The organism is Sulfitobacter pontiacus, from assembly GCF_040790665.1.
GTDB lineage: Bacteria > Pseudomonadota > Alphaproteobacteria > Rhodobacterales > Rhodobacteraceae > Sulfitobacter > Sulfitobacter pontiacus.
On sequence record NZ_CP160849.1, the window covers coordinates 399,150 to 455,139 of the forward strand.

Consider the following 55,990-nt stretch of genomic DNA (forward strand, 5'->3'; position numbering starts at 1 on the left):
CGGCACGGCGCGACTCAGCCGTAGCGACGGCGCGCGCCTCTTCCTCGGATCGGAACCGCTGGCGCAGCCGGCGCACCGGCTCCGCGTCCCCGACCTTTACCTCTACATCTTCGGCTGTCTCGAGATCCCGATAGGTGGCGATGATTGTACCGGTTGCCTCGCTGAGCCCCCGGCGCATCGACCAGCGGGTGACATCTGCCTCCTGCAGCACCACTGTCGCCGTTGGCTGCCCCGAGGCTTTCACCCCCTCCGCCCTGCGCCCGACATAGAGAACGCCACCGGCCGGCTTGGCAACGAGGTCATGCAGCACCGCAATCCGCGTCAGAACCGACAGGTCGCTTTCGTCCAGCTGATCGATGTGACCTGGCACGATGGATCCAGCGGCCTCGGTCACGGCCGGCTCGAGCCCGTTGTCGCCGGCAATGGTGGTGGCGATCGCCTTCAGCGTCATCCCGGCCGGCCACGACCGGGACTTCTGCTGGCTAATCGGGGCAAAGCCGCTCTGTGTCTCGCCTTGCGCCTTGGCACGGCACACAGCCGTGATCATGCGAGGGGCCGAGCTCTCCTCGACCTCATCGGCAATATAGAGCCCCATCTGCAAGAACTCCCCGAGATACCCCAGGGCGATAGCGACCTCGGCCCCCGGCTCTGGCATGGCAAAGCGCGACAGCGGCGAGGTATTGGCGAAAGTAATCTCAGCAGTATCGGAGATGAAGCCGGCCGTGTCGGACACGCGCACCGAACTCAACTGCGAGAACACGAACCCCGACAGCGGCACCCCGTTGATCGTAACCTGGACCAATGGCCGGAAATCCATCAACCCCATAGCTGCGCCGTTTCAGAAGGTTCTGAGGTTTCTAGATCCGGCAACCGGATGCGAACGCCAGGATCCAGCACAGCGCCCAGCGCGCCCAGACCTGGGTTAGCGGCAAGAACCGCCTCCACCTTGCCGCCCAGGGTATCCCCGTATTGCGCGGCCACGACCTGGTCCAGGACATCGCCCTCAGAAGAAACGAAGTAGAGATCGGACACCGCCGTCATATCTTGCCATCCTCATTGTAAACTCTTGCCGATGCGGGATGCCCTGCGAGGCAAAGACTTCCTGCCCCTCGGTGACGCCCTCCACGACCCACAGGCCCAGCACCTTACCGATGCCAGACACCAACGGCAGTGGCAGCCCGAGGCTGGCCTGTGTGCGCATCTTATCGATCTGCTTCAGCCCGCCCCTGAAATGGGGATAGATCACGCCCTCGAGCTCCACAGTCTCCGGGCCCAGGCCGGTGAACTGCAGCGCATCATTGGTCCCGATCCGCGCCTGCCGGGCCCACCGATACTCGGCCGATCGACTGAGACGCTGGTAGGCTGCGTTATCCAGGGAGAACTGGAAGAACCCGAGCTGCATCATGACTTCTGCCATCATTATCTCCCAAACGGCCCCGTGGCCGGCGCGCGATCGAATAGACCGTTGCCGGCGTTGCGTTTTTCCTCACGCTTCAGGAGCCGCAAGACTTCATGAGCGTCAGCCCCAGGCGCGTTGATCGTGTAGTGGTTGGTGACAGTTTGCGATGCCTGCGCAGGAGCTGCTGCCAGTGCCGGCGCGGCCGTCTGGGAGAATACGGCCTCGATGCGCGCCATCATGCCGTCGACATCAGGCCGGCGCGACTGCTCGCGAACGCTTGAGGTAAGCGGAGCGGATCCCATGCGGCGCGCCGGCTGCGCAGGAATACCCACCCGCGGGATGCTGCGACGCAGTTTATCCAAGACACGGGCTCCTCGATCGCTGGCCGGCCGCGCGGCCGAGCTGCTGCGACGTGCCGGCTGCGCTGGAATGCTTACCCTCGGGCTGCCGCGGCCCAGAGTAACAGGCATTACACCGCGATTGCTGACCGGCCGCGCGACCCCGCCGCTTCCGCGCACCATATCCAGAACACGCGCGCCTTGTTTTTTCACCGACCGCGCAGCCGGGCTGAACACAGAGCCGACACGATCGGCATAGCCTGCAAGCTGGCGCATGGCGCGATTGTTCGCCACGTACCCCGACCGGTTCTCGAACTTGAGCTCCGGACCGAGCTCGCCCGTCAGGTGCCAGCCAGGACGGAAGGGTCCGCCCAAGGCGTTCTTCTGCGGCTTGATTCCGTATAGCTTCTCTGCGGCCGAGCTGGTCATCGGTGCCGCGTTGTCATTTGACGCCGTGTTGCCGAGCCCAGAGACTTTGCCAGGTTCAACGCGCGTGGCCACCCCAGAGCTGACGGCCGAACCGATGGCGTTGCCGGCGCGCTGCGCGTTTTCATAGCCCCACTTCAACGCCTCGATCACGGGTTTGATCAAGGTCATCAGCGAAGTGAACTTATCACCGATCCAGGTCAGGACGGGATCAATGGCGGTTTTGACCGCCTCCCATGCGGCACCGATGCCACCGGTCGCAGCCAGCCCATCGATGACCGGTTTCACCAGCCCTGACCAGGTCGTGTCGAAGACGGACCCGATCGCACCGAGGGTCGTGTCGATCGCACCGGAAAGGGTCGACCAGGCGCGCTCGATCGGCGCGGTCACCCCCATCGCATCGGTCACGGGCTTGATCACATTGTCATAGATCCACCGGAACCTGTCGCCGATGCCGCCCAGGATCCCGTCCATGACCGACCGCGCCGACTTCCACATGCGCCGAAGCCCATCAGACGCGCGCTGCATGTCACCGGAAAAGGCGCCAGCGACCACGTCGCCCAGGCCAGAGTAGTAAGACCCGATATCCGACAGCACTGGCCCCAACACGCTGCCAGCCTGCCGCCACGCGGCCTCGATTGGCCCCGTGATCCCCATCGCATCCGTGACCGGCTTAATGAGGTTTGTATAGGTCGCCGAGAAAACGGCACCAATGCCGCTCAAGGTCCGATCGAAGAACGACGTGGTGCCATCCCACATCGCCCGCACACCCTTCTCGGCGCGCTCCATATCCCCGGAAAAGACCCCACCGACGAAGTTGCCGAACCCCTGAAAGTATCCCTTCGCGTCGCCCCATAGACCCTTGAACCAAGGCGCGACGCTCTCCCAATTTCGATAGATGAGATAGGCCCCACCCGCGATGACGGCGATCGCCGCCCCGATCGGGTTCATGACTAGGGCAGACCCGATCGCCCGGATCGCACCAACGACGATCGGCGACGCTGTGGCCAGGGACAGCATGGCGCGGCCGAGGCTGAACACTGCGCCCCCGAACTTGGCAACACGCACGATCGTGCGCGACGCCAAGACCGCCCCGACCACCATCCCGAAGTTTTCCCAGCCGCCAATCATATCGGCCGTGCCTTCGGTGACCGACCAGACCACGGACCCGATCGCACCGATACCCGCGGCAACTTCGCCGATCACTGGCAACGCCCTCTCAGCGCCATCGGCAAACCCGTTGGCCCAACGCTCCACCTCAGCCCGGTTACCCACCAGAGCGTCGCCGATGCGGCGCATAGAGCGCGTCACCACCGGCATCAGTGCAGAGCCGACCGTGTTTTTCAGGCCGGACATGACCAGCTGCGTATCGAGCAGCGTGTCCTTGAACACTTCGGCATCCCGGGCAGCCTGATCCGACAGCACGTAGCCGGTGCGCCGCGCATCCTCGCGCAGCTGCGTCAGCCCTTTAGAACCGTCCTTCAGCATATTGAGCAGACCGATACCCGATCGCCCAAACAGATCATTTGCGAGCGCGGCCTTTTCTGCCTGCGTCTCTACCCCCTGCAGCTTGTCCGCGATCGAGGCCAGCGCCTCCTCTGGCAGCTGATTGGCGAGCTGGCCGGCTGAAAGACCCAAGGCATCCAAGGCGTCCTTCTGGGCACCGGTCCCCTCGAGCGCCAGACCGATGTTCTTGGTCATTTTTTCCAAAGCGCCGTCGAAGGTGCCCGTGGCGACCCCTGACCGCTCGGCCGCATAGCGCAGCTCCTGCAGCGCACCCAAGCCGATTCCCAGCTTGTCGGCCGTCTTGGCAACGTTATCTCCGAGATCCGCTGTCGAATTGGCAAGGCCAAAGATTGCGCCACCGGCCAAGGTCGCCCCGATCGCGATCTGCCGCGCGTTGCGGCCGATGCCGGATGCCATGTTACTGAAGGTGGACCCCACACGACGCGACGCTGCGGCCGCGCGGTTCCATCGCTCCTGGGCGCGGCGCAGATCCACAAGCGTCCGCTCGAGCTTTTCATACTCACGATCGAGGTGCTCAACGGACTGCCCCTGCTTGCGCAGAACATTGCGCTGGCGATCGAGCTCCTTTTGCCGGCGCTCCACACCCTTGATCGCATCGCCGACTTGGGAAAGCCCAGATTTTAGGAAGCCCATGTTGCGCTTGACCGACTGCTCGAGAACAGAACCAATCGTGATCGTTGCGTTTAGGCGTTGGTTTTTACTCATTCTTCGGAAGGCCTTCTATCCACCAGATGAAACGACTGACCGGCATGGCCATGATTTCACGCTCGGCCCATCCGGTGTGCCGGGCGAGCCGAAGTGACCCCGCCCGGACTTGTTCACGGGTCAGCCAATAAAAACCGAGAGCGCCGTCTGCAGCCGGCTGTACTGGCGCATTGTCATCGAGCGCACAGCTTCCGGTGAGATTTCACACAGGTTGGAAATCAGCGAGATTTCGGAAAGCGCGCTGCTGGAACCGGCAGAATCCGCAGCCAGCTGATCATCAACGAACGGCTCGCGCATCTTCAGGCTTTTGACTTCCGTCCCGTCGATCTTCGGCGGCCGGCTTTCAAAGTTGATCGTGAGCGACCCATCGTCATTTTCGACCAGCCAAGCCGGCTTATTTTGATTGTCCATGAAAGGTCCTTACAGGCCGATGTTTGCGCGGTGCTCGGCGAGCTGATCCACGCCGCGCACCTTGCGCACCATATTGACGACATCGATCTCGTTGATATCGACGCCACCTTGGACCTCGCGGTAGTACCGCAGGCTCACCGTGAAGGTCAGCGACGGCTTCGCCCCCGAACCCCAGGTACCGCGCGCCACCGAGATGATCTTGCCGTGCATGTGATGCGCCACGGCCGTCTTGGTGCCATCCAGGCTTTCAAGCGACCCGCGCGCCGTCAGCTGAACCACCGAGCCGTCTTTGATGCCCCAGAGGGACAGCACATCACGGTCGTAGGACGTGAGCACGAAGGACGTGGTCATCTTCTCTTGGCCCATGTCGAGATCGATGGGCGCGTCCATGCCGCCCCCGCGGAACTCTTCGGTCGAGACCGTCAGATCGGGGGGACTGTATTCCTCGATCTTGCCCGCATGGCCACGGCCATCAACGAACAGATTTAGATATTTCAGGATATCTTCAGCAGCCATCAGTTAAACACCTCCTCGATGTAGTCGTTCACCAGGTGCGAACGGAACGTGATATGCTCGGCCGGATAGACCGGGGTAAAATCAAAGTTGAAGAACACTTTGCCGAGCTGGATATTTGCGGCCGAGTTCAGGTCCGGGTCGGCCCAGCACCGCCCGCCCAGGATTGCACCCAAGGCGACCAGATCCCGAAGGTAGGCATTCACGCTCTCCTCGACGTCCGAGACGTAGGTTTTGGTGATGCCCCGATCGACGGCCCAGAGGTGGGCGCGCAGCAGCGAGTCGTTGATGATGTCGGCTGTGCGACGAACGCTGAGGAAGATCCACTTGGTATCATCGGTCAGGGTCCGGTTGCCCCAAAGACGATAACCATTCTGGCGGATCGTCGTGGCAACCTTGGCCTCGTTCAGCAGATTGGCGCGCGCACTCGCATCGCCCAGCTTAAAGTCAACCGGCCGGCTGGTACCGATCACGCCGCCCAACAGATTGTTGGATGGCGATGCCCAGAACCCGGTGTCGTTATCCACCTTGGCAATCAAGCCGGCAACACGGGACGAAGCCGGTACCAACACGATATCGGACCCGACCATAACCTTGTGCCAAGGATCGATCAGATAGATGCGATCCGACCCGAAGTCGCCGGCCGCGGTGATCGCGTCGGCATCGTTGGTGTTGGGCCCATCGGCGATGATGACAGCGCGCAGACGGTCACCGATCCCCTGCAGCTCCGCAACGACCGGGTTTGCGTTGCCTTCGGAGCGTTGGTGGGTGAAGCCAGGCGCGATCAAGATGCGCGGGGAAAACCCGACAACGCTCTCTGCCCCGACCAGAGCATGAACCCCTTCAAAGTTGCCATCAACCGCGTTCACGCCACCGATGACATTGGCGAGGCTTTCAGCTTCAGTGCCTCCCTCTTCAACCCGCACAACGATGACGACCGCGCCGATCTGGTCGAAGATGCCGTCCATCGCCGCCGGCAAAGTTCCAAGCGCCGTACCCTCGGTATCCAGGCCGGCGGCTTCTTTGCGCGAGCCGGCGACCAGGACCGGTGTGTTTAGGGGGAAGGCATCAGGATCGGCGTCGGGGGCGGTGCCCACAATGCCGATGACGGATGACTTGACCGTCTGAATGGGACGTGGACCTGCATCGATCTCGATGACCTCGACGCCGTGAAGAAATGCCATAGTGACCTCGCTTGCGGATGTGAACTGTTGCCCCAAGCATTCCACCGCACCGCGGCTCAATCCTCTGGCGGTTCCCCCGCGCGCGTCCAGCCGGCGAGATAGGCGCGGTTCATTTCCAAAACACGGCAATAAAGCCCGCCTGGCGACAGCTCCTGCGGCGCACTCAGCTCAAGGGCATGGGCGCAGATTTCAGAGCAGAACCACTGGTCACGCCGATGCCGGCGCAGGTTCAGCGCCTGTGATGCCAACAAGCCAGCATAGTCGTAGGGGTTGCCGACCTCGGCGATCACCCGGTCGATCGCGGCTGGCCCCGCCCAGGGAATAGCGACGAATTCCCAATGTCCCGGTTTGAAGGTGATCGACTTCTCGCGCACACCGCCATCGCGGCTACTCGATGACCAAGCGCGCGCTTGCGAACCATCGCCAGACATTGCCGGTACCGCGCGCAGAATTTCGACATGGCTGAACGAAGAACGGGTGACCCAACGGATCACCCGATCGAGCAGCTGCCCGCGCCCTTTGTAGAATGCCAAAGCGATCACAAGAGCGCCCTCACCTTCAGCTCAAAACTTTGCTACAACGTCGCGCGCGCGATCCGGCAATGGGGGCCAATTGGCATCATCGTGGATATCGAGCGTCGCATCGTCTGCCAGCTCGGTTACACGACTGCGCATCTGCGCCACCCAACCGATTGCATCATCGAGCCCCGACAATATCGACGCCTCGTCTTCGGTCCGCGCGTTTGTTTCTTTGGCAGAGATGACCGCCCCAGCCGTCGCCATGTTCATCTGGGTCTCGGCAGAGGCCGCACTGTAGATACGGCGGCGGCACTCAGCTTTCACAGCTTCTTTTCGGACGCCACGCTCGGCGTCTGCGATAGCCTGCTCGGGATACCCCAAAGCCACTGCATCTTCGCGCGTTGTAGAAAGCGTCGTGCGGCCTTCGTGAGAAATATCAAATTTCATCTTTCACCTCAGTTCAACAAATAATTGGTTCCGAGGGTGCCGCCCTCATTCAGGCCAGCGCCATTATCCAGCGTCAAAGATTGCTTACTAATCATTGCGACACCGGACGACATAGACGCGACCGCATAAACCGCTCCGTCCATGATGACGTTGTTCAACGTCACCATCGAAATACCAGCCCCAACGCTTGAAGTTATGGACTGATTATCCCGCCCCGTTACATTGCAAGATGTAAGGGAGACCGTTCTGACTCCAAGGCTTGTGTATCGGACAACTGAACGCAGGCTGCTCCAGGGCAAAGCGGGGTCGTTCTTTTCAGGTAGCTCAATATCCACATTGTGCATTGTAATGCTTTCTGACCCGATAGTGTCAAAGCCGCGCATGTGGTTAAAGGTAGCGTCACTGGTCGCAACAAATTTTATAACCGGCCTCGCACCCGCCCCCTTTTGCTTGATGTAAATCTGACGCCCCAAAAGAGAAATGCCGCGATCGACCGGATGCTCTTTCTCTGCCAGCAGGTTCAAAGTGACAAGAGACCCACGAGGGGCGGCATCAATAGCGTCACCGATGTTGGTAAAAACGCCTCCCGAAACTTCGGATGGGTTGGCCGCGTCAGGGTCAATTTCCACACTGAAGTTCATCTCATCTCTGACGACGGTTTTCAGGTTTGCAGCAAGTGCGGCGTAAGCCGCTTGGCTCTGGGCAATTTGATCATCCGCCTCGCCAAAAAAGCTGTTCATACGAGCCGTCAACTCATTCATCGCGACGGCGGCTTGATTAATATCTTCAATCCCCATTTGGGCTCTCCTTAGTTAGCAGCTTGCAGCGCGCGGATTGCGATCCGTTGGTCGAACTGCTCCGTCGCAAAAATCACTTGGGTTTCAAGATTTGTGACGACGTGATCGAACAGATCGTCATCTGGAGCATCAACGATGATGAGACCCTCCGCGACACGGCTGAAGTTCAAAACGTGGTCGATCAGATAGACAATCGCGCCTGTACGGCGGACCTCGGCCGCGGGAAACGTGCAAAGCGCGATCAGATCCCCATCGGCGTCGAAAAACCCCGCCTCGCGCACATCGAATGCGACCGTCTCAGCACCAAACTCGGCCTTTACGCGCCATGCATTCGGCGAGACAATATGCCGGCGCTCGATCGGCACCCGGACACGTTCCCGTCGCAAATAGGTCTGGTCAAAGTCGCCGTTGTAGCTGGCCCCGTTGCCGTCCCCCAACGCCACATGGGTGATCGCAACTTGCGACCCCGAACCGGCAGCCTGGGTGATTTTCGCCTCGGCGATATCAGTGAGAATGGTGGTGGGCATTAGGCGGCATCCCTTGGCTGAACATCATGATAAACTGTGCTAATCTGGCGCGACCGCGCCCCGACACGCATGTGCGTGGTCCCGACCGACACGCGCGTCCGGGGATTGGGGTCATGGCTCAGATCGGAGCGCGTACGGCCGCGCGCGCCGGCACGGGCATAGACGGCCGTATCGAACCGCTCCCCAATGCGAAGCTCAAAATGGGAGCGCTGAGGCTTCAGGTTGACCAGGATCGATGTGATGAGCGTGAGCAAGCTGACGTCGATCGACATGCCCGCCGCGAACACATCGTCCCCGTAGGCATCAATCCGAAACGTATGCGGATCCCCACCGTACTCAAACCATTCCGCAATCTCGGCGTCAAATCCGATGCCCGCGAGCGCGCGGCGAACAGCCCCGATCGTACCCTTTGCCCGGTGAACCTGCACCGCATAGACCAGCACCTGTCGCTTTTGGTTCTCAGGCCAAGCGCTGTCCCAAACCTCAACGGAAAACGCCCACGCCAAATAGGAGAGCAGATGCTCAGGACACAGCGATGCATCCCAGAGGCCGGCGATCGGATCGCCAAACCCGACCAAGCGGCCGGAGAGCTGCTCCAGCTCGCGCTCAATCTCTTGCGCATTTGGCGGCAAAATGGTGGGCAGATCAGACATCACGCCCCCCGACCGTTACGGATACCGACGTACAATAGGCAGCCTCAGATGCATCAACCTCCAAATCAGCGCCGGGGCTGACCAGGGTAACCTTCTGCACACCCGCCAAGTGCAGCGCCGCATGCAATCCAGATACCGTGATGTCGTGACCTAAGCGATGCTGGTCCCAAACGAACGCAGATACGGACGCTTCCGCGGCCGCGCGCACAACATCGGCATCGGGCCCCTCATACAGCGTCAGCACGGCCTCGAGCTGATACGGCACGATCGATGCGCCCTGGACGATGACTTGATCTGTCAGCGGCCGGATGTCTTCGTCATTGAGCTTATCAGACACCGTCTGGATCAGCGCAGCATGCCCGCTTCCGTCGCCTTCATCCGACAGCACGGTGACCAAGACTTGCCCAGGCGATGGCGATTCAACGCTGATGTCTTTCACCAAGGACGAGGCCGACAGCCCCCAGAACACATACGACCCGCGCGGGCCGGCCGTGGTGAACCCCTCAAGCGCCAGCTGCACCCGCGAGCGGAACCGGACGTCATCCTCGAGCACGGCCGGCACAGGCGGCAGTGCCGCAGGATCGGCCGGCTGGATTACCGCGCGCTCAACACCGTAGAACGCCGCCAGATGGTCCAGCTGCGCGCCACCTGCGAACGCCAGCATGTTGCCGCGGCCGGCATCATCAATTTCAGCGCGCAACAGCAGCTCGCGATATGCCCAAGCTTCAAGCACCTTGGTGATCGGCTCGCTCTCCAACCCCATGATCGGTGCGAGGCTTGGATCGCGCGCGACCAGCCATGCCTTGATTTCCGCCAGGATCGTCTCAAAGTCCTTGCGATCGATGATCTCCGGAGCGGGCAGTCGCTCAAGATTGATTGCCGTGAACGCGCTCATCCGACCTCGATCCCCGCGATGGTGACTTCGCGGCCGTCGGGTAGGTAGCGGCCGCTGAGATCAATGATAATTTTGCCAGGCTCAAAGGTCCGGAGCGTCACAGTGTCCACATCGATACGCGGCTCCCATGTGATCAACGCCTCGGCCGTCGCCGCGATGATCGCTAGCTTGGTCGCCGAAGAATACGGCGCATCGATAAGATCGAACAAACGGGAGCCATAGTCGCGCCGCATCACCCGCGACCCGATCGGGGTCGTCAGGATATCCCGGATGGATTGCCGGAGGTGGTCGATGCCGCCCAATTTACGGCCTGTGAGTGCGCTGATCCCATACATGCGCCCACATTGGACAGGACAGGCGCTGCGATCCTCTGGCGGTTCCCCACTGACCTACTTCGGACCGCCGGTGTCGCTAGGCCCAGGCTGAATGCCCCCATGCACATGAGACACCAAGCTGATCTCAGATGCCACGACATCGCCGGCACCGGTGATCGTGCCGGCAAAGTTGCCGGCCGGCACACCACCCGCGAACGGACCAGGGTAAATGATGCCATGCGCCGTGTTGCCACCCGGAGACAGGACCACCACCTGAGTGCCGACACTTGGCGGGATCCAGAATTTCAGCTGCTCCGATCCGAGCTGCGCAATCTTGAGCCAATCGCTCTCCGCCCCGTCAGCCCATTTGACCTTGGCCCGATCGCCATCGCGCACCGTGACCGTGGCCACCATGATCATCCGCTCCACGGCCTGCATCAGCTGCGATAAGGTGAACTCAGACATCGCCGGCCTCCGCCACATACTCCTGCTCATGCGCCGGCCCGATATCCGGCGACCAGGACGTCAGCAGCTGGGTCGGTCTCACGCCGTCATCGATAAAGTAACTCGGACCGATATCTGCCGCATGGGCCCACTCGACGCGCCAAACGTCGTACTGGTCCGCTTGCGGCGCAAACTCATCCGGCTCAACAGCCAAGACAGCGGCCGCGCCCCATGCGACCCCCAATCGGTTACTGTGCACCGCGGCCGCGAGCGCGCCGGCTGCCTTCAGCACCTCGCGCCGCACCTTCGGTGTCCGGTACCCGAGCACGATGCGCGCCTCGATCCGAACCAGGCACGGAAACTGGCCTGTATGCGGATCCTTGTCGGGATCCGGCTCGAGCTCCGACATCTGAACGATGATGGCCGGCACTTCCAAAGTTTTACGCGTCTCATCTTCTGCCGCGACCGTCTTAAAGGTCGGAAACGCCGCCGCCAGCGTGGACACGACCGTGTCCAGGGCAGCGCCCAAATCAAGTGCTTCAGCCATCATCCAACTCCCAAGATTGTGCGCGCCCGAATTTCTGCCAGAAAGTGCTTCATGTAGATGCTATCGATATCCACAAAGACCTCGTCCTCGAGGTAGATCATCATCCGATCGGCAACCGACAGCGTCGCCTCGCCGATCGCCCATCGCTTCGACCCGTACCGCTTCATGACTTTGCGCTTGCCGCCTACCTTCGCAAAGAACGCGCCGTGGACCATCGTGTCGCCAAACTTGATCCCGCCATCGACCTTTTGCGGCCGGCCTTTGAACGCTGAAACCGGCAGATCATTGGCACCGAACCACAGCTTCAACGCATTGTTGCCCTTGCCGACCTTGTACTCCTTCAGACGACGGCGCAGCGCCTTAGCATTCCGCAGCCCGAGCTCCGTCTGCAGGCCAGTGGATGCCAGACGCCGAAGGGTCGCGGCCGTGCGCTTCAGCGCGCGTGATCGAGAGAGGTCTACCTGTTTGGGCGTTGCCGCATACCCGGCCGCGATCTTGTCGAGCTGACCGTCGTCAAAGTCAAAGGCCAGCATTGTAGATCACATTCGGCACCGCCAGGATCAGCGTGGCGATCCCCGTACCGTCCAACTGTGGCTCTTCCAGAATATCAAAGGTGCGCCCCTCGATCACGGCCGTGTCGCCGCGCAAAACCTGCGACACATCGTCTTCACAGCAAACGAACCGCGGCCCAGGACCGTCGAACTCGAACTCGCCCAGGGTCGCCATCTGGCTCGGATCGTCAAAAATGCCAAGGACATCTGCCACTTTTTCCGACGCCCTGGTGATACTTGCCTTGGTGGCAAATTCCTCGACCTCGAAAAAAGCGGAGATGTCCTCCCAATCGGGATGGGGCATGGGTTACGCGTCGCGCGCTTCTTCGATGGCGGCAATCAGCTTGGCCTGGTTCATGCCGTCATACCCGTCAATCTCAAGCTCGGCCGCAATGACCTTCAGGTCCGCGACCTTCATCTTGCCCAGATCGCCTTCAGCTTTGGCAGCCTTACCCTTCGCCAGCTCGGCGCGGCCGCGGCTGATCAGGTTCTTTGCCAGATCCTCACCGATCTCCACCGTGGTGCCAGGCGTTTTGATTTTGCCCGCAATCGCGATCGCGGAGGTGATTTTAACTTTCACTGTCTTTTCAGCCATTTTGAAATCCTAAGATTAAAGAGGTCAGAGGGAGCGAACCGGCCTGATCGGCCGGCTCAGATCGTTATGCCGTCGGCTTGCGGCCGAGGCAGAAGCTCTCGGTGCGGCGCGCGGCGATATCGAAGTCCTGGTGCAGCACAACGCGGCGCGTCCCTGACAGCGACTGGGTGTAGGGATCGACCAGGATATCCAGAGCGCCCCACAGGCCGATGTAGACATCGCGCAGGTTGCCAAACAGCACGTCGCCGTTATCGAACTGGTTGGTGATCTCGGCTGTCGACCCGTTCACGGTACCGCCGTCTTCCCAGATCGTCTGGCCATTCGAGTTGGCAAACTTCTCGGTCGACTTGCAGTGACCGCGGAACTTGGAGTTACCCACGTAGCGCACCGAATCCGTCAGAGCGTTGTCGAGAGCGACCTCGCTCTCCATTTCGATGATTTCCGCATAGGTCGGCTGAATATCCGCGAAGGCCACAGCGTTGATACCGGAGTGGTTCAAGATGCCCAGGGGGTTATTTCCGACGCCGTCACCATAGTAGCCGTACCAATCGATGCCGAGTGCCAGATCCGTTGCCAAAGAACTGCGGAACTGCAGCTCAACATCCATCGAAGACTGCTGCATCATGCGACGCGTCACCCGGCCAAAGACACCAATGGTGGTCGGGCTCATTTTGACCAGCCCAGCGTCCATGCTGCCCTCGCCGACATCTTCGTCTTCACCGACGATGAACACGTTGCCCGAGCCGGTTTGACCAGGCACATCCAGATTGCCGACCAGACCGCCCATCGGCGTCCCCAGCTGCAGCAACGTGGCGCGATTGCGAAGCATTTCGATGAAGGACTGCGTGGCCAGGTTGGTATCGATCAAGAACCCGCCTGTGTCACCCGGCGTGGCACCGGAGGTCGACGTATTCAGCGCGCGGGTCAGGACGTCGACGGGGACAGTGATCCCTTCGGAGCTGCGCCCCATCGTTTCCTGCGCGGCCGCCGATGCTTCGAATTCGAATGCAGCTGCGGCTTGTGCTGACCGGTCGCTTGGATTGAGCAAGGCCCGAGCTGCGCGAAGAAAGCTAAACCGACCCACCTCGGAGTCCGTCATGCCAACGACGCCTGCGTTGTCATCCAATGCGCGGTTACCAGTATCATCGGAACGGCCGCTGTTGCCGTTGCCATTCCCGCGCCCACCACCAACGTGATCGAGCAGGGTGCGGGTAAATTCATCAACGGACGTGCTGCCGCGGATCGCATCAGCTGCCAGCTGCTGCGCCGAATACTGCTCGCCCATTTCCAGCAATGCCGCAACTCGGGTCTGCTCGGCTTCTTGGCCGCGCGTCACCAGCGCTTGTGTTTCGGATGCCCGCTCAAGCACCTCGATCTCTTCTACGATGTTGCCGTTGTCGTCCACCTTGGCACGGACCAGGTGACCGGCTGCGTTGCGGAGAATGCGAATGTTCATATCGCCTGATCCTTCTGTTTCAGTTTGCGCTGTGCACGTTTGAGAATGGTTTGGAGTATTGGAGCCATCGCCGGTGGGTTCCTCTGGCGGTTCCCCCGCCGATCGACCGACCCCCACGGATGCATCCGCAGGAACGCTCACCATCGAGATTTCGAACGGCTCCCAATCGGTGATCGTGACCTTATCGCGCTCGCCTTCGACCTCTTCGGTTTTGATCGCGCGCACGAAGTAGCCGACCGACACGTGCCGGATCACACCGTCCACAATATCGGCCCAGATTTCGGCAGCCTTGGCGGAACGGCCAAACCGCAAAATGGCACGGCCGCGGCGATCACCGTCCACCGACGACGTCTCGACCACACCGATCTGAATGTCAGGGTTGTGGTTCCAGAGCACGGCCGCGCCATTGCGCAGGCGCGCGTCCGACATTGCCCCCGGCGAGTGGTCGAGGATTTCATCGCCGAACCAACGCGCGACCGGCTCCTCGGAGCTGAACGCCACCTCAACGGTGCGCGCCTCTTCATCGATCGTGCGCACAGCCGCCTGCCGGCGCAACGGGGCCCCGCCGCGGTTGGCGTTGACCTGCTCCACGGTCACCGACCGGGTCAGAGCTGCACCGATCAACGCAGCGGCCAAGCCGCTATTCGTCGTCAGGAGTTTTATTTTTGTCATCGGACTCCTCCTCTTCTTGATTTGAGTCGCCAGCTGGCGGCCGAACAGCGCCAGGCACCACGCCCAGAACCGAGGCCATGATGAACTCATCGGGAATGCCGGCCTTGCGCATGGCTTGGATATCGTCGGCGTAGGTGCGCCAAGTGGTGTCGGGATCGTCACCGCGACGCCGGATGATTTCAGACGGCGATGTGAGCATGTTGTTCTTGGCGTCAATTTCCGCTTTGACGTCCTTGGTCGGATCGACCCATGCCCACCGACGGCCCTGCCAGTAGACATTGCGGAACTTCTCGATGCGCTCCGGACGCAGGCGGATCGAATTGTTCACGACCAGCCCCGTCAAAAGCGCCGGCTCGAGCGCCGACTGATAGCAGCGGTCGATCAAGGTCTCGATCAACCACTCCTGCAGATCCATCCAGTGATCGCGCTCATCCAGAACGCCCTGGCGGATCGAGCTGAAGTTGACGCCTTCAAGATCGTTGGCAAAGCTGACATAGGCCACACCCATGCCGGCACCGGCACCGCGCAGCATCGACTTATGGAACGGGGCGAACTCGCCCGAGGGATACTGCTGGGTGAATGCCTTTGATTTCAGGCCCGTCGGCAGCTCTTGGAACACACCACCCGCGCTTTCGATGTAGAGCTCTTCGTCCTCCTGCTGTTCCTCATCGGGTTCAGGCCCATAGCCTTCCTCCCACTCGAGGAAACCACCGACCGACGCGCCGGTCCGCGCGCTGGTCAGCGCCGCATTTTCCAACCCACCCAGCATGTGCAAGCGCCACAACGACGTGGCAGCCCAGGGAATGCCCCGGCGCTGGCCCGTGATATCTTCCAGGAACCCATGAATGATCTCATCGGCCGGCACCCGATCGAGGCTGGTCCCGTTGAACGTGTAACCGGAGCCGGCTGGATCGCCGGTCATGAAGTAGAATGCCAGCGGCCGGCCTTCCCGGCTGAACTCAATCCCCTGGCGTACGAAGCGACCATTGGCGAGACGATCGACGTTGTAGTCGACCGGGCACCGCTGCGGATCCAGCACCTGCAGCGCATAGCGCATGGGGCCCGCGTTACGGCCGCGGATTTCGCGGATCATGAACTCGCCGTCTTTGGCAGCGGTTTTGACCGCCCCCTTGCAGATCATCCGAAAGCTGCGCTTGCCAGTGATATCGCAGTTAGAAGCCCGCTGCCATTTGCGCCACCACGCCTCGAGCGCTTCGTTTGCCCCCCGATCGAGCGCACCGTTGCTGTCCCGCGCCTGCGCCTGAAGCGCAAATCCGCGGTGCCCTACAATATTCTGATCGCACAGACGCAGGAACGACTTCAGATAGTCGTTCTTCTGTGCCTCCTCTCGCGAGCGCGCGACCAGTACACGCTGATTGCGGTCGATGACCTGGTCAGCTGTCAGCGGAGTGGTTGACCAATTAGACGTGAGCCTGTCCGAGATCGCAGCGTCGAACCCGCGATTACCCACCGCGGGGCGCATAGGCTTATTGCGCCGGCCCACCTTCGGGATCGAGCTCTCGACCATGACCACGGGCGCGCTCGGCTCCTGGCGATTGCCCTCGCCGGAATCGCGCGCTTTACCAAAACCAAACATCAGCGACCAAACCTCACTTTAACCTGCCGGCCGGTCAGACGTCGGCGTTTTCCATTGGGGCTCTCGCGCGCGATCTCGCGCTTGTACCGATCGCGCAGCAACATCAGGTCAGCGATCGATGTACGTACCAGCGACCGGCCGTTGATCGCGTAGCTTTCCTGATCCTTCGTCGCGCGCCCCTCGATGACCGCCTCGATCGAGGCAAGCACTCGCTGCGCGTGACCACGTGCCTCAAACCCGGCATCGACCGACACCAGATCCGCAGCGATGGTCAGCTGGCCGGCTTCGACCTCATGCACATCCTCCCCAGAGACGGCACGGACCGACACCGCATAGGTGCCAGCGTCCCAACCCGAGGTGACGGCCGCGGTTTCGGCGAACAAATGCCCAGACCCGAGCGGTGCCGCTTCCAGATCGATCGAAGACGGACCACGGATGATCGCCGTCAATGTCCACTCGGGTGCCAGATATGCATCGACATGCACCTCTGCCTTGATGCTTAAGCCGGCAGTGACTGATCTGGGAAACTGATGGAGCAAACCTGACTACCTATTGTTGATCCGCCCTGATCCACGAGGTCGTGTGCGGCGCGTTTTACCTCGCCTAGTCTTGCGAGCCTTTGGCTTCGCTTCCTCTGGCGGTTCCCCCGCGGCCGTTTCATCCTCCGCAACATGAACGTCGTCGGGTTTGATCCGGCGCAGCCGCACCAAAATATTCGGGTTCAAGATTTTCAGCGCGGCATAGGCATAGACCCGACAATCGAGCGCCTCGTTGCGGTCGCGGGTTTTCTTCCACTCGCGGATTGGGAAGCCCCGCACGAAGCGGGTCACCAACCGCTCGGCCGTCAGCTGGTGAAACCATTCCGGATCCCGATCGACAGGCCAGTGGCAATAGCCCTGCCCAGGCGTGTCCTGCTTCGCCCGGCGCATCACAATCAGCTTGGCGTCATTGACCCCGATCGTGAACAAGGTCACCGGCCGTGCGCGCTTGCCCGACTTGGACTTCTTCGGAGCAGACGCGATCGGGTTGTCCCACCCCTTGCCCCCCTTAATGGCAAAGATGTTGCGCCGCTGCTTCCCGCGCAGCTGCTCATAGGCTGCTTGGGTCAGGCCACCAGAACCACCGGTATCGACACACGAAGAGGCAATCCGCATCTGCGCCCCGGATTCGTGCTCGAAGGTTTCATCGAGATAGTCAAAGAGCTGGTTCCAGACTTCGGGTTTAAGCGGATCGCCCCAGAAGACCTGATGATCGAGGCTCCAACTTTCCTCGCCCAACCCCCAGCCAACACGCTCGAGCTCGAGGCGATCCTCCTGCATGTCGACACCGCACGTCTGGACGCCGACCTCCATCGGAACCTTTGATGGAAACGGCTCAGCGCGCGCGATCAGCTGCTCGACCTCAAGCGTCTCGGCCTCTTCCTCCCAGGCTTCCGCAAGCGTGACGTTGACGAAGGTCTGCAGATCCCCGGCCGCTTTCTTGTCCAGGAAGGACTGCACGATCATCTTCAGCTTCACAAAGCAGGAATAGAGCCCGTTGAGATGATAGGACGCATGCCCCCGAAACGGCTTTTTTGCCTTCCACCCATGCCCCAGCCGCTCGGCGTTTCGGATGGCGAAGTACCGATCAGTGTCAGACCAGACACAGCCATTCGCCCGGCACTCGTAATAGGCGCTCTCGGGCATGTGCTCGCCGTCCGCTTTCTTTTGCCATTTGACGTTTGACCACTCGATCGTCTGGACGGCATCGCACTGCGGACAGGACACATGAAACTGACGCTGGTCCCCCTGCTCGTAGGCATGATCGATCCACGAAATCCCGCGGATTGTTGGCGTCGAAATCTCTACCAACTTTCGCTGATCATCAAAGGTGTTGGCCCGCTCCCACAGCAGACCCACGGGATGGCCCTCGGCCGTGCGATCGTAGCCGTCGGTTTCGTCGCAGACGATGAACGGCGCAGACCGGCCGCGCTGCGTCTTGGGCGATCCGGACCAGGCGAACATGATGAAGCCGCCCGGGTAGGACTTCATCCGCGTGTTGTTCACCCCCTTGCGCGCCCTCGGGGTGGCGATCCGCGTCTCAAGGTCGGGGTTGGCTTCGACCAGCGGGTTAAACTTCGTCGTTAGCCATGTCTGGAGATCGCCTTCAGACGGTTGCATCATCAGCTGCGACACCGGGTCATGCACGATCTTGAAACCCTGAGCACAGAGAGCCAGCTGCGTCTTTCCAACCTGCGCGCCCCATTTGAGCGTGATCCGGTGACACGATGGGTCGGCCGTCATGTCCAACGGCTCACGCTGATACGGCGCGTTGTCGAAACTGATCAGACCAGGGATCGCGTTGCCGACGGGAATTTGAACAGACTGCTCCGCCCACTCGGACGGCTTCAGGTCGGGGGGTGGTGCCAAGCCTGCAAGAAACGAGGTGGCCACCATCAGAGCGGCGCTACCAAATGGCCAGGACATCAGTCAGCTCCCACCAGCGAAGTCGGATCAGTGGTCGACAGCTTGCGCAGAGCCGCACCGATCTCTTCCTTTGCGATGAGCTTGATCGAAGCCTCTTTCTTTTCTGACTTCGCGCGCGCCGCGATGCGAGTGGGCGCGTTGTTCAGTAGATTGGCGCGGACCTCGGCGACCACCAAGTCCAGGGCCTCCTTCATCTGCTCGGCATCCACCAGGGCACCGCGCATCTTCGCCGCTTCCATTTCCGCCATGTCGGCCTGCGACTTGGTTAGCCGCGCCTTTTCGGTATGGTAGTCGGCCTTTTCCGGATCACCGTCGGCACCGCGCGGCGCGATCCGTTCCTGCAGGTACCCGACATAGCCTTGCACCGCGGCCGCAAGCTCATAGCGGCCGTGTTCGGCCTTCGGGATCACGCCCTCCTTCGACAGCTGCTGGACCCGGCGCTCGGTCAGCTTCAGCAGCTTCGCAATCACACTGACCGGATATGTTGGGTTGCCCGAGCTGCTCATTCAACATCCGAGCAATCCAGTGCGGGCAGCCAACCTACGCGCCTTGTCACTTGCCAGCCTCCCCACGTTTGCCGCGCAGATCGTCAAAGCGATCGGACGTGCCCTCCAGAATAGCCTGCCCCCCGGTGAAATCCTGCCAGCGTTTCACGATCACATCCGCGAACCGTGGATCCAGCTCCATCAGCCGCGCGACACGGCCGATTTTCTGCGCCGCAATCATCGTGCTCCCCGACCCGCCGAACGGATCCAGGACCAGATCACCGCGCCGGCTGCTGTTCTTCAGGTACTGCATCACCAACCCGACCGGCTTCATGGTCGGGTGCTCGGTGTTGCGGCTCGGCTTTTCGTGGCGCAGCACCGACGACACCAGCTCCTCGATCTGAAGGTCAGAACCCGAAACGCGCAGATGGCCGGATCCCGTGTCGATCAACAGCGACCCGTCCTCTTTCACGACGAAGGGCAGATCCTCTGCATCGATGACCGTTGTCTGCTTACGGCCGCCAAACCACCGGTGCGGTGCGCCAGGCTTCCAGCCGTAAAGGATCGGCTCGTGCCGCCACTGATAGTCCGAACGGCCCAGGACAAGGCTCGGCTTCACCCAGACCAGGCACCCCGAGAGTTTGAACCCAGCGGAGCTGAACGCTGTGCGAAACGGCAGCCCCTCGGTGTCAGCATGGGCGACATAGAGCGCCCCGCCTGGCTTGATGGCCGAGAACACAGAAACAAAAGCATCGGTCAGAAAGGCAAGGAACGCATCCGCGCCCATGTTGTCGTTCTCAATCTTGCCGGCCGTGCCCTCGTAGTTCACGTTGTAGGGCGGATCAGTCCAGCACATATCGACCAGCTTGTCACCGATCAGCCGCTCGATGTCGGACATGACCGTTGAGTCCCCACACATGATCCGGTGATCACCGCAGACCCACACATCCCCGCGCCGAGAAACGAAGTCCCCCCCGATCGGCGGCACCTCGTCGTCTTCGGTTTTTCCTTCCTCTTCCAAGCCGTCAAGATCGACAAAAAGCTCGTCTAATTCGGATTGATCAAAGCCGACAACTCCGAGGTCAAACCCCAGATCGCGCAGCTCGCCAAGCTCCAGTTTCAGCAGCTCATCATCCCATCCGGCGTTCAGCGCCAGCTTGTTGTCGGCGATGATATAGGCGCGCCGCTGCTCGTCTGACAGGCCGGTAATTCTGAGGCAAGGAACCCGCGACATCCCTATTTCTAAGGCTGCAAGCACACGGCCGTGGCCTGCGATGATGGTACCGTCCTCGCCGACCAGCACCGGGTTGGTGAACCCGAACTCGCGGATCGATGCCGCGATCTGGCTGACCTGCTCAGAGCTGTGGGTCCGCGAGTTTCGGTCGTAGGGCGTCAGGTCACCAGGCGGCAACATCTCGACGTCGGTGTAAGAAATCAGATCAGACAAGCGCTGCTCCTAAAACGAAACGAAATGGAAAAAATGGCGCATCCACAAGTTGGTTTTTGCGACCATGCCCACCCACTGGCCCTCCCGCCCGCAGAAGGACCCCTTTTTTATATGACGGTTTCACTGCGCCCTGCCCGCGCGCAGCTGCTCACGCAGTACGGCATAATCGCCGATCAACACCGGCAGCACCGAACCCTCGGGCAGCGCCTCAAGCTCATTAGCTGCCTGCGCCTGGACCGCTCGCGGATAATCTTTCACGGTCGGCAACACGCTAGAAGTCTCCGTTCCGCAAGCGTGTAACGACAGACCGGCGATCAGTAGCAACGGCAGCGCCTGCATCCTGCATTCTCCTCATAGTTTTGATGTTTTCCAGCGATTGACGCTCTTTAGCGTCAACCCTGCCCTCGCGTTCTCTGAGCTCGCCCCAGCCTTTCAGCCCAGCCAAGATCGCAAGCCCGAGCATGAGGTAGCGTCCCCATGCCGAGCGCATGAACCGATGTGCAAGCAATCCGATCATCGCGCTAGGCTCCGGTTTTCACGCGCATCCAACAGCCGGCGACGACGGGTAGAATACCCAAGAGCGCGCAGTGCAAACCATGCCGATACGCATAGCCCGCACAGCAGTAGCGCAGGCCAGTGTTCGGAAACCATCGCACTCAGATGTCCCATCACCCCGGATGCGGCCTGCGCCGCTTCACCTGCCTGTTTTGCTTGGGTGGCAATGCCGGCAACTCCGCCCAGGCCGACTAAGTCTCCTACACGCGCTGTCATTTGGGCATCCTGCGCCGTACCACTTTCACAATCGATCTCTTCCTGCGTAACGAAACGCTCAGGCCGTGGTGTCGCCTTAACCATTTGAAGCCAGTCATCAGCGTTCACGACGCCATCGGAAGGCAGATCGTTATCGGCTTGGAAAGCGAGGGTTGCAGCACGGGTGAGCCGGCCAAAATCTTTGTCAGCACGCCCCAGATGATATCCTCGATCGGATAACTCGACCTGCCACACGCCGACATCAACAGACCTGTCACCAAAGCGAAGGATCGGACGGTTGGACTGTAGCACTTCGACGCCACCCAGCATCAAGGTGATACGCTGGCGCATGAAATCGCCAACTGATCGAGCCCCACGGAGATCGTCTCGCCAAGGCAGCCGTGAAACGTCCCATTTTCCCCGCTGCTGCACCCCAAGCGTTGTCTGGACCTCTGCATGCGTGAGGACCGTCTGGGGTGTGACGGGGATGCCGTACTCGACGCAAAGATCAGCGACCAGTTTGCAAAAGGCGTTGAACTGCGCCTCATTGAGCGGCGAGGGTCCGGCATCAAAGGGATGCTCCACAGCGCCACGCATGCCGCACATAGCAACGCCAATCGATCCTGTGTTCAGCCGCAGAGTATGGGCCGCATAGTCGCCATCAGACGTGACGATGTTGTCCTCGACAGCCTCTGCCCCAGCAACGACTGTGCCGTCGTACTCCACCAGCCTGTGGTAGTGCGCCTTGTCTTCAGCAGAGGCGCGCCCTGCCCCGGCAGTCCAGTGCGCGATGACGCGCTTCATTCGTCCGCCACTCACGGTACGTCCCTTTCATTGGGTTGGATAACGGGTCGCATCATGCTGACCCTTCCTGCAGCGCTACGATCTCTCGAACCCGATAGGTTGAAAGCTCGACGCGATCTGCGATTTCGTTGATTGCCATGCCTTCATTCAACATCCGCATGATCTCGCGATCGCGATGCTTGCGATGGATGAAGCGACAGTTGCTTGGCTGCAGGATCATACCTGAGAAGGCGTAGACCATCTTGCAGGCATCCTGCCATCCGAGCAGCTCGACCAGCTTGTGATCAAGTGAAATTCGCTTCGGGATGTAGACACACACACGCCACGAGCGTGATCCGGAAACCGGCAGCTTGCCAATGAACTCGAGCGCCTTGTCACGTCCAATCACTTCCGCGATCTCTTGCACGGACTCTGGCAGCCGTGCGACCAACTCACGTCCCATCAGACCTCCACCACCTCGATGCCTTGGGCAACGGCGACAGCCCGACGGACCTCGTAGTCACGAGTGGGCATGCCCTTTGCGTCCTCGTAGACCTGCAGCCCGGTCTTCAGATCGACATAGCCAAAATCAACCGTGATCCGCATCTGCCGCCCTTTCCGAGACAGCAACGGTCCGTCTCGTCCAACGAGCGGAACGACCACCTGGCGCTTTAGGTCAGATATCTTCCCAGCGCGCTGGAGAAGGCAAAGCTGTGCCCAGCGCGCGGCCTCTTTCTTGGAATCGAAGGTTACGCCATCCACCACGGTGCGCTGGGCCCCGTACTTCTGGCTCTTTGGCTGGGATTGCGTCGCTCGCAGATCGGCGGCAGTCATACGTTCAACCACGCTTGTCCTCCTTCCGCTGAGCCATCAACTGGGTCGCCGCGAATTTCAGTGCCCGCGCAACATTGGCCGCCACAGGATCGGTAACGCCGAGCCCGAACTGGACCTGGTAGGCTCCTTGAATCTCATCGATGGAATGAAAACGTTTCCGGTATGGGATATCCCTACAGGGCCCAGGCCGCTGCGAGTGGATGACGCAATCCCCCGCGATCAGATCGACGGTCACAGTGACGCCATCGAACGTGGTGCCATTGCTTGACGGATCGTTGTGGACCGAGCTCATACGTCGATCCCCACTGCCCGGCACTCTTGGGCGGAAACTAGGCCCTCGGTGCACAGTTGACGGGCCATCGCTGCCGAACAATGCCGCGCATTCTCAGCCTTCGTTCGGATCCAGCGCGACCAGCGCTTTTTGACGGCATCGGCGTTGACCGTGTTTTTAGCTGCCGACTTGGCAAGGAACTGAACCCACCCCTGACGGGTGAGCCAATTCTGCGAATACGACACGTAGCGAAGTTCGTTGCCCTTCTGCTCAAGGGCGTAAGCTTTGGCACCAGAGAGGATGGCAGCGGCATCGGCACCGGCGGCAATCGCCTTCTTCAGCGCGGCCTCGGTTTCGACAGGATCACCGGGACGTGGATGAGCCTCGAGGAACTCTTCCAAGAAATCCGAGGAAATTCCATTTGTCTGCGGGTCGGCTTCCGACGCGCAAGGTTCCTTTAAAGGTTCTATTACTGGTTCTTCTATATACGACTCCACCCCAGTGGAGACGGCCCCCTCTAAAAGTGGAGACGGAACTGCGCCAAAAGTGGAGACGGCTCCGGCTCCACTGAGTGGAGTCGGCTTTTGGGCTTCTGACAGCTCGAAACCGAGGACATATCGGGTGGGTTTTTGACGGTTTGTGCGCGGATCACGCTCCTGCTTTCTGCGGATCAGTCCCTTACGCTCGAGCTCGCCCAGCGCCTTGTTCAAACCACCATTCGACAGGCCTGTGTGGTCGCGCAAATAGGTCTGCTTTGGAAAGCACCCCATGCTGGCATTGTGGCAATCGCACAGGTGAAACAGCACCCTGAACTCGCCATGCGTCATGTCGTTGGGCGGCACCGTTGCCAACCAGTGGGTAGCAGCGTGGCTCATAGCATTACCTCACACGAGCGCGTCCGGGGCAGGCTCACGCCGGGCGCACCCATGCAAACGATCCGACGAGCAGACCGAATGCATTGAATTGAAAGTGATAATTGATTTACTGCCGCAAGCACGAATCTGCTGCTGTGCAGCATTTTGGGCAGTAGCCGTCCCGCCATAAGTCCGGCGATAAGTCCGATACTGGGCAATAAAATATGCGGAGTGCCCATGTCAGCTAGCCTCCGCAAATAGCATCTGAAAAGCGATCTGGCCGTGCTCTCGCATTGCCACGGCAACGTGGCCACCATTGGCCCCAAATTGACCTTTCCACCAGTTTCTGGCGGTTCTTTCGGACACTCCGAACACATTCGTGACATGGCCGATGTTTCGATAGTTGGCGACTATGTATGCCTGCCAGCGCGCTGGGAAGTCACGGTGTACTTGATACGCATCGTACCCCGCTCGGGAACCGGAGGAAGGTCCGCTCGTCTGTGAACCCTCTACCGTGACAGTGTCACCGTATGGAGAGCCATTCACATAAATCACGATCGGGGAACCCGCCGGCAACGCATTCATGTCGCGAAACTCCCTTTGGAGGTAACATTCGGAAACGAATCAACTTGGGGAAGACTGTGGATATCGAATTCCAATCCATCAGAGACGCGATTGAACTCGCGGAAGACACTGGCACGTCTGCGAAGCGGGCAACTGAAACCCTCATCGAAATCAAACAGCGGTCGAAAACGGTGGAAGAGATCCCAGCTCCGGAAATCAAACTCGCCGCTAGCGAATTGCTGGCACAGGTGGCCAGCATCCAGGTCGCGAACGCGACGCTGATACGACGGTTGTCGGTGCTTGCCGCTTCGCTTGCGGCATCGAAGACAAAGCAGTCTGACTTCGACCGCTATGAACTTTGGAATACTCCTGCCGGCAGCCTCATGTATCGGCTGAAAGAAGGCCATGACATGGGAGAACCAGAGCATTTCATTTGTCCGAACTGCATGGCCAACAAGAGAAAGTCGTTTCTGCAGGGGAACAACACTAAGATCTGCAGTGGCTGCGAGACAGTTTTCACCATTGAGCCTCTCAAACACCCCTCTGCGATAAACCGGGTGGTAAACTGAAGGTGAACAGCTCATGCCGCGTCCTCCTCAATCTGCAGAAAGGAGAACATCGAGCGTGGCGGTTCTTCCAAAGACGCATCGATCGCCATTCGACAAAGCGCGTCATACCAAGAGGCAGGAAAAGTACCGCTTTGCATGGCGGTATGAACCGTAGTCGACCTCTTATGCAGAGATCGGGCAACAGCTTGATAGCCACCCAAGGCCAAAATGAACGCTCGCGTCGGTGTATCCATACACTACGCGTAGTACGAGTTTTTCGTACAATCAACCGTTCAGTCGATGGAAAGTGCAATTTTTTCGTATCAGGGCGTAATCAGACCTATGGATTACATTGAACAAGAAAAACTCACCCGCGCTGGCGATACATCGCCTGAAGCGATCCATCACCGTCTGGTCGCAACCAGAAAGATGACGGGTATGACCAGCAAGCAGCTGGCAGCCAGCGCTGGCATTAAATACACGACATTCATCTCCCAGGAGAAAGCAGGATCTCCTTCTGTGAAGCTCATGACCTTTTACCTCAAAGCCTTCATGGTCGACTACAACTTCATTCTCGGCGGTGATCCAGCGAGACTTCCAGCCGACGTGCGTGAAGCGATTTTGGCTGAGCTCGACTAACTATAGCCCACGTTATCGGCGCAAATATCCAGTTTAGATTGATACCCAACGCCAACCCAACCCTAGCGACTACCCGCACAAGCAACCTGATTCCCCCAAATGTTCACGTTTTATTCTCATCGCCAAGCGCCACGGTGTATAGGTGAATTTTCAAATAATACGATTTTTTTGAATTATTGATTTGATGTGTACAAGTTTTTCGTATTATCAAACCTCCAGTGATATTGGAGGAAGACATGCGAACCGACACCGGACCCACCCCATCAGCCCAAGGCCTAGCCAAGCCGTTAGATTGCGTAAGCAGCCAGCAGGCACAGTGCCATGACTATCAAGCACACTGCCAAAAAGATGGTGAGACCGGGGTTGTCGTACATGATGGTCAGCATTCGCCGAGCCTCCTTAAATTCTCTCCACGCTCCAGCGAGCTTGAGTTCACAGCTGAGTTTCATCCCGTATTTCCTTTGTTTTTGCGGGATGGATTGGATGTCGGTGTTGGTAGCGCCGGCATCCTGCCCGCGGACAAGTCATGCAAACAGACTTGCTCGCGGGTAATCCAATTTCCTCTGGCGGTTCCCCCGCCTACTCAACTCGGCAGTGCGATGGCGATCGCCAGCCACCCTGAGCTGGTCTACGATCGCCCTCTCCTACGCCGTCTTGCCTGGTCGACGCTGATGGCGGCTCGCGGCCACAGGGTGAACCAGACACGCTTAGCGCAGTTGCAGCGGGGGATGGCACTATGAGCACCCGGAAGCTGACAGAGTTGCAGCTAGCGGCGTTGATCGATGCACACCGATCACTGAACTACGGCGGCCTCATCGAAATGCCCTCTCGCAACCCACTGGACATCGTGTGGACCGCGATGAACCCCACCTACAAAAAGCGCCACGCCGACAGCACAATGCAGCTGCTGGTGCGGGCTGGATTGCTTCAGGTCTCCGGTGAGAAGCCCGATCGCAGAGCACATCTCACTGAAAATGGGCTCATGGAAATGGATATCGAGGGCGTCTGCGAATGACGCCACTGCTGCAAGGAATGTTGACATGCCATTAGGATCTGCCACACTCATCAGTGGAAATGCACTCCGCAACAGTGTTGCAATTCCCCATCGGCCCTCGAGCAGTAACTCCCGCTCGGGTGCACCCCTTCCCTGCGAAGCACTAGGTCAATCCGGATTGCGCAACTCAATCCGGCTTGGCTCTTTTCCCAAAGGCACCGCCTTTACGTGCGAAAAAGTTGACAAATTCGCAGTTTTTCCCAAACTTATAGGCAGGCTTGCAACTAGCGTGGCCCATGCCGCACCTTGGTTGCACCTAAGGTCTCAGCGCAGCTTAGGTGCAACCAAGCCATTCAGTTGGCGAGATATCCTCCATCACTCGAAGAGCGGACATATCAGAATGGACACATCGAAACCCAAGCCCGCTGGCCACTCTGAGCAAACGGCTGAAGCGGCACCGAATGTCGATGTGCAGACGAGCGCCTCCGTGAACTCGCGCTTCCCGTTTCACTTCCCCGAAGTAGGTGACGAGGTAATCTTTACCCGATCCCCCTCCCACGAGAGGGAAACCGGATACGTTATGTCGCGCGAATACGGTACAAGATGCATCGAGATAGTCGACGTTAATGCGAAGCCTCTGCGACTGCGACCCGGCCAGTACCGGAGTGCAGCACGATGAACGCACACGTCAAACCTACTTCAGGCACTACCATCTTGTCTCCTGCCCGTGTCGCTCTCTATGTGTCGACGTTGGAACAGAAGCTCGGCCGCCAAATCGGCAAGGCAACGATTTTGCCAGGCGGTGGGATCGAGGTAGAGATTGCAGGCCATGACAAAACGTCGAACCCAGCTGACCTTGTGGACATGACTGAATGAAGGGACGCGACCTCCCCTCCTACATCCATAGGCGCAAGCGGGACGGTAAGCTGTTCTTCCGAAAACGCTACGGCGCGAAAATCGTGGAGATCCCGCTCCAGACCCAGTTCCCCGCGGGCGACCCTGTCCCCTTTGCCCTTCACCAGGAACGTGAGCGCATGCTGAATGCCCCCATGCCGGTGGCTGAGGGTAAGACAGTCACTCACGTGATCGAGCGCTACGAGCGGTCAGACGACTTTGCGAACCTCGCGCCGCGAACGAAGGCTGACTACCGGCAGCACTTGGATTTTCTTCAAGAGAAGATCGGACACTTACAGCCCAATGCGATCGAACGCCACCACGTCATCAAGTGGCGGGATACATGGGCCAAGAAAAGCCCGCACAAAGCCAACTATCGCCTGCGCGTCCTGAAGATTGTCATGGAGCGCGCGATCGATTTCGGGCTGCTGCCAACCGGTGGCAACCGGGCGAAGGGCGTGTCCGAGGTCAAGTACGAAAAGAAAGAGCGGATGCCGTGGCCGGCCGAGATGATCGACGCAGCCCGGGAGAACGCAGAGCCCCGCACCCGGCTGCTGTTCGAACTTCTGCTCGGCACCGGCCAACGCATCGGCGATGTGCTCAAGATGAAGTGGTCAGACTTCGACGGAGAGGCGATCAGCGTCCGCCAGGGCAAGACCAAGGCCAATTTATGGATCCCAGCGCCACAGATGCTCCTGCAGGCGCTAGGAAGCGCCCAGCGCAGCTCGGTGTTCATTATGACGAACCAGGCGCAGACAGGCCCCTGGTCATACCGAGGCGCGGCCGATGGGATGATGAAGCTGCGCCGGCAAATCGGTGCTGAAGCATATGACATCCACTCCTTGCGATACACGGCGACGGCCGAGCTGGCCCGTGTCGGCTTAGATGATGACTTGATCATGGCCATTACCGGCCACAAAACACACCGTATGGTGCAGCTGTACGCCGGTGCAGAACGGCAGAAACTTCGCGCGCGAGCGGCCAACGTTGCACGCCAGGCGAAGTACTCGCCATCTGGGCGAAATTAGACGGCACTCATCATTCGGAGTACTCAAACAGAACTCAGTTGCGTCGCACAGCCCGGAGTAGCATGTTCATTCGGCATGAACACGAAAGCGCTCAAACCTGATGACAACTGCAGAATTCCTCACCTTACTCGAACGCTTTCAGACATCGATTGTCGGAATTATCGGTTTTGCTGGGGTTATATTGACGCTGATTGCGAGCTCCCTGAGCTCGAGACGAGAGCACCAACGTCAAGTTGAGACCAGACGCACGGCATTGCGACGCATCTTGGCTGCGGAGCTTCGGAACTATGAAAGGGCGCTCAGAAAAAATCTCGAGCAAGAAAAGCCGGCCGAGGCTTTCATATCAGTCGGACGAATACGTCGATTACTTTCTGAACATCTAAGAGCCGATCTCGGCCTTCTAGGGGTGCATGAGATTGATATCGTGGTGAATGCGCTAATCAGCCTGGATGGGATGGATCACTTTCTGTCAAATATTTCATCGCAAATGACTGATGATCAATTTTTGTTGGCCCACGAAAAATGGGAAGATCTGCGGATAGTATGCTCGACAACCGCCGACGCTCTGGACTACGCGGTTCAGGCTCTAGAATTTTCAACCAAAGGGAAATTCTAAATTTGGGCGGCACTTCTCGGCGTCCATTGTATCGAGTTGCAAACAACAGAAAAACGCCCAGTCGGTTTCAACACGCCAAGCTGATCGTAATTTTAGAACCGCAAAAGTTGTGCACTCTCCACCTCAAGAAGAATCCTTGACGTGCGTGAACGGACGGAAGACCCTGTAGCCCTTGTTCAACATATCTATCAAACCGGGTATACAAGCGTGTCCGATGTGAGGGGTGTGCGAATTAGAGGACTTACTATAATGAATTTTCGCACCTTAGTTTTGGCCGTGATGCTCACAGGCCTAAGCAGCACATCAATCGCGGAAACAAATTTAGCCAAGACGACATCCGTTCAGTCTACCGTGGAAAGCACTGCACCGGTAGACTTTTGGTCCCAAATTCTGAACGCTCGCGACGGCGCAGTCGTATATTCAGCAGCTTGCTGCAAAGTATGTCGCAAAGGGAAGGCCTGCGGAGACAGCTGCATCAGCCGGTCCTACACTTGCCGCAAGGGCATCGGATGCGCCTGTGACGGATGAGGGATGGCAATTTTAAAATCCGGAATGCCTAGCTTGCCAAAGAAAGAAACGCACGCAAATGAGCGCTACGAGGTGGCAGGCTTATGTGGTTAGAGGGTGTCCCTGGCCTGCGCTCTAAGGAAACTTAAAGGTAGACGCACTATGCCGCTGATATTAACCCAAAACGAAGTTAATGTGAGCAACGCTCACAACTGGCAAGACGACGAAGGTGTACAATATCACTACCCGACTAAATACCGAAACAAGGTTTTAGAAGGTGAGCGGTTTGTTTACTACCGAGGGGTAAATCGCTTGAACGGCAAGCGAGGCGATGCCCATTACTTTGGTACCGGCCGAATAGGATTAATTACACAAGATCCAGATCCAGAAAGGCAAACGGGCGTCAAGAAAGCTTGGTTTTGTCAGATCGAGGATTACGAGCGTTTTCCTTCTGACGTTCCTGCCAAAGTCGATGGAATACTGAGGGAACAGGGCCCCAGCAATCAATTCCGCGACGGCGTTCGCGTAGTTGACGACGAAACATTTGACAGCATCTTAGAGGCGTCTGGCTTGGCACAAGGCTATGCAGCATCAGGCAACACCTCCCCTCAGCCCGAAAACGTTTTCGCCAAACCTGCCGGCAACTTGCTGATACCATCTAAAGGCGGTGCTGGTGGCGGAAACTCGTCACCCCGCCGCTCACGTCATGCGAAAGCCGAAGGAGACTGGGCGGAAGAACTCGCTCTTCGTATTCTGCAAAATATTGAGGGCTCAGCCCATCACGTTCACCGCGCTGCTATCGGAGAAACGCCTGGCTGGGATCTGGACTATCTAGATGCCAATGGGGAGCTTCACCGAGTGGAGGTAAAGGGGACACAAGCGGCGGCGTTTCGAAACATCGAGATTACTGCCAATGAATTGGCCGCTGCAAAACGTTATAAGAGTGACTATTCGCTGCTACTGATAGCTAAATGCATGTCAAACTCACCCAGCTATCAGCTAATTAGTGACCCCGCTAAATATATAGAAGAAAAGCAGTGGGGTATTAAGCCAACAGCATTCAAGGTAACATTTTAAAGATCCTTGCATATCAAATTTCGAAGCACCTCAGAACTGATTTCTGCCCAGCCACGGAAAACAAACCTCCTATGCCCCACGAATTATTAATTCGACGGATATCACCAAATGCCTTAAACAGTGATATCTAATTTCATTTGATTTACTTGGAAACAAAATTCAGAGTACCATTCACTTTTGTTGAAAAGCGCCCTACGAAGAGACTTTCATCGAGCTTGGGCGAAGGCATTGCAGTCGCGAGAATAATCTGATGTTCTGAGATCGCCGCATCTGATAGATTAGCAACCTGCTCTTGAAAATTATGACTTCTCTCCATCTCCATTCCCTTGTCCTCAGTGATATCAATCATAAGAAACCGAGGATGACGGAAGGAAGGCTCTTTGATCGCTGCAGACAAAAATGCAACCAGGAAACTTGATTTAAGAACCACTCGAGAGCTAGCCGAAAAATAGGTATGATCATCAACCGAAATATTATTTTTCCCAAATGAAAAATCGACGCGTCTGGGATTTTCAAAAGAGTCCTGACGTATCAAATCCCCTTTTAAAAGGGAAATAGTTTCCATTTCAATCTTACGCCTCGCTAAACTAAGTTGCTCAGTTTGGCTCTTTTTCATAATTTCTATTCGAATAGCTAAGTCCTGCATCTGCTCGTCCAACAGAGCCTTTGTAGCGGATAAGTCGCCAATCTTATTCGCCAACTGCAGTTGTTTGTCGGTATCCTCGATAGTTTTATCGATATAGCCGAGTTGCCGGTGAAGCGTTCGCACCTTTTCTTTCAATGTACTTGTGGGCCGGACATTCAGTGCGGAAAGTTCCGCAGCCTTTCTTTTCCATTCGTCGTATAAACTTTCGTATTCCGTTCTCGCACGAGTCAACCTATCACGGCGGATATCCTGAAGCTGCTTCGATTGCCGTAATTGAACAGCGATATCATTCATTTGATCAACGATACGGTCACGAATACGTTCGTGGTCGAATGGCGTCTTACAAAGGTGGCATGCGTGGATCTCGCTAGTTTCTTCAAGCACTTCAGCGTAGCAGGCCGGGCAAGCAGCAAAATTAACGATCTCAACTATTTCAGAGGCGCTTTCCGAATCCCTTAATGCTTCTAGTCTTCGTTCTAGAGATTGGACAAACTCATTCGAATCAGCGATATCAAGCTCGACACTATCAACTCTCAAACGCGCCACATTTAACTTATTCTGCAATGTGCTAACTTGTGCGTAGAGCTTCTGAGATGAGGTAAGGGATATCGCGCCAGTACTTTCATTATCGTACATCGCAGATTCTGCTTCATCAATACTATTGAGTAATGCTGCCCTTTCATCTTCTAATGATTTGCGCTTCTGCAAAACCCAATCAAGACCTAGGCTTTCGTCACCACCTACAATTTTAAAAATGCTTTTCAGATCGGAACTGGCAGCGGAGAATTGGCGATCCTTTTCCCGATAAAGCTGCTGTAGTTCATATATTTCAGCATCAAATGCACCGCACAGTAGATTACCAACCGCTTCTCTAAGATTCTCTGGGTCGTAACCTTCAAATCTAAACAGGCTTTCGATAGGTGTCATTTGGTCAGCGTATAGTAGCCTAAGAACCTGATGCATAGTGATGCTGGATGTTCCCTCGACCGCAACATCCGGCATATCCAGCAATCTGAAAATGGCCTGGGAAAAGCTTTCCTTCGAACCCCTACTATAAGGAAAGCGTAGCCAGTTTTCAATTGGGGCTTTGACCGCATCAGAGTACCGTCCGCCGAAAATGTCCATTCCTGACCTTGAAGATTGATCGATCTCTCTCTTCAAGACAGCCGGTTTACCATTAAACTCAACTTCAAGCCAAACGTGCGTGCATTGCAAAGCATGTTCACTCCAGTCGGAACGGTTCAGGTCCCCTCCGAGCCCGTAGAATAAAAAATTTAGAATAGTGGACTTGCCTGAGGAGTTCGCACCGCGGATAACGTTTACACCCCGGTGAAAATCCTCGTCATATAGAACATTTAGGTCACGGCGAACCACCAGCCTACTAACGAAAATATTTGGATCAAACCGGATCATAACGAAATTCCATTAATTTGGACCTGGCCTTGAGCCCTTTTTTTCCAAGTAGAGGGTAACGTTCCCTCATTGAGCACAGAATTTCAATGATATCGGCCATCTGATGATTTGACGTCCTAACCCTAGTCGTCATTGTATCAGGCATGGAATCTTTCAAAAACAAAACTTCATCAAGCGCCCACTCTTCGGTTGAAACGTGTCCTGCTTTAGCTAGGCTAGATACTGCAGCTCTCTGGAATGGCTCCATCCGATCGAAAATAACTCGATCATCAGGCATTCCCCCATAAGGTACCATCCATTCGTAGGATCTGCTGATACTACGCCAAGAAACATCCTCCGCATAAAGCGATATCCCCTGGATACGAAAGGGAAACAATAAATAAAAATCTAAGATTCTAAGCATATCGAAAGATGTTTTTTCACTGAAAAGACAGGCATCGTTGAGCCGAATAATCCTAAATATAGCATTATAAGGATCGAATGCTTCATTATAAGTAAGCTGTGTCATGTCACACTTTGCGCAGAATAATGCCATCTAATAAAACACTGTTCGGCCAACCAGTATATCATACCATGGACCACATTGTGGCTCATCTCAATAACTTCATACCCACATTCTTCAACAATAGGGCTAATTATCCTATCAATAACCAGCGCATTTATTTCAGCTTCTGTCTTGTGAGGTATTTCTAGATAAACTACGTTGTTAAATTCTAATTCTGCTTTAGCCAAAATGTGCACAAATATTTGTTGAGCAGTATGGTATAAAGACCAGCGTTCCAAAAGCTTAACGAACATTTCCTTTTTTTCAATCGCATCGAAGTATGATGCACTTTTCCCCGCTGCCTCCAGTTTGGCCTGAAGCCCACTAACGCCATCTACCGACCTCTTGCGGTGATACCTCGCGAGTTCGTCGATTATCTCTCTCGTTTCGTCGTTGTCTTCCACTTGCTGTTGCAGTTTTGTCAATAGACGCTCAACCATACCCTTTGTTGGCAAAGCCATATGGTTGATTACTGTAGTCTTGTCGCGACCAATTAAATCGCCGTCGGCGCGTGCACCCTTTTGATAGACGTTGTTCACTTGGCTAGCTACGCTTGTCACGGCCGACAATGTCTCCAGCTGCCTTGGCCCTGGTTTGATCTACTGAATTTCCACTTGCACCCGTATTTTGAGTTTTCTTCACGATTTTTAAGGTCACAAGTGCTCCACCCAGCCCGCCTGCAATGACCCCGCATAAGAAATCCCAAAACTCTAAACTGCCAAACATCGCTGATTCCAAATAAAAGTTGTTCAGCGTATTAGGTACGAGCTGGACGAAGAATGCAACTCTCAGTTGCTTACTGGATATTATGGTGGAGGCTTGAGGCAGTAGCGGCCCCTAGCTCATAGCTAGCACTTTTTCCGGCTTAACCGCAGCGCACAGGTCCGCCCCCCTAGAACTACGCCTCGAGGAGACTGAGGGCCGTATGGGCGCATAAAAACAGATTTGAATCTGACCCGATAATGCCCCGCTTGCCGGTCATACCGCGCACTCGGTCTCGGCAGTAGTATTCGGTAAGAACAGATCGCGAATGTGCGGCAAAGCGTGTGGCAGACACATTTTAGAACTAAATCGCTAGCATCCAAGTCTTTGAAAATAAATGGAGGCGAGTAGGAGAATCGAACTCCTGTACACGGATTTGCAATCCGCTGCGTAACCACTCCGCCAACTCGCCTCGGCCGCGATGACGCGGCTGGCACATGGGCCACTGGCCCCTATGCGTTTGGCGCTTATCCCGATTTTCTGGGGAAATGTCTAGCCCAGTTTAAAGCAAAACGGCGGGAAAAATATCTCCCGCCGTGAAATGGTCAATTACAGGGAAATGACGGGCTTGTCGTCTTCTTCGGGCGCGTCGAGCTGCAGGTGGTGATCTTCGAGGATCAGGATGTTTTCCGCCCCCACAACCGCGCTTTTGGTTTTGTAGCCGATGACGTCTTCGATCTCCATCTCGGGGTTACGCGCCATCAGGATCGTCTCTTCGGACGAGAAGTTGGTCAGCCCGCGGGCGAACTCGTTCCCCTGCTCGTCATAGACGTGAAGCACATCACCTTTAGAGAATTCGCCCTGAATCGACACCAGATCATCACGCTGCAAGCCGCGCTCCTTGGCGGTGATCGCGCGGACAGCCTCGTCCGTGACGACCAGCGTTCCGGCAACCTGCAAACGGTTGCTCAGCCAGATCATCAGCGGCGACGCCGCCTTGGCCGACGCCAGACAACGGGTGTGGCGGCGTTCGTTGTTCAGCACCGAGGAAATCGGGCGTTCGATGATACCGTCGGCGATGATCGTCTCGACACCGGCGTTCTGTGCCATATTGGCCGCCAGCATCTTGGTCAGCATGCCGCCGCTGCCCAATTCGCTGATGCTTTTGGTGGATTCGAGGTGTTCGGACACGTCTTCGATTTCCTCGATGAACTGGGCACCGGGTTCGGAGGGGTCACGGTCATACAGGCCTTCGACGCTGGTCAGGATGATCAGGTGATCGGCCTCGACCATCTGGGCCACCTTGGCGGAAAGACGGTCATTGTCGCCCACTTTCAGGTCGCGTGTGGCGATGGAATCGTTCTCATTGATGATGGGCAGGATCTGGTTTTCAAACAGCCGCAGCATGGTGTTCTTGATGTTCAGAAAGCGGCGACGCTCTTCCATGTCTTCGACGGTCACCAGCATTTGCGCCACGTCAAAGTTGTATTCATTCGCAACCTGACGGTAGGCGTTCATCAGCAGGGGCTGACCACAGGCGGCCGCCGCTTGCTTGTCCAGAATACCGGCCTCTTCGGGGCGTTTCCCGATCATGTTCAGGCCAAGCGCGACCGAGCCTGACGAGGTCAGGATGATCTCGTATCCCTGGTCCTGAAGGTCCCCCAAATCCGCCATGAGACCGTTCATGAAAGCATAGCGCAATGTCAGCTTTTCTTCATTGGCCAACAGGCTGGATCCGATTTTAACGACGATACGTTTCTTCTTGGACACGGGGAGACTTCTCCGGTTTATTGTTAAATTTCAACGCGTCATCCCGCGCGACACAGAATGCCGCAACGCAGAAAAACGCTGTGATTCGGGGATGTATAACATGTGGACACCAAGCATTTGCAACCGCCAAGCTAGGGCGCGCGGGATTACGCCACGCTCAGGCCGTGGTTTTCAGCCCTTCTAGCGCGGTACGGGTCGCGGCGGGAATCTCGGTCGGGCGGTGGTCGTCGCGGTTTACATAGACATGCACAAAGAACCCTTCGGCAGAGGCGTTTTCCTCGTCGTTCCGGAACAGGCCCAACTCCATCCGGACGGAGCTTTTGCCAAGCTGCGCCACCCGCAGCCCCGCTGTCACGCGGTCGGGGAAGGCCATCTCTCCGAAATAGCGGCAACCGGTTTCCACGACGAGCCCGAAGGCGGGGCTGGTCTGCGGGTCCAGCAGCCCCCGTTCGATCAGCCAGCCGTTTACGGCCGTGTCAAACAGCGCATAGTGCACGACGTTGTTCATATGCCCATAGGTGTCATTGTCGTTCCATCGCGTCTGCAAAGGATAGAAGTCCGCGAAATCGGCACGGGTGGCGGCAGGTGCGCGGGCGGCCATTACCAAGCCGCCTCGTAGATTGCCTGAGCATCGGCCTGTGTCACCTCGCGCGGGTTGTTCACAAGCAGACGGGCCTGCACCATCGCGTCTTCGGCCATCTTGGGGATCGCGGACCGGGGGATATCGACATCGCGCAAGCGCGGCGGCAGCCCAATCCGCTTGGATAGATCCGTCAGCGCATCAACGAAGGCGGCGGTGCGGGCCTGACCGCCTTCGACTTCTGCCAGGTCGGGGAAGGCATCGGCAGCGATCTCGGCATAGACACTGCCCGCTTGGGGCGCGTTGAAACGCAGCACGTGGGGCAGCACCAGCGCGTTGGACAGCCCGTGCGGGATATGGAAGGTGCCACCGATGGGATAGGCCAGCGCGTGTACCGCCGCGACGGGGGCATTGGCAAAGGCTTGCCCCGCCAGCATCGACCCCAGCAACATCGCGCCGCGGGCCTCCAGGTTGCTGCCATCCGCGACGACGGTTTCGATATTGGCCCCCAGCAGGCGCAGCGCCTCGCGGGCAAGTAGCTTGGACACAGGGTTGTTGTTGGCATTGACCGAGGCATAGGATTCGATCGCGTGCACCATCGCGTCAACGCCTGTGGCCGCGGTGATCGACGCGGGCAGACCGACGGTCAGGGAGGCGTCCAGAATGGCCATATCAGGCAGGATCACGGGCGAGGAGACGCCGCGCTTTTCCTCTGCCCCGACGGTGATGATCGACACGGGCGTGACCTCTGACCCGGTGCCAGCGGTGGTAGGAACCAACACCAGCGGCAGGCGCGGCCCCTTGGCCTGCCCTACACCCCAAGCGGCATCCAGATCCTCGTCAGAGCCAAGCAAAAGCGCCACAAGCTTGGCCACATCCTGCGATGACCCGCCACCAAAGCCGATGACTCCGGTCGCCCCCGCGCTGCGCCCTGCCTCTACCGCGCGCATCAATGTCTCGCGCGAGGGGTCGGCCTCTACATCATCAAAGACGGTGACCTGATGACCGGCTTTCTCAAGCGCATCGATGCAAGGGTCGCACAGGCCAAGTTTGCGCAAACCGGGGTCGGTGATCAACAGGCACGTCTTGCCCAGCAACCCGCCTGCCAGCGCGGCGATACGCACGGCGGCCCCGTTTTCGAATACGACGGATTTTGTGGTGTTGAATACAAAAGGGTTCATATGCCCGCGCCTCTCCCATAGCTGGCTGCAGCGTTCCTCCGCGCTGCGACTTGGGGGCATTAAAGGGAATTATCCCGCACGCGCATAGCCGTTATTTCGGTTTCTTTTTTCGCTCTGCGAAACTGCGGGAAGAGCCTGGCCCGCCACGCAACAAATGTGCATAACCACCCTGCGCGATTGGGTTTTTCGACGCGGCATCCAGCGTCTGCGTGGATAAATCGGGCGCGTTTGACACATCAGACAAGCCGTCAGGCCCTTCAGGGCAAGCGGCGGACTTCGTTGGTCTGGCTGCGCAGATACTCCATCACCGCGGGACGTACCGATTGATCCCCGCGATCACGTGCGGCATGGATCACCTCGCGGATTTCCCCCAGATCAGAGCGGTGCAACATGCTTTTGACCGGCCCGATGGACGCGGGACGCATGGACAGCGTTGTGATCCCGATGGCAGCAAAGCACAGCGCCTCTATGGGGCGGCCCGCATCCTCGCCACAGAATGACAGTGGCGTACCGGTTTCGCGGCAACGGTCTACGATGTTCTCTAGGAAGGTCAGGAAGCTGACGTTCAACGTGTCATAGCGGCGGCGCACCAGCTCGTTCTCGCGGTCGGCGGCAAAGAAGAACTGCTTAAGATCGTTGCCCCCGATCGACAGGAATTCGACCTCTTCGAAGAACTTCGTCGGGGCAAAGGCCAGCGATGGGGTCTCGAGCATCGCGCCAACTTCGATTTGCGACGGCAGCACATGGCCCAAGCGCGCCTCGCGGGCGAGCGTCTTATCCATCTCGGCACGGGCGGCGCGGTATTCTTCGAACTGCGCGACAAAGGGGAACATCACCGACAGGGGGCGCCCGTTCGCCGCACGGATCAACGCCTGCAACTGCATCCGCATCATGCCCGGCTTGTCCAGCCCGACACGGATCGCACGCCAGCCCAAAGCGGGGTTCGGTTCGTCGTTGGGCTTCATATAGGGCAGCACCTTGTCCGACCCGATATCCAACGTCCGGAACACCACACGTTTACCCGACGCGGCATCCAACACACGGCTATACAGCGCGGACAGCTCCGACCGTTTCGGCATCTGGCTGCGCACAAGGAATTGAAGCTCCGTGCGGAACAGCCCCACCCCTTCGGCCCCTGACCCGTCAAGCGAGGGAAGATCCGCCATGAGACCCGCATTCATATGCAGCCCGACCCGCGTGCCGCATTTGGTGATCGCCGGTTTGTCGCGGATCGACGCATAGCGTTCCTGCGCCTCGGCCTGCATCGCGATTTTGTCGCGGAAGGCAGAAGCAACGGTTTCCTCGGGGCGCAGATGCACCACGCCCTGTTCGCCATCCACCATGATCCGGTCGCCGTTCAGCGCATCATTGGTCACGCGGCTGGCGTGGACGATCAGCGGGATCGCCAGCGCCCGCGCGACAATCGCGGCATGGCTGCCAACCGACCCGCCCTCCAGCACGATACCGCGCAGGGAGCGGCCGTATTCCAACAGCTCAGCCGGTCCGATGTTGCGCGCCACCAGAATAGGGTCGGTGGGCATCTCGGCCCCCGTGTTCGACCCCTGCCCTGTCAGAATGCGCAGCAAGCGATTGCTGAGGTCATCCAGATCGGACAGACGTTCGCGCAGATAGGCGTCGGCGGCCTGCCCCATACGGGCGCGCGCCAGAGATTGCTCTTTCTCGACAGCCGCTTCGGCAGACAGGCCACGGCCGATGTCTTCCTCCATCCGGCGCAACCAGCCTTTGGAGTTGGCGAACATCCGATAGGCTTCAAGCACCTGTTGCTGGTCCTTGTCTCCCCCCGCCATCGCCATCATCTGATCCACGCTGACGCGCAAATCATCGACCGCCTCGTTCAGACGCGCGGTTTCGCTGGCAGGATCGTCGGCCACAAGCTTTGACACGACGACGCGCGGCTCGTGCAGCCAGACGTGGCCTTCGGCAACGCCCTCTTGCGCCACGGTGCCGCGGATCAGAACCGCCTGACTGTGCCGCGCCGACATCGCGGCACCCTCGCCGACAAAGGCCCCTAGCTCGGTCATTTCGGCCAGCACCATGGCGACCACTTCCAGCGCATAGACCTCGTCAGCCGAGAATTCCCGCGCAGCTTTGGATTGTACGACCAGAACGCCCAGCATCTCGCCTAAGCGCTGCACCGGTATGCCCAGAAAGCTTGAATACAGCTCTTCGCCCGTTTCCGGCATAAAGCGGAAACCGGGGGCCTGCGGGGCATTTGGCGTGTTGATAATGCGCTTGCGTTTGGCGACGCGCCCGACCAGCCCCTCGCCCATCTTCATGCGCGTCTCGTGGACCGCATCGGCCTTCAGCCCTTCGGTCGCGCAAAGTTCCAGCGTGTCTTCATCGCGGAACAGGTAGATAGAACAGACCTCGCAACCCATAGAGGACGCGATCAGATGCGTGATCTTGTCCAGCCGCGCCTGCCCTGCATCATCACTGGCCATGGCATCGCGTAGGCGACCCAACAGCTTGCGGCTTTCTGTCTCTATCCCATCAGCCATGTGATCATTTCCCCCCGGCGATGCCAGCTTAGATCACAGGCGTCCCAAAATTGAAACGCCTGATATCATTGACATCTATCATCTGCTCCCCGAGGCCGGAAGATGCGTTTTCCCCTGTTGCGGGAAAACGCTGTGATCTTCGCAGGTGGGGTGCCCGGGAATTAGGCGGGTTTGTCCAGCTCGAACGCGTCATGCAGCGCCTGAACGGCCAGCTCCATGTATTTGCGGTCGATCAGAACAGAGATTTTGATCTCGGAGGTGGTGATGACCTTGATGTTCACACCCTCGTTCGACAACACCTGAAACATCTTCGCCGCAACGCCGGTGTGGCTGCGCATGCCGATCCCCACGACCGACACTTTCGCCACATCGGTATCCGCGATCAGATCGTCGAAATTCAGCTCGCCCGATTTTTTCGCGGCATCAATCGCGACTTCCGCGCGTTTGATCTGATCGACGGGGCAGGACCACGTCATATCGGTGCGCCCCTCTTCCGAGATGTTCTGAACGATCATATCGACGTTCACGCCACCATCGCTGAGTGCGGTGAAGATCGCGGCGGCAATGCCGGGGCGATCCGCGACCGAAACCAGCGTCATCTTTGCTTCGTCACGCGAAAACGCGATACCGGATACTACATTGCTTTCCATAATTTCCTCCTCGGCGCAGACCAGCGTTCCAGCCTCGTCTGATTGTTCCTCAAAACTGCTCAGCACGCGCAGCTTGACCTTGTACCGCATGGCCAGTTCGACCGACCGGGTTTGCAGCACCTTGGCCCCCAGCGACGCCAGTTCCAGCATTTCTTCAAAGGCGATCTTGTCGAGCTTGCGCGCCTTGGCGCTCACCCGCGGGTCGGTGGTATAGACCCCGTCCACATCGGTGTAGATATCGCAACGCTCTGCATCAAAGGCAGCGGCAAACGCAACGGCGGTGGTGTCCGACCCGCCACGCCCCAGCGTGGTGATCCGGCCCTCGGGGGAAACGCCCTGAAAGCCCGCGACAACCGCGACGCGCATGCCTTCGTCGAATTTCGCCATGATGTTTGCAGGCGGAATTTCCTCGATCCGGGCCGAGGAATGCGCGGAGGTCGTCTTGACCGGCACTTGCCAGCCTTGCCAACTGCGCGCCGGTACGTCCATTTCCTGCAAGGTCAGCGCCATCAGGCCCGCGGTGACATTCTCGCCCGAGGAGACGACAGCGTCATATTCGCGCGCGTCATATAGCGGAGAGGTTTCGTTCACCCAGCCGACCAGCTCGTTCGTCTTTCCCGACATGGCGGAAACGATGACGATCACGTCATAGCCCTTGGCCACTTCGACGCCCACGCGTTTGGCCGCGCGGCGGATACGGTCCAAGGTGGCCACCGACGTGCCACCAAACTTCATCACCAGAACAGGCATATGTCCCCCGTTGCAAAACTCCGGCGCGGTGTACGCGCAAGCGCCGCCCTTAGCAAGCCCGCAGGCCGCTGTCGTAACGCAGGGAAATTATGTGTGAACCGCAAGTTGCAAGGTAGCAGGGCGGGGTATCCGCCCGCCCAAGGTCGCCTGCGCCCCCCCCGTCTATGACGTGGTGCGTTTGGCCCGAAACGGCAGCGGCGTCAGCGGGATACCCTCTTCGATCAGGGCGACGGCTTCGTCCAGACGCGCCTCGCCATAGATTGACCGGTCGGGCGCATCCCCGATGTGGATGGCACGGGCTTCACGCACGAAATCATCGCCCACATATTCCGAGGAGGTTTCGACCTCTTTGCGCAGCGCCTTCAGCGCCTCTTCCAACGCGCTTTGAGGCTTCGATAGCACCGGTACTGCGGCGTCCGGCTTTTGACCACCCTCACCGCGGTTCTCGCGGCGCTCACCGGTTGTGACACGGGGGGCCATCATGCCCTTGGTCACCTTGGTCGACCCACACAGCGCACAGGTCAGATGCCCCGCCTGCGCCAGCGCATCAAAGGCGGCGGCAGATTTGAACCAGCTTTCAAACTGGTGGTCTTGATCACATTTCAGCGAAAACTTGATCATCGCGCCCGCAGGCATCCTCTCGTCGTTAAGATATGTTAAAAATGGGGGCGCAAGCCGGTCCCGTCAAGCGGCTCAACTCCGCCCGCGCGGATCGAAGTCCCGGATCATGCGCGCCAGCTCGGGTTCTGACACCATTTTGGCGGCCTTCTTGCGCGACATCCACTTGCGCCGCCGCTGGCCGGCTTCGGGGTATTTATCGGCGGTGATCTTGACCTCTACGGGATAGAGCATGGCCACCACCGGCAACATCTCTCCACCGTCCATTTCCTTTGTGTAGGAATAGACGCCAAGGCAGCCGCCCGTGACCCGCCCGCGCACGCCCGCTTCTTCCCATGCCTCGCGCGCGGCGGCGGCACCGGGGGTTTTGGCATCCATCGGCCAGCCTTTCGGCACAATCCAGCGTTTCGCCCCCCGAGACGTGATCAACAGCACCTGCACCTTGCCTTGGCGCACACGGTAACACAGCGCGGCGAACTGTGTTCGCACCTCTCCCTTGCGGGCACCTTGCAGTGATATGGGCAGCTGTTTCATGCGGGGCATTCTGTCTCCGGGGTGGTACGGCAACAAAAGCCTACCCGTGCCGTGATGACAAGACCAGTCGCCCTTGCACGCCCCTACGGCATGGCGGATACTGTGGGAATGAAACGTTTTTTGCCGCTCATTTTTGCAGCGCTGCTGCCCACCCTCGCGCAGGCAGAGCAGCCTTCGGTGACGGTCTTTGCGGCCGCCAGCCTGCGCGGTGCCCTGGACGAGGTCGCGCGCGGCTATGACGGCGATGTGGCGCTGTCCTTTGGCGGGTCCGGCACGATGGCACGGCAGATCGATGCGGGTGCCCCTGCCGATGTGGTCTTGTTGGCGGCACCGGTCTGGATGACATGGCTGCGGGATCGCGGCGCGGTCAAGGCTGACGCAGTGGTTGATTTGCTGGGTAATTCGCTTGTGGTGATCGCCCCCGCAGACAGCGATATCGCGCCGGACCCCACCGATCTGGCGGGTGCCCTTGGCGATGCGCGGTTAGCGATGGGTCAACGGGACGCCGTGCCCGCCGGTATCTATGCGCGCGAATGGCTTGAGGCGACCGGACAATGGGAAGCGATCGCCCCGCATCTGGCAGAGACGGATAACGTGCGCAGCGCACTGGCTTTGGTCGCGCGGGCAGAGACGCCTTTGGGCGTGGTTTACCGCACCGATGCTTTGGCCGAACCACAGGTCCGCATCCTTTACGATATCCCGCAGGGGACACACAGCCCGATCACCTACCCCGCCGCCGCGCTTACTGACAGCGGCGCGGCCTTCATGGCGCATCTGCAGTCCCACGACGCCCGCGCGGTCTTTGCCCGCCACGGTTTCAAGCCGCTGCCCGAATGACCGCAGACGCCGCCGCCTGGGACGCGCTGCGTCTGTCGCTTTGGGTTGCAGTTTGGGCGACGCTACTGGCGATCCCGCTGGCGCTTTGGGTGGCGTGGCTGCTGGCGCGGCGGGATTTCTGGGGCAAGGCGCTGCTGAATGCCGCCGTGCATCTGCCGCTGGTTTTGCCGCCCGTGGTCACGGGATATCTGCTGCTGATGGCATTCGGGCGGAACGCGCCCTTGGGCCGCGCATTGGACGCCATCGGGTTGCAACTGGCGTTCCACTGGTCCGGCGCGGTGCTGGCGGCGATCATCATGGGGTTCCCCTTGATGGTCCGCGCCATGCGCCTCGCGATAGAGGCGGTGGATCCCAAGCTTGAAGACGCCGCCGCCACGCTCGGTGCCCCCCGCGCGGCGGTTTTCGCCCGTGTCACCCTACCCCTCATTTTGCCCGGTGTGCTGGCGGGGACCGTGATGGGCTTTGCCAAAGCCATGGGCGAATTTGGTGCCACGATCACGTTTGTCGCCAATATCCCCGGCCAGACGCAAACCCTGCCAAGCGCCATCTGGGCCGCCTTGCAGATACCCGGTGGCGAGGGTCAGGCGGTGGCGATGGTGCTTATGTCTTCGGCCATCGCGGTCAGCGCCGTGCTTCTGTCCGAGCTGCTCGCCCGCCGCGTTGCCAAAAGGATCGCGGGCACATGACGCTTTCCCTGTCCCTGTCGCACCGCTTTGACAGCTTCGCGCTGGACCTCGCGCTTGAGGCCGGGCCGGGCATCACCGCGCTGTTTGGCCGGTCGGGGGCCGGAAAATCTACCGTAATCAACGCTGTTGGCGGCTTGCTCCACCCCGACCGCGGGCGCGTCGTGATCGAGGACGAGGTGCTGCTGGACACCGAAGGCGGCATCTATGTCCCCCCGCACAAGCGCCGCCTTGGCACCGTGTTTCAGGATGCGCGACTGTTCCCGCATCTCAGCGTGGCGCAAAACCTGATGTTCGGTGCCCGCTATGCGCCGCGGGGCAGCAGCGGCCCGTCTCAACGCGACGTGGTGGCACTGCTTGGGCTAGAGACATTGCTCGACCGTGCGCCTGCCACGCTATCAGGCGGTCAAAAGCAGCGCGTTGCCTTGGGCCGTGCCTTGCTGAGCCACCCGCGCATGTTGCTGATGGATGAACCGCTCGCCAGTCTGGACGGGCCCCGCAAGCAAGAGATTTTGCCCTTTCTCGAACGATTGCGCGACGGGCCGCTCGGGCTGCCGATCCTGTATGTCAGCCACGCGGTGGACGAGATCGCGCGGCTGGCCGATACGCTGGTGCTGATCCAGAACGGAAAGGTTCAGGCGCAGGGTCCGCTGTTCGATGTCATGGCCGATCCCGCCGCCGTGCCCCTGCTTGGTGTCCGCGAGGCGGGTGCCGTGATCGAGGCGGATGTCCTTGAGCATGGCAATGACGGGATCACGACCCTGCGGATCAGCGCCGGAGAGCTTGAGCTGCCCGGCGTGCATGCCGATGCCGGTGCCCGCGTGCGTCTGCGGGTGCTGGCCCAAGACGTGATCCTGTCCCTGACCCGCCCCGAGGGGCTAAGCTCGGTCAACGTGCTGCCCGTCACGGTCGAGGCGGTTCACCCGGGCGACGGTCCGGGCGCGGCCATTGCCCTGCGTGCGGGGCGTGACCGGTTGCTCAGCCGTGTGACGGCCCGCGCTGTCGCCGAGCTTGGCCTGACACCGGGCATGACCTGCTATGCGATCCTCAAGGCCACCACGGTCGCGCCGGGCAGTATCGGGCGCTAGGCGATCTTGCGCAGCCCGACCTTGGCGCGCAGCCGCTCGACCAGTTCTTCGTGGGGGACATCCGCATCAATCGCCAGCTTGCGCAGCCCGAAATGCACATGGGCCATATCTTCGTAATAGCTGGTATAGGCATAGTTGGTGGCCGCACCGGCCACCGCCCCCAGCACCGGCACCGCCTGCGCGGCCAGCTTCTGCCCCAAGACCAGCGCCAGACGCGGGGCCACTTTGGCAATCACCGCCTGCATGGCGCGCCCGCTTAGCGCGACCCGCGCCGATAGGAACGCCAGATCGGCCCCGTCATCCTCTGACAAGGGCCCCGCGGCGCTGAACACCTGCACGCAATCGAACTGCACATTCTCGGCATGGGCATCAAAACCGTGTTCCACCGCCACCCCCTGAATAACGCGGAGCAACAAGGTCGTCGTCACCGGCAGCTCTGCCAGTGCCGTGGGCAAGCCACCTGCGCCGCCCGCCGCCCCCATTGCCGCGCTGACCGCCTGATTCAGCCAGCTTTTCTGGTCCGGCACCATCGACCGCGTCGACGTCGCTGCCTTCATCGCCTGGCCCAATGCCTTGACGGTGGCGCTTTCAAGATTGCGGCGCACGGGCGAGGGAAGCTTGTCGATCAACCCCTCGGCGCTGCCGCCGATGACGTTCAACACATTGATACCCACGCCGCCCGCGCTTTTGTAGCGCTTGGCGATCTGGTCCAGCCGTGCCTCTACGTCAATGGTGCTGGGTAGGTTGCTTTCAATCTGCATGGGGTGGGGCCTCCGCCTGTTTGGCTAGAATGTGGGCCATCCCGCCGCCGCTTTCAATGTGGCCAAGCGGTGACATCGCCCGCGATGCCCTCCCACGCGCCATCGACCAGCGCGCGGCCCAACACCCGTTCGGGGTTCGTTGGCGGCGGCATCACCACATCGGTCAGCAAGGTAAAGCCGAAGCGGTTATAGTAAGGCGCATCCCCCACCAGCATCACGCGCGACCACCCCAGCGGGGCCGCTTGCGCCAGACTGCCCTCTATCAGCAAGGCACCCAAGCCTTCGCCCTGCCGCGTCGGGTGCACGGCAACGGGCCCCAACAACAGCGCGGCATGGGCACCGATACAGATCGGCCAATAGCGGATAGCCCCGGCAAGGATACCGCCCGCGTCACGTGCCACATGGTTCAGCCCCGCCACCGGCGGCACCCCGTCGCGCAGGCGATAGGACGACAACGCCTCGCGTCCCGGCGCAAAGCAGGTGTCGTACAACGCTTCGACTTCCCAGTGATCGGCAGCCGTCTCGGGGGTAATATGATACAAGGCGTGGCCCTCTGGACGGTTTTCCTGTGGCGCTGCCTTTATCATGGCGCTAGCCATAGGTGCAAACCATGAGGAGAGTTTGATGTTCTACCGCCCGCAAGACGGCCACCCCCTGCCCCATAACCCGTTCAACGCGATTGTCACCCCACGCCCGATCGGATGGATTTCCACCCGAGACGCGGACGGGAACGACAATCTGGCCCCCTATTCGTTTTTCAACGGGGTCGCCTATACGCCGCCGCAGGTGATGTTTGCCTCTACCGGGACCAAGGCCGATGTGGACGGGACCAAGGACAGCATGGCCAACATCCGCGAGACCGGCGTCTTCTGCGTGAACATTGTCGAATACGCGATGCGCGACGCGATGAACGCCTCCTCTGCGACGCTGCCCCATGGCGCGGATGAATTCGGCCACGCTGGCATCGAAAAAGCGAGCTGCGACCAGATCAACTGCGCCCGTGTGGCGACCGCCCCTGCCAGCCTGGAATGCCGCATGACCCAGATGGTCAAGATCGAGGGAGAGAATAACTTTGTCGTCTTCGGCGAGGTCGTCGGCGTGCATATGCGCGACGATTGCATCAAGGACGGGCGGTTCGACGTGACGACCTACCAACCGCTGTCCCGCTTGGGCTACCGCGATTATGCCCGCGTGACCGACGTGTTCGAGATCATCCGCCCCGACGATTGATCCCGCCACATCCCGAAAAGCGAAAAGCCCCCGATGCGGACTGCATCGGGGGCTTTTTGTTTCCCTCGGTCGGGCGGTTTAGTGACCGCCAAGAATGCCGGTACGGACCTGATAATTCGCGGCGATCTCGTAATCGGGATCATCGTCGCTATCGATCATCAGATGCCCGGCCTTCTTCAGCAAACGGTGACAATCGCGGCTGAGGTGGCGCAACTGGATGCGCTTGCCCGCGCCTTCGTATTTCGCGGCAATCGTCTCGATCGCTTGCAGGGCGGATTGATCCACAACGCGGCTGTCTTCGAAATCGACGATCACCTCGCTGGGGTCGGCCTTGACGTTAAAGAGCTCGGCGAAACCTTCGGACGATCCAAAGAACAGCGGCCCCTGAATTTGATAGACCTTGGCCCCTTCAGGAGTGGTGTATGTTTTGGCGTGGATGCGACGCGCATTGTTCCACGCATAGGCCAGCGCCGACACGATCACACCGACGACCACCGCGACCGCAAGGTCTTCGTAGACGGTGACGACGGTAACCAGCAGGATCACGAAGGCATCGGTCAGGGGCACTTTGCGCAGGATCCCAAAGGAGTTCCACGCGAAGGTGCCGATCACGACCATGAACATCACCCCGACCAGTGCTGCCAGCGGGATCTGTTCGATCAGCGGCGCGCCGACCAGAATGAACAGCAGCAAAAACACCGCAGCCGCAATCCCCGCAACCCGCGTGCGCCCGCCGGATTTCACGTTGATCATGGACTGACCGATCATGGCGCAACCGCCCATACCGCCGAAGAAGCCGGTCACGGTATTGGCCACGCCCTGCGCGATACATTCCTGGCTGGCCCCGCCGCGGGTGTTGGTCAAGTCGCTGACAAGGTTCAACGTCAGCAGCGATTCAATCAGGCCGATGGCCGCAAGGATCACCGCATAGGGCAGGATGATATACAGCGTCTCGAGCGTGAAGGGTGCCAAGGCGGTGCCGTACAGGCCGACACCTTCGCCAAACGGCATGTGGAACGTCGGAAAGCCGCCCTCGATCGAGGCCAGATCGCCGACCCGTGGCACATCCATGCCCGTCGCGATCACCAGAATGGCGATGATGCCGATGCCTGCCAGCGGTGCGGGGATCAGCTTGGTGATGCGCGGCATGACCCAGATGATCGCCATCGTCGCGGCGACAAGCGCCAGCATCAGATACAACGGCCCACCCGAAAGCCATTCGCCACCCGACATGCCGTGACCTGTATCAACCATCGTGCCCGGCACTTTGAACTGGCCCATCTGGGCAAGGAAGATCACGATGGCCAGACCGTTCACAAACCCCAGCATAACAGGGTGCGGCACCAGCCGCATGAACTTGCCCCATTGCATGACACCCGCGAAAACCTGGATCAGCCCCATCAGCACGACCGTGGCGAACAGATATTCAACCCCGTGCTGCGCAACCAATGCGACCATAACAACCGCCAAAGCCCCCGTCGCCCCCGAGATCATCCCCGGACGCCCGCCGATCAACGCGGTGATCAACCCCACCAGGAAGGCCGCATAGAGACCCACCAACGGGTGGACCCCCGCGACAAAGGCAAAGGCAACCGCTTCGGGCACAAGGGCCAGGGCGACGGTCAGCCCCGACAGCAATTCGATGCGCAGCCGCGACGGAGAGAACCCCTCTCCCGGCATCCATCTCAGGTCGGTCACATCAAGATTTTTGGTAAAACTACGGAACGTGGTACGCGCCATCGGGCATCCTTCGGGTCAAATCGCATCAATAAGTTGGAAAGGTCTTTGCGGCCTCCTAGCTGAAACGTGAACAAAATGGAAGGCGCGCAACAGCGCGGGCCGGATTTGAGGCTTTCCCTATGGGCCAAGCTTGATACTCTGCGCACAACTCAATCCAAGGGCGACTTCATGACTCAGACGAAAATTGCCGTGATCGGCGGCTCCGGCATCTATGACATCAACGGGCTGGAGGGGGCCGAATGGCTTACCGTGGAAAGCCCGTGGGGCCCGCCCTCCGATGCGATCCTGACCGGCACGCTGGACGGGGTAGAGATGGCCTTTCTGCCGCGCCACGGGCGCGGACATGTGCATGCGCCCTCTACCGTTCCCTATCGCGCCAATATCGATGCGCTGAAACGGCTCGGCTGCACGGATGTGATCAGCGTCTCGGCTTGCGGGTCGTTCCGTGATGAAATGGCGCCGGGAGATTTTGTGATCGTGGACCAGTTCATCGACCGCACCATCGCGCGGGAGAAATCTTTCTTCGGCACCGGCTGCGTGGCCCATGTCAGCGTGGCGCACCCCACCTGCCCACGTTTGGGCGACGCCTGCGAAACCGCTGCGCGCGACGCGGGCATCAACGTGCACCGCGGCGGCACCTACCTTGCGATGGAGGGGCCGCAGTTCAGCACATTGGCGGAATCCAAGATGTACCGCGAAAGCTGGGGCGCGGATGTGATCGGCATGACCAATATGCCCGAAGCGAAATTGGCCCGCGAGGCAGAGCTTTGCTATGCCTCGGTCGCGATGATCACGGATTACGATAGCTGGCACCCGGACCACGGGGAGGTCGATGTGACCAAGATCATCGAGACGTTGATGGGCAATGCCGACAAGGGCCGTCAACTGGTCGCGCGCCTGCCCAAACTGCTAGGAGCCGACCGCGCCCCCTGCCCGCATGGCTGCGACCGCGCGTTGGAATATGCGATCATGACCCAGCCAGAAATGCGCGACGCGGCCCTTGTGGCCAAACTGGATGCCGTCGCCGGCCGGGTGCTTTAGGGCGCGCTGCAAACGCTGACGCAGCGCCCTTTGCAGGGGCTGTGGCAGGTGAGTTTATTTGGCAAAATGAAGCGGGGCCTTGCGGTTTTGACGTGATGTCCCGCGGGGCCGCGCTGTTGAAGATGCTTGCTGACAGGGGGCGTGTCGCTTAACGCTGTGGCGCGGTTGTTGCGCTGGTGTGGCGACCGACCAAAGCCCAACGACCGGAGCACTGCATGAAACAGGTTCAAGATTACATCCGTACCATTGTCGATTTCCCTCACGAAGGGATCATGTTTCGCGATGTGACCACGCTTTTCGCTGACCCGCGCGGGTTCCGTATGGCCATCGACCAGATGCTGCACCCCTATGCCGGCATCGACATCGACAAGGTCGTCGGGCTTGAGGCGCGCGGGTTTATTCTGGGGGGCGCGATTGCGCATCAGCTGTCCGTCGGCTTTGTGCCGATCCGCAAGAAGGGCAAGCTGCCCGGTCGCACCATCTCTCAGGATTACAAGCTGGAATACGGCGAGGCGATTGTGGAGCTGCACGACGACGCGATCCAGCCCGGTGAGAAGGTGTTGGTTGTCGACGATCTACTGGCCACCGGTGGCACCGCCGAGGCGGGGATCAAGCTGATCCAGCGTTTGGGCGGCGAGATCGTGTCCTGCGCCTTTATCATCGACCTGCCGGAACTTGGCGGGCGCAAGCGGCTGGAAGCGATGGGGATGGAGGTCAACGCGCTCTGTGCCTTTGACGGCGCGTAAACCGCGTTGCCGAGACTTTATTCCGGCGCGGGGAACATCGCGCCGGGGTTCATGATCCCGTTCGGGTCCAGCGCCGCCTTGATCGCGCGCAACGCAGAGAGCTTTGCCGGATCGCTATAGCGTTCGAGGTCTTTGACCTTGAGCCGCCCGATCCCGTGCTCCGCACTGACAGAACCGCCGAGCTCGTGCACCAGATCATGGATCGCCGTCTTGATGGGCAAGCGATCATCCAGATGATCCTCGCGGCTTCGGCCCTGCACCGGGAAAACGTTGTAGTGCAGGTTGCCGTCGCCCACATGGCCGAAACAATTGATCCTGAAATCGCCCAGCGCGCCGATCTTTTCCCCCGCGCGGATGATAAATTCGGGCAGCGCGCCCAGGGGGACCGAGATATCGTGGCTGGAGATCGACCCGATCTGGCGGTTGGCGTGGGGCATCATCTCGCGGACGGCCCAGAAATCTTCGGACTGCTGCTGGCTTTGCGCGATGAGCCCGTCTGTCACCAGCTCCGCCTCGAAGGCGGCGGCAAACAGCGTCTCGAGCGCCGCCATCGGTTCCAGATCACCGCTGAGGCCCAATTCGATCAGCACGCTCCATTCTGGCGGGGTGTCGAAGGGCTGGCGGAGTTCGGGCATCTTTTCGGTGAGGAAATCCAGCCCGACGCCGTTCATAATCTCGAACGCGCTGATCATCTCGCCCAATTGACTGCGCGCGAGCGACAACAGCTTCAGCGCCGCCGCCGGAGAGTTCACGACCAGCAGCGCGGTCCCCGTCCTGGCGGGCCGCGGGAAGAGTTTGAGCGCCGCGGCGGTAATGACGCCAAGCGTGCCCTCGGCACCGACCAGCAAGTGACGCAGATCATAGCCGGTGTTGTTCTTGCGCAGCCGTGTCAGGCCGTTCCATATCTGGCCATCGGGCAGCACGGCCTCTAGCCCCAGACAGAGATCGCGGGCGTTGCCATAGCGTAGCACGCCGGTGCCGCCCGCATTTGTCGCGAGGTTCCCCCCAATGCGGGCAGAGCCCTGAGCCGCGAGGGTCAGGGGAAACAGGCGCTCCGCCGCCTCGGCGGCGTCTTGCACGTCAGACAGGATCATCCCCGCTTCGGCTACCAGCACGTTCTCATCGGGGTAAACTGCGCGAAGTTTGTTCATGCGTTCCAGCGACAGGATCAGCGGGGCGGGGCCAGAGTCTGCCACCTGGCCGCCCACAAGTCCGGTACCTCCGCCATAGGGGATCACGCCGACCCGTGCTGCATTGGCATGGCGGATCAGGGTCGCTACCTCTTCGACCGTGCGTGGCAGGGCCAGCACGGCCGATTTTCCGGCATACAGCCCGCGGGGTTCTTCCAGATAGCGGGGTTCGACCGCGCGGAAGACGTCGGGCGACAGATCGGCACGCAGCGCGGCCTCGAATGCGGGATCGGCGGGGTTCAATGTCATGGCCTATTGATCGCGCCAAGCGGGGCGGGATGCAAGCGGCTTTGGTCTTCGCTAGTGCAGGATCGGCGGCTTTGACGGGTCAGAGCCGGGGGCCTCCATCCGCGGGGTTTTTTCCAGCGGGTCCATCTGAGGCAGATCAAAACGCAGCCCGACTTTCGACAGTTTTTCAACCGTCGGATCAGAGGGAGCGAAGAAGCCCACATCCATCGCCCCCGCATCGATACCCGAGAATGTCAGCGCCTCGGAAGCGGCACGAACCAGCGCGTCTTGCGCGCGCGGGATGGCCCCGACAAAGCCCAGCAGATGCCCGCGCCCGCCGCCGGTATATTCAACCCCGACCAGCCACGCCCCTGCCGCCATGCCTGTGGCGGTCGCCAGCTTGGCATCAATCGCGGCAATCAGCGTTTCGGGCAGGCCCTTGGGCGGCAGAACACGGTCGATGCGCGCCTCGACCTCTCCGGCTTCATGGGCGAGTGTGTCGCGCAGCCAAGCCACGGCGCTGTCGGGCAGCAGGATCGCCGAAGGGGCGACATCCAGGTTCACCGCCATGCCAAGCGGTTGGCCATCCAGCATCCCCGCAATCGCGCGCCCGGACAGCGCCACATAGGGCGCGGGCTGCCCGACATAGGCCGCAAGCCGTTCGATCCGGTCAAAGACCAGCACATAGGCGTCCTCTAGCAGGACAGGGCTGACCTGATCGGCGTCCGGTTCGGCTTCGAGCAGCAGGAAAAGCTCCACATCGGCCATGCGTTCATAGAACCGCAGGCGGGCAGCGTCATCGCTTTCATCGGCCATCATGGCGGCATGGGCGATGTCCAGTGGCGTCGCTTCAGTCATCCAGTACATTCCTTACAGCAGCGCGGAGCCGGGGAAGCACGTCCTCCTCGAACCACGGATTTTTCTTGAGCCAACCGGTATTGCGCCACGAGGGATGAGGCAAGGCAAAGACGCCCTTCGGGTGGTTTTGCCAATCGGCAACGGCGCGGGTGACTGTGGTGAACCCGGGCAGGTGATAGCGCATGGCATAGGCCCCGATCAACACGGTCAACCGGACATCGGGCACGGTATCCAGTGCCCGGGCCCGCCATGTTTTCGCACAGATCGGCGGGGGCGGCAGATCGCTGCCCTTGGCGTCATAGCCCGGAAAGCAAAAGGCCATGGGGATGATCGCCACGCGGTTGCGGTCATAAAAGGTCGTCTCGTCCACGCCCAGCCAGTCGCGCAACCGTTTGCCGGAGGCATCCCAGAAGGGGGTGTTCGCCTCGTGCACTTTCAACCCCGGCGCTTGCGAGGCGATCAGCAGCCGCGCGCCCGGTTGGAACCAGACCACCGGATTGGGCCGGTGCCCCGTCGCCGTAGCCGCAAAGCGGTCGGCGCAGAGGGTGCATTGGCTGAGTTCGGAGCGGATGTCGGTCATGGGGGTAGACCTAAGCGGTGGCGCGCCGGTTTCAAAGGGGGCGGTGACGCGGTGGTGTCCAGCACTCATTTCGAGACATTTCGAAATGAACTTGACACGACCAATCATTTCTATATTTCTAAAAACATGAAAATGAATCCCGCCTCCCCCCATGACCTTGCCTTGGCTGCTGCGCGCTTTGCCGCGCTCGGGTCAGAACAACGTTTGCAAGTTCTCCGTTTGCTGGTGCGCGCAGGCCCTGACGGGCTGACCATCGGCACGCTGGGTGATCGCGCGGGCATCACCGGGTCGACGCTGACCCATCATCTGAAACTGCTTGTGGCCGCGGGGCTGGTGCGCCAGCAGCGGCAGGGGCGTAGCACCATTTGCGCGGCGGTATCCCATGACGCGGTACAGGATCTGACCGAGTTCCTGATGACAGAGTGTTGCGCCGACGCCGCGGTACCCTGCCCTGATCATCCCCACGGTTAACACCACAGATAGCGAAAGTCCCCCCATGTCACACGGTCACCACCATCACGTCGATCCCGACAGCGGCGACGGCAAGATTGCCCTCGCGGTGGCGATCAACCTCGGCCTCACGGTCGCGCAGGTCATCGGCGGGATCGTGGCGGGCAGCCTGTCGCTGATCGCCGATGCGCTACACAACTTCAGCGACGCCATCGCGCTGATCATCGCCTTTGCCGCGCGCAAGATCGCCCGCCGTCCAGCCAATGCAGATATGACCTTTGGCTACGGCCGGATCGAGGCGGTGGCGGCGCTGATCAACTATACCACGTTGATCGTGATCGGCCTGTATCTGGTCTATGAGGCCGCGATGCGCTTTGCCAATCCCGAACCCGTGGCGGGCTGGATCGTGGTGATCGTCGCCGGCATCGCCTTGCTGGTGGATCTGGGCACCGCCGCGTTGACCTTTCGCGCATCGAAATCCAGCGTGAACATCCGCGCGGCCTTTTTGCACAATGTGGCCGATGCCTTGGGGTCGGTTGCCGTGATTGTGGCGGGGACGCTGATGATCCTGTTCGGCTGGGCTTGGGTGGACCCATTGGCCACGCTGCTGATTGCCGGATACATCCTTTGGCAATCCGCGACCGAACTGCCGCAGGTGGCGCGGATCTTGATGCTTGCCTCGCCCGATGCGCTGCGCACCGAAGACGTGATCGCGGCGCTGCGCGACCAGCCCGGTGTTGCAGACGTCCATCATGTGCACCTGTGGCTGATGGAGGAACACGGCGCGGCCTTTGACGCCCATATCGTCGCCGCACAAGGCACCGACCCAAGCGCCCTGCGCCACGCCTTGAAATCCTATCTGAAGTCCGAGTTCGATCTGAACCACGTCACGCTCGAGCTTGAGACCCAGGATGCCCGTTGCCACGATGCCAAGGTGATCGGTCACTAACCCCCGCACCCCTCGACCTTTCGTATAGCGCGCCCTGCAAACCATCGCCGATGGCACTGCCTTCGGGCGCGTGGGTCGTTTTGGCTCCTTGTAAATTCGGCCTCAACTACGACATAATATAGTCAAAATAGAGGGCTAGACACCGCCCAAGGCTCGGGAAACAGGGCGCGACATACCCGCAACAGCACCAATCGGAGCAGGCATGCTGGAATTCGACAACGTCTCCAAGTCCTTTTGGACTGGCACGCAACACAAGGTCATTCTCGACCATGTGTCATTTCGCGTGGATTTGGGGCATTCCCTTGGCATCCTCGCCCCGAACGGCACCGGCAAGACGACCCTCATCAATATGATGGCGGGGCTGGAAAAGCCGGACGAAGGTGAAATCAGACGCGGCTGCAACATCAGCTTCCCGCTGGGGTTCATGGGC

Annotated in this window: 63 protein-coding genes and 1 tRNA gene (2 of these 64 only partly in view); 16 read left to right on the forward strand and 48 right to left on the reverse strand. The window is 59.5% G+C overall.

Annotated elements, in window-relative coordinates; genetic code table 11:
- The 31 genes from AB1495_RS01850 to AB1495_RS02000 all read right to left on the reverse strand — a co-directional run.
- Window positions 1-826, reverse strand: partial view of a phage late control D family protein gene (locus AB1495_RS01850; RefSeq protein ID WP_083350850.1) — the 5' portion only. The gene continues 182 nt to the left of window position 1, outside the view; 826 of the gene's 1,008 nt are visible here — the first part of the coding sequence; it begins with the start codon at window positions 824-826; its stop codon lies beyond the left edge, outside the window.
- Window positions 817-1,041, reverse strand: coding sequence for a tail protein X (locus AB1495_RS01855; protein ID WP_074634608.1), 225 nt, complete (start codon window positions 1,039-1,041; stop codon window positions 817-819). The genes AB1495_RS01850 and AB1495_RS01855 overlap by 10 nt, the downstream gene beginning before the upstream one ends.
- Window positions 1,004-1,417 carry a phage tail protein gene (locus tag AB1495_RS01860; protein WP_037963772.1) on the reverse strand — a complete coding sequence of 138 codons (414 nt, stop codon included), beginning with the start codon at window positions 1,415-1,417 and terminating at the stop codon, window positions 1,004-1,006. Before AB1495_RS01860 ends, AB1495_RS01855 begins: the two co-directional genes overlap by 38 nt.
- A 2-nt stretch (window positions 1,418-1,419) precedes the next feature.
- Window positions 1,420-4,395, reverse strand: coding sequence for a hypothetical protein (locus tag AB1495_RS01865; protein WP_074634609.1), 2,976 nt, complete (start codon window positions 4,393-4,395; stop codon window positions 1,420-1,422).
- A 120-nt stretch (window positions 4,396-4,515) separates the two neighbouring features.
- The gene (locus tag AB1495_RS01870; RefSeq protein ID WP_074634610.1) at window positions 4,516-4,806 is read right to left on the reverse strand and encodes a phage tail assembly protein; all 291 of its coding nucleotides are present in this window, start codon (window positions 4,804-4,806) and stop codon (window positions 4,516-4,518) included.
- 9 nt (window positions 4,807-4,815) lie between these two features.
- Window positions 4,816-5,322 carry a phage major tail tube protein gene (locus AB1495_RS01875; RefSeq protein WP_074634611.1) on the reverse strand — a complete coding sequence of 169 codons (507 nt, stop codon included), beginning with the start codon at window positions 5,320-5,322 and terminating at the stop codon, window positions 4,816-4,818.
- Complete coding sequence (locus AB1495_RS01880; protein ID WP_074634612.1) at window positions 5,322-6,503, reverse strand: phage tail sheath C-terminal domain-containing protein; 1,182 nt, start codon at window positions 6,501-6,503, stop codon at window positions 5,322-5,324. The genes AB1495_RS01875 and AB1495_RS01880 overlap by 1 nt, the downstream gene beginning before the upstream one ends.
- A gap of 56 nt (window positions 6,504-6,559) precedes the next feature.
- Window positions 6,560-7,045, reverse strand: coding sequence for a hypothetical protein (locus AB1495_RS01885; RefSeq protein WP_074634613.1), 486 nt, complete (start codon window positions 7,043-7,045; stop codon window positions 6,560-6,562).
- A gap of 21 nt (window positions 7,046-7,066) precedes the next feature.
- Window positions 7,067-7,468 (reverse strand): hypothetical protein, encoded by a 402-nt coding sequence (locus tag AB1495_RS01890; protein WP_074634614.1) that lies wholly within the window; start codon window positions 7,466-7,468, stop codon window positions 7,067-7,069.
- Between the two features lie 8 nt (window positions 7,469-7,476).
- A complete protein-coding gene (locus AB1495_RS01895) occupies window positions 7,477-8,265 on the reverse strand; it encodes a hypothetical protein (RefSeq protein ID WP_074634615.1) in 789 nt (262 codons plus the stop codon).
- Between the two features lie 11 nt (window positions 8,266-8,276).
- Window positions 8,277-8,792, reverse strand: a complete 516-nt coding sequence (locus AB1495_RS01900) for a phage tail protein (protein WP_244268807.1) — start codon at window positions 8,790-8,792, stop codon at window positions 8,277-8,279.
- Window positions 8,792-9,445: a phage tail protein I gene (locus AB1495_RS01905; RefSeq protein WP_074634616.1), complete on the reverse strand. Its 654-nt coding sequence runs from the start codon at window positions 9,443-9,445 to the stop codon at window positions 8,792-8,794. Before AB1495_RS01905 ends, AB1495_RS01900 begins: the two co-directional genes overlap by 1 nt.
- Window positions 9,438-10,340: a baseplate J/gp47 family protein gene (locus AB1495_RS01910; RefSeq protein ID WP_074634617.1), complete on the reverse strand. Its 903-nt coding sequence runs from the start codon at window positions 10,338-10,340 to the stop codon at window positions 9,438-9,440. The genes AB1495_RS01905 and AB1495_RS01910 overlap by 8 nt, the downstream gene beginning before the upstream one ends.
- Window positions 10,337-10,675, reverse strand: coding sequence for a GPW/gp25 family protein (locus AB1495_RS01915; RefSeq protein ID WP_037963754.1), 339 nt, complete (start codon window positions 10,673-10,675; stop codon window positions 10,337-10,339). The genes AB1495_RS01910 and AB1495_RS01915 overlap by 4 nt, the downstream gene beginning before the upstream one ends.
- 54 nt (window positions 10,676-10,729) lie before the next feature.
- The gene (locus tag AB1495_RS01920) at window positions 10,730-11,119 is read right to left on the reverse strand and encodes a phage baseplate assembly protein (protein ID WP_074634618.1); all 390 of its coding nucleotides are present in this window, start codon (window positions 11,117-11,119) and stop codon (window positions 10,730-10,732) included.
- Window positions 11,112-11,645, reverse strand: a complete 534-nt coding sequence (locus tag AB1495_RS01925) for a hypothetical protein (protein ID WP_083350852.1) — start codon at window positions 11,643-11,645, stop codon at window positions 11,112-11,114. Before AB1495_RS01925 ends, AB1495_RS01920 begins: the two co-directional genes overlap by 8 nt.
- Window positions 11,645-12,178 carry a hypothetical protein gene (locus AB1495_RS01930; RefSeq protein ID WP_074634619.1) on the reverse strand — a complete coding sequence of 178 codons (534 nt, stop codon included), beginning with the start codon at window positions 12,176-12,178 and terminating at the stop codon, window positions 11,645-11,647. Before AB1495_RS01930 ends, AB1495_RS01925 begins: the two co-directional genes overlap by 1 nt.
- A complete protein-coding gene (locus AB1495_RS01935) occupies window positions 12,165-12,500 on the reverse strand; it encodes a head-tail joining protein (RefSeq protein WP_074634620.1) in 336 nt (111 codons plus the stop codon). Before AB1495_RS01935 ends, AB1495_RS01930 begins: the two co-directional genes overlap by 14 nt.
- 3 nt (window positions 12,501-12,503) lie before the next feature.
- A complete protein-coding gene (locus AB1495_RS01940; RefSeq protein ID WP_074634621.1) occupies window positions 12,504-12,791 on the reverse strand; it encodes a Rho termination factor N-terminal domain-containing protein in 288 nt (95 codons plus the stop codon).
- 64 nt (window positions 12,792-12,855) lie between these two features.
- A complete protein-coding gene (locus AB1495_RS01945) occupies window positions 12,856-14,919 on the reverse strand; it encodes a phage major capsid protein (protein ID WP_083350853.1) in 2,064 nt (687 codons plus the stop codon).
- A complete protein-coding gene (locus AB1495_RS01950) occupies window positions 14,888-16,516 on the reverse strand; it encodes a phage portal protein (protein ID WP_083350854.1) in 1,629 nt (542 codons plus the stop codon). Before AB1495_RS01950 ends, AB1495_RS01945 begins: the two co-directional genes overlap by 32 nt.
- A complete protein-coding gene (locus AB1495_RS01955) occupies window positions 16,516-17,055 on the reverse strand; it encodes a hypothetical protein (protein WP_074634622.1) in 540 nt (179 codons plus the stop codon). Before AB1495_RS01955 ends, AB1495_RS01950 begins: the two co-directional genes overlap by 1 nt.
- Window positions 17,056-17,061: 6 nt before the next feature.
- Complete coding sequence (locus AB1495_RS01960) at window positions 17,062-18,981, reverse strand: phage terminase large subunit family protein (protein WP_074634623.1); 1,920 nt, start codon at window positions 18,979-18,981, stop codon at window positions 17,062-17,064.
- On the reverse strand, window positions 18,981-19,487 hold the full coding sequence (locus tag AB1495_RS01965; RefSeq protein WP_051577574.1) for a hypothetical protein: 507 nt from the start codon (window positions 19,485-19,487) through the stop codon (window positions 18,981-18,983). The genes AB1495_RS01960 and AB1495_RS01965 overlap by 1 nt, the downstream gene beginning before the upstream one ends.
- A 46-nt stretch (window positions 19,488-19,533) precedes the next feature.
- Window positions 19,534-20,913: a site-specific DNA-methyltransferase gene (locus tag AB1495_RS01970; RefSeq protein ID WP_074634624.1), complete on the reverse strand. Its 1,380-nt coding sequence runs from the start codon at window positions 20,911-20,913 to the stop codon at window positions 19,534-19,536.
- 120 nt (window positions 20,914-21,033) lie between these two features.
- A complete protein-coding gene (locus AB1495_RS01975) occupies window positions 21,034-21,252 on the reverse strand; it encodes a hypothetical protein (RefSeq protein ID WP_074634625.1) in 219 nt (72 codons plus the stop codon).
- A 174-nt stretch (window positions 21,253-21,426) separates the two neighbouring features.
- Window positions 21,427-22,467 (reverse strand): N-acetylmuramoyl-L-alanine amidase, encoded by a 1,041-nt coding sequence (locus AB1495_RS01980; protein ID WP_074634626.1) that lies wholly within the window; start codon window positions 22,465-22,467, stop codon window positions 21,427-21,429.
- 52 nt (window positions 22,468-22,519) lie between these two features.
- Entirely contained in the window at window positions 22,520-22,909 is a 390-nt protein-coding gene (locus AB1495_RS01985; protein WP_074634627.1) for a hypothetical protein, read from the reverse strand.
- Window positions 22,909-23,292: a DUF1064 domain-containing protein gene (locus AB1495_RS01990; protein WP_139283766.1), complete on the reverse strand. Its 384-nt coding sequence runs from the start codon at window positions 23,290-23,292 to the stop codon at window positions 22,909-22,911. Before AB1495_RS01990 ends, AB1495_RS01985 begins: the two co-directional genes overlap by 1 nt.
- Window positions 23,285-23,572, reverse strand: a complete 288-nt coding sequence (locus AB1495_RS01995; protein WP_074634629.1) for a hypothetical protein — start codon at window positions 23,570-23,572, stop codon at window positions 23,285-23,287. The genes AB1495_RS01990 and AB1495_RS01995 overlap by 8 nt, the downstream gene beginning before the upstream one ends.
- Window positions 23,569-24,426, reverse strand: a complete 858-nt coding sequence (locus AB1495_RS02000) for a helix-turn-helix domain-containing protein (protein WP_074634630.1) — start codon at window positions 24,424-24,426, stop codon at window positions 23,569-23,571. Before AB1495_RS02000 ends, AB1495_RS01995 begins: the two co-directional genes overlap by 4 nt.
- Window positions 24,427-25,046: 620 nt before the next feature.
- Between AB1495_RS02000 and AB1495_RS02005 the strand changes: the two genes are divergently transcribed.
- The 7 genes from AB1495_RS02005 to AB1495_RS02035 all read left to right on the forward strand — a co-directional run bounded on the left by AB1495_RS02005 (window position 25,047) and on the right by AB1495_RS02035 (window position 31,272).
- Complete coding sequence (locus AB1495_RS02005) at window positions 25,047-25,538, forward strand: hypothetical protein (RefSeq protein WP_139283767.1); 492 nt, start codon at window positions 25,047-25,049, stop codon at window positions 25,536-25,538.
- 321 nt (window positions 25,539-25,859) lie between these two features.
- On the forward strand, window positions 25,860-26,156 hold the full coding sequence (locus AB1495_RS02010; RefSeq protein WP_074634633.1) for a helix-turn-helix transcriptional regulator: 297 nt from the start codon (window positions 25,860-25,862) through the stop codon (window positions 26,154-26,156).
- Between the two features lie 736 nt (window positions 26,157-26,892).
- Window positions 26,893-27,171 carry a hypothetical protein gene (locus AB1495_RS02015; protein WP_074634634.1) on the forward strand — a complete coding sequence of 93 codons (279 nt, stop codon included), beginning with the start codon at window positions 26,893-26,895 and terminating at the stop codon, window positions 27,169-27,171.
- Between the two features lie 654 nt (window positions 27,172-27,825).
- On the forward strand, window positions 27,826-28,026 hold the full coding sequence (locus AB1495_RS02020; RefSeq protein ID WP_074634635.1) for a hypothetical protein: 201 nt from the start codon (window positions 27,826-27,828) through the stop codon (window positions 28,024-28,026).
- Window positions 28,023-29,072, forward strand: coding sequence for a tyrosine-type recombinase/integrase (locus tag AB1495_RS02025; RefSeq protein ID WP_083350857.1), 1,050 nt, complete (start codon window positions 28,023-28,025; stop codon window positions 29,070-29,072). Before AB1495_RS02020 ends, AB1495_RS02025 begins: the two co-directional genes overlap by 4 nt.
- A 100-nt stretch (window positions 29,073-29,172) precedes the next feature.
- A complete protein-coding gene (locus tag AB1495_RS02030; protein WP_074634636.1) occupies window positions 29,173-29,688 on the forward strand; it encodes a hypothetical protein in 516 nt (171 codons plus the stop codon).
- Window positions 29,689-30,357: 669 nt separating this feature from the next.
- A complete protein-coding gene (locus tag AB1495_RS02035) occupies window positions 30,358-31,272 on the forward strand; it encodes a protein NO VEIN domain-containing protein (protein ID WP_074634637.1) in 915 nt (304 codons plus the stop codon).
- Window positions 31,273-31,414: 142 nt separating this feature from the next.
- Here the strand turns inward: AB1495_RS02035 and AB1495_RS02040 are convergent, their stop codons facing one another.
- The 11 genes from AB1495_RS02040 to AB1495_RS02090 all read right to left on the reverse strand — a co-directional run bounded on the left by AB1495_RS02040 (window position 31,415) and on the right by AB1495_RS02090 (window position 43,179).
- Window positions 31,415-33,331, reverse strand: coding sequence for an ATP-binding protein (locus AB1495_RS02040; RefSeq protein WP_074634638.1), 1,917 nt, complete (start codon window positions 33,329-33,331; stop codon window positions 31,415-31,417).
- On the reverse strand, window positions 33,318-33,839 hold the full coding sequence (locus AB1495_RS02045) for an ABC-three component system middle component 5 (RefSeq protein ID WP_074634639.1): 522 nt from the start codon (window positions 33,837-33,839) through the stop codon (window positions 33,318-33,320). The genes AB1495_RS02040 and AB1495_RS02045 overlap by 14 nt, the downstream gene beginning before the upstream one ends.
- The gene (locus AB1495_RS02050; RefSeq protein ID WP_367581968.1) at window positions 33,836-34,435 is read right to left on the reverse strand and encodes an ABC-three component system protein; all 600 of its coding nucleotides are present in this window, start codon (window positions 34,433-34,435) and stop codon (window positions 33,836-33,838) included. The genes AB1495_RS02045 and AB1495_RS02050 overlap by 4 nt, the downstream gene beginning before the upstream one ends.
- A 540-nt stretch (window positions 34,436-34,975) precedes the next feature.
- Window positions 34,976-35,049: transfer RNA gene (locus tag AB1495_RS02055), tRNA-Cys, on the reverse strand.
- Between the two features lie 137 nt (window positions 35,050-35,186).
- Window positions 35,187-36,347 (reverse strand): glutamate 5-kinase, encoded by a 1,161-nt coding sequence (gene proB / locus AB1495_RS02060; protein ID WP_005849359.1) that lies wholly within the window; start codon window positions 36,345-36,347, stop codon window positions 35,187-35,189.
- Between the two features lie 157 nt (window positions 36,348-36,504).
- Complete coding sequence (locus AB1495_RS02065; protein WP_009825098.1) at window positions 36,505-36,948, reverse strand: thioesterase family protein; 444 nt, start codon at window positions 36,946-36,948, stop codon at window positions 36,505-36,507.
- Window positions 36,948-38,108, reverse strand: coding sequence for an iron-containing alcohol dehydrogenase (locus AB1495_RS02070; protein ID WP_074634642.1), 1,161 nt, complete (start codon window positions 38,106-38,108; stop codon window positions 36,948-36,950). Before AB1495_RS02070 ends, AB1495_RS02065 begins: the two co-directional genes overlap by 1 nt.
- 257 nt (window positions 38,109-38,365) lie before the next feature.
- Window positions 38,366-40,627, reverse strand: a complete 2,262-nt coding sequence (ptsP, locus tag AB1495_RS02075) for a phosphoenolpyruvate--protein phosphotransferase (RefSeq protein WP_005849365.1) — start codon at window positions 40,625-40,627, stop codon at window positions 38,366-38,368.
- 161 nt (window positions 40,628-40,788) lie between these two features.
- Complete coding sequence (locus AB1495_RS02080) at window positions 40,789-42,027, reverse strand: aspartate kinase (protein WP_074634643.1); 1,239 nt, start codon at window positions 42,025-42,027, stop codon at window positions 40,789-40,791.
- 162 nt (window positions 42,028-42,189) lie between these two features.
- Window positions 42,190-42,648 (reverse strand): DUF1178 family protein, encoded by a 459-nt coding sequence (locus AB1495_RS02085; RefSeq protein ID WP_237279682.1) that lies wholly within the window; start codon window positions 42,646-42,648, stop codon window positions 42,190-42,192.
- Between the two features lie 72 nt (window positions 42,649-42,720).
- On the reverse strand, window positions 42,721-43,179 hold the full coding sequence (locus tag AB1495_RS02090; protein ID WP_243250566.1) for an NUDIX hydrolase: 459 nt from the start codon (window positions 43,177-43,179) through the stop codon (window positions 42,721-42,723).
- Between the two features lie 108 nt (window positions 43,180-43,287).
- On the opposite strand from AB1495_RS02090, the gene modA reads away from it, so the two are divergent.
- Genes modA through modC form a run of 3 tightly spaced genes read left to right on the forward strand, consistent with a single transcriptional unit; the run spans window position 43,288 to window position 45,787 of the window.
- Window positions 43,288-44,016, forward strand: a complete 729-nt coding sequence (modA, locus tag AB1495_RS02095; RefSeq protein WP_074634796.1) for a molybdate ABC transporter substrate-binding protein — start codon at window positions 43,288-43,290, stop codon at window positions 44,014-44,016.
- Complete coding sequence (gene modB, locus AB1495_RS02100) at window positions 44,013-44,702, forward strand: molybdate ABC transporter permease subunit (protein WP_074634645.1); 690 nt, start codon at window positions 44,013-44,015, stop codon at window positions 44,700-44,702. Before modA ends, modB begins: the two co-directional genes overlap by 4 nt.
- Entirely contained in the window at window positions 44,699-45,787 is a 1,089-nt protein-coding gene (gene modC, locus AB1495_RS02105; protein ID WP_074634646.1) for a molybdenum ABC transporter ATP-binding protein, read from the forward strand. Before modB ends, modC begins: the two co-directional genes overlap by 4 nt.
- On the opposite strand, the gene AB1495_RS02110 is transcribed toward modC, so the two are convergent.
- Window positions 45,784-46,548, reverse strand: coding sequence for an EcsC family protein (locus tag AB1495_RS02110; RefSeq protein WP_005849379.1), 765 nt, complete (start codon window positions 46,546-46,548; stop codon window positions 45,784-45,786). The two genes, modC and AB1495_RS02110, sit on opposite strands and share 4 nt — an antisense overlap.
- A gap of 53 nt (window positions 46,549-46,601) precedes the next feature.
- Entirely contained in the window at window positions 46,602-47,090 is a 489-nt protein-coding gene (locus tag AB1495_RS02115) for a GNAT family N-acetyltransferase (RefSeq protein WP_037953839.1), read from the reverse strand.
- 82 nt (window positions 47,091-47,172) lie between these two features.
- On the opposite strand from AB1495_RS02115, the gene AB1495_RS02120 reads away from it, so the two are divergent.
- Window positions 47,173-47,778, forward strand: coding sequence for a flavin reductase family protein (locus AB1495_RS02120; protein ID WP_005849383.1), 606 nt, complete (start codon window positions 47,173-47,175; stop codon window positions 47,776-47,778).
- A 78-nt stretch (window positions 47,779-47,856) separates the two neighbouring features.
- Here AB1495_RS02120 and AB1495_RS02125 read toward each other — a convergent pair whose 3' ends face one another.
- Complete coding sequence (locus tag AB1495_RS02125; protein WP_074634647.1) at window positions 47,857-49,518, reverse strand: SulP family inorganic anion transporter; 1,662 nt, start codon at window positions 49,516-49,518, stop codon at window positions 47,857-47,859.
- Window positions 49,519-49,686: 168 nt separating this feature from the next.
- Between AB1495_RS02125 and AB1495_RS02130 the strand changes: the two genes are divergently transcribed.
- A complete protein-coding gene (locus tag AB1495_RS02130) occupies window positions 49,687-50,559 on the forward strand; it encodes an S-methyl-5'-thioadenosine phosphorylase (protein WP_009825108.1) in 873 nt (290 codons plus the stop codon).
- Between the two features lie 215 nt (window positions 50,560-50,774).
- The gene (locus AB1495_RS02135) at window positions 50,775-51,305 is read left to right on the forward strand and encodes an adenine phosphoribosyltransferase (RefSeq protein WP_074634648.1); all 531 of its coding nucleotides are present in this window, start codon (window positions 50,775-50,777) and stop codon (window positions 51,303-51,305) included.
- 17 nt (window positions 51,306-51,322) lie between these two features.
- Here AB1495_RS02135 and AB1495_RS02140 read toward each other — a convergent pair whose 3' ends face one another.
- Genes AB1495_RS02140 through AB1495_RS02150 form a run of 3 tightly spaced genes read right to left on the reverse strand, consistent with a single transcriptional unit; the run spans window position 51,323 to window position 54,161 of the window.
- Window positions 51,323-52,744, reverse strand: coding sequence for an FAD-binding oxidoreductase (locus AB1495_RS02140; RefSeq protein WP_074634649.1), 1,422 nt, complete (start codon window positions 52,742-52,744; stop codon window positions 51,323-51,325).
- 51 nt (window positions 52,745-52,795) lie between these two features.
- Window positions 52,796-53,581, reverse strand: coding sequence for an SseB family protein (locus AB1495_RS02145; RefSeq protein WP_005849394.1), 786 nt, complete (start codon window positions 53,579-53,581; stop codon window positions 52,796-52,798).
- Window positions 53,574-54,161: a uracil-DNA glycosylase family protein gene (locus tag AB1495_RS02150; protein ID WP_197145813.1), complete on the reverse strand. Its 588-nt coding sequence runs from the start codon at window positions 54,159-54,161 to the stop codon at window positions 53,574-53,576. Before AB1495_RS02150 ends, AB1495_RS02145 begins: the two co-directional genes overlap by 8 nt.
- A gap of 126 nt (window positions 54,162-54,287) precedes the next feature.
- Between AB1495_RS02150 and AB1495_RS02155 the strand changes: the two genes are divergently transcribed.
- The 3 genes from AB1495_RS02155 to AB1495_RS02165 all read left to right on the forward strand — a co-directional run.
- Entirely contained in the window at window positions 54,288-54,632 is a 345-nt protein-coding gene (locus AB1495_RS02155; protein ID WP_074634651.1) for a helix-turn-helix transcriptional regulator, read from the forward strand.
- A 25-nt stretch (window positions 54,633-54,657) separates the two neighbouring features.
- The gene (locus tag AB1495_RS02160) at window positions 54,658-55,560 is read left to right on the forward strand and encodes a cation diffusion facilitator family transporter (RefSeq protein ID WP_074634652.1); all 903 of its coding nucleotides are present in this window, start codon (window positions 54,658-54,660) and stop codon (window positions 55,558-55,560) included.
- 202 nt (window positions 55,561-55,762) lie between these two features.
- Window positions 55,763-55,990, forward strand: the 5' end (the start) of a protein-coding gene (locus AB1495_RS02165; RefSeq protein ID WP_005849402.1) for an ABC transporter ATP-binding protein. 432 nt of this gene lie beyond the right edge of the window; 228 of the gene's 660 nt are visible here — the first part of the coding sequence; its start codon is at window positions 55,763-55,765; its stop codon lies beyond the right edge, outside the window.

Coding starts and splice junctions, on each gene's coding strand:
- AB1495_RS01855 (WP_074634608.1), bottom strand. CDS start 1,041: ATGACGGCGGTGTCCGATCTCTACTTCGTTTCTTCTGAGGGCGATGTC.
- AB1495_RS01860 (WP_037963772.1), bottom strand. CDS start 1,417: ATGGCAGAAGTCATGATGCAGCTCGGGTTCTTCCAGTTCTCCCTGGAT.
- AB1495_RS01865 (WP_074634609.1), bottom strand. CDS start 4,395: ATGAGTAAAAACCAACGCCTAAACGCAACGATCACGATTGGTTCTGTT.
- AB1495_RS01870 (WP_074634610.1), bottom strand. CDS start 4,806: ATGGACAATCAAAATAAGCCGGCTTGGCTGGTCGAAAATGACGATGGG.
- AB1495_RS01875 (WP_074634611.1), bottom strand. CDS start 5,322: ATGGCTGCTGAAGATATCCTGAAATATCTAAATCTGTTCGTTGATGGC.
- AB1495_RS01880 (WP_074634612.1), bottom strand. CDS start 6,503: ATGGCATTTCTTCACGGCGTCGAGGTCATCGAGATCGATGCAGGTCCA.
- AB1495_RS01890 (WP_074634614.1), bottom strand. CDS start 7,468: ATGAAATTTGATATTTCTCACGAAGGCCGCACGACGCTTTCTACAACG.
- AB1495_RS01895 (WP_074634615.1), bottom strand. CDS start 8,265: ATGGGGATTGAAGATATTAATCAAGCCGCCGTCGCGATGAATGAGTTG.
- AB1495_RS01900 (WP_244268807.1), bottom strand. CDS start 8,792: ATGCCCACCACCATTCTCACTGATATCGCCGAGGCGAAAATCACCCAG.
- AB1495_RS01905 (WP_074634616.1), bottom strand. CDS start 9,445: ATGTCTGATCTGCCCACCATTTTGCCGCCAAATGCGCAAGAGATTGAG.
- AB1495_RS01910 (WP_074634617.1), bottom strand. CDS start 10,340: ATGAGCGCGTTCACGGCAATCAATCTTGAGCGACTGCCCGCTCCGGAG.
- AB1495_RS01915 (WP_037963754.1), bottom strand. CDS start 10,675: ATGTATGGGATCAGCGCACTCACAGGCCGTAAATTGGGCGGCATCGAC.
- AB1495_RS01920 (WP_074634618.1), bottom strand. CDS start 11,119: ATGTCTGAGTTCACCTTATCGCAGCTGATGCAGGCCGTGGAGCGGATG.
- AB1495_RS01925 (WP_083350852.1), bottom strand. CDS start 11,645: ATGGCTGAAGCACTTGATTTGGGCGCTGCCCTGGACACGGTCGTGTCC.
- AB1495_RS01930 (WP_074634619.1), bottom strand. CDS start 12,178: ATGCTGGCCTTTGACTTTGACGACGGTCAGCTCGACAAGATCGCGGCC.
- AB1495_RS01935 (WP_074634620.1), bottom strand. CDS start 12,500: ATGCCCCATCCCGATTGGGAGGACATCTCCGCTTTTTTCGAGGTCGAG.
- AB1495_RS01940 (WP_074634621.1), bottom strand. CDS start 12,791: ATGGCTGAAAAGACAGTGAAAGTTAAAATCACCTCCGCGATCGCGATT.
- AB1495_RS01945 (WP_083350853.1), bottom strand. CDS start 14,919: ATGACAAAAATAAAACTCCTGACGACGAATAGCGGCTTGGCCGCTGCG.
- AB1495_RS01950 (WP_083350854.1), bottom strand. CDS start 16,516: ATGTTTGGTTTTGGTAAAGCGCGCGATTCCGGCGAGGGCAATCGCCAG.
- AB1495_RS01960 (WP_074634623.1), bottom strand. CDS start 18,981: ATGTCCTGGCCATTTGGTAGCGCCGCTCTGATGGTGGCCACCTCGTTT.
- AB1495_RS01965 (WP_051577574.1), bottom strand. CDS start 19,487: ATGAGCAGCTCGGGCAACCCAACATATCCGGTCAGTGTGATTGCGAAG.
- AB1495_RS01975 (WP_074634625.1), bottom strand. CDS start 21,252: ATGCAGGCGCTGCCGTTGCTACTGATCGCCGGTCTGTCGTTACACGCT.
- AB1495_RS01980 (WP_074634626.1), bottom strand. CDS start 22,467: ATGAAGCGCGTCATCGCGCACTGGACTGCCGGGGCAGGGCGCGCCTCT.
- AB1495_RS01985 (WP_074634627.1), bottom strand. CDS start 22,909: ATGGGACGTGAGTTGGTCGCACGGCTGCCAGAGTCCGTGCAAGAGATC.
- AB1495_RS01995 (WP_074634629.1), bottom strand. CDS start 23,572: ATGAGCTCGGTCCACAACGATCCGTCAAGCAATGGCACCACGTTCGAT.
- AB1495_RS02000 (WP_074634630.1), bottom strand. CDS start 24,426: ATGAGCCACGCTGCTACCCACTGGTTGGCAACGGTGCCGCCCAACGAC.
- AB1495_RS02010 (WP_074634633.1), top strand. CDS start 25,860: ATGGATTACATTGAACAAGAAAAACTCACCCGCGCTGGCGATACATCG.
- AB1495_RS02015 (WP_074634634.1), top strand. CDS start 26,893: ATGAGCACCCGGAAGCTGACAGAGTTGCAGCTAGCGGCGTTGATCGAT.
- AB1495_RS02020 (WP_074634635.1), top strand. CDS start 27,826: ATGAACGCACACGTCAAACCTACTTCAGGCACTACCATCTTGTCTCCT.
- AB1495_RS02025 (WP_083350857.1), top strand. CDS start 28,023: ATGAAGGGACGCGACCTCCCCTCCTACATCCATAGGCGCAAGCGGGAC.
- AB1495_RS02030 (WP_074634636.1), top strand. CDS start 29,173: ATGACAACTGCAGAATTCCTCACCTTACTCGAACGCTTTCAGACATCG.
- AB1495_RS02035 (WP_074634637.1), top strand. CDS start 30,358: ATGCCGCTGATATTAACCCAAAACGAAGTTAATGTGAGCAACGCTCAC.
- AB1495_RS02040 (WP_074634638.1), bottom strand. CDS start 33,331: ATGATCCGGTTTGATCCAAATATTTTCGTTAGTAGGCTGGTGGTTCGC.
- AB1495_RS02045 (WP_074634639.1), bottom strand. CDS start 33,839: ATGACACAGCTTACTTATAATGAAGCATTCGATCCTTATAATGCTATA.
- AB1495_RS02065 (WP_009825098.1), bottom strand. CDS start 36,948: ATGGCCGCCCGCGCACCTGCCGCCACCCGTGCCGATTTCGCGGACTTC.
- AB1495_RS02070 (WP_074634642.1), bottom strand. CDS start 38,108: ATGAACCCTTTTGTATTCAACACCACAAAATCCGTCGTATTCGAAAAC.
- ptsP (WP_005849365.1), bottom strand. CDS start 40,627: ATGGCTGATGGGATAGAGACAGAAAGCCGCAAGCTGTTGGGTCGCCTA.
- AB1495_RS02080 (WP_074634643.1), bottom strand. CDS start 42,027: ATGCCTGTTCTGGTGATGAAGTTTGGTGGCACGTCGGTGGCCACCTTG.
- AB1495_RS02085 (WP_237279682.1), bottom strand. CDS start 42,648: ATGATCAAGTTTTCGCTGAAATGTGATCAAGACCACCAGTTTGAAAGC.
- AB1495_RS02090 (WP_243250566.1), bottom strand. CDS start 43,179: ATGAAACAGCTGCCCATATCACTGCAAGGTGCCCGCAAGGGAGAGGTG.
- modA (WP_074634796.1), top strand. CDS start 43,288: ATGAAACGTTTTTTGCCGCTCATTTTTGCAGCGCTGCTGCCCACCCTC.
- modB (WP_074634645.1), top strand. CDS start 44,013: ATGACCGCAGACGCCGCCGCCTGGGACGCGCTGCGTCTGTCGCTTTGG.
- modC (WP_074634646.1), top strand. CDS start 44,699: ATGACGCTTTCCCTGTCCCTGTCGCACCGCTTTGACAGCTTCGCGCTG.
- AB1495_RS02110 (WP_005849379.1), bottom strand. CDS start 46,548: ATGCAGATTGAAAGCAACCTACCCAGCACCATTGACGTAGAGGCACGG.
- AB1495_RS02120 (WP_005849383.1), top strand. CDS start 47,173: ATGTTCTACCGCCCGCAAGACGGCCACCCCCTGCCCCATAACCCGTTC.
- AB1495_RS02125 (WP_074634647.1), bottom strand. CDS start 49,518: ATGGCGCGTACCACGTTCCGTAGTTTTACCAAAAATCTTGATGTGACC.
- AB1495_RS02130 (WP_009825108.1), top strand. CDS start 49,687: ATGACTCAGACGAAAATTGCCGTGATCGGCGGCTCCGGCATCTATGAC.
- AB1495_RS02135 (WP_074634648.1), top strand. CDS start 50,775: ATGAAACAGGTTCAAGATTACATCCGTACCATTGTCGATTTCCCTCAC.
- AB1495_RS02140 (WP_074634649.1), bottom strand. CDS start 52,744: ATGACATTGAACCCCGCCGATCCCGCATTCGAGGCCGCGCTGCGTGCC.
- AB1495_RS02145 (WP_005849394.1), bottom strand. CDS start 53,581: ATGACTGAAGCGACGCCACTGGACATCGCCCATGCCGCCATGATGGCC.
- AB1495_RS02150 (WP_197145813.1), bottom strand. CDS start 54,161: ATGACCGACATCCGCTCCGAACTCAGCCAATGCACCCTCTGCGCCGAC.
- AB1495_RS02155 (WP_074634651.1), top strand. CDS start 54,288: ATGAAAATGAATCCCGCCTCCCCCCATGACCTTGCCTTGGCTGCTGCG.
- AB1495_RS02160 (WP_074634652.1), top strand. CDS start 54,658: ATGTCACACGGTCACCACCATCACGTCGATCCCGACAGCGGCGACGGC.